Raw genomic sequence first — 57671 nt, 5'->3', positions numbered from 1 at the left:
GCGAAAGCCGACGCCTTGGACTAAACCTGAAATTTCATATTTAAAACATCTCTTCAATCAAAAACTCTTTGCTAAATTTGGCGTTTAAGCCTGTTCTTAGATGCTTTAACGTCAAATTCGCAAGCGTTTTGTTCTCAAAAAGCGAGCCGCAAAGCAGCGCGTTTTGCACGCTAAAATCCTGCTTTAGCGCGTCTGAAAAATCGCTCAAAAAATATGCTAACGACTCGGCGTATCCGTAGCTAAGCAGCCTCGCATCGACGCCTGCGAGCCTAAAACTCATGCCGCTTCTAGCAAATTTAACGACGTCAAAATGCGTTTTGTTTAGCATTTTAAAATCAAGCCTAGGCCCTTTTGCGCCGTTAAAATCGCTCGCGTTTTGCAGTAAAATTTCGCCCGATTTTTGCGCATCGCTATCAAATCCAAGCAGCGCTCCAGCCATGCAAAATAGCCCGAAAAAGCCGTTTTGTACATTTAGCTCGCCGCGCGGTAGGCTAAAGCTTTCGCCGTAATTTTGAAGCAAACTCTCGCCGCCCTCCTCGCGCCTTATCTGCGCGTAAAGCTCGTCAAAGCTTGCGGGCAAGGCGAAATTTAAGACGTTAAAATCATCAAATTTGGGGTAAATTTTAACTTCATCGTCTTTAAACCTGCTTAAAAATATCCTAGCTATCCCGCCTTCTTCGTCGAATTCTTTTTTTGCGAGATTAAAATTCGCTAGATTTTTATCCGCGGCGCCCTCTACTTCGCTCAAATTTGCGCGCGAATAATAAATCCTAGAGCCGCTAAAAATATATCCGTTTTCAAGTACGGTAGCCTTAAACGGCGGCTTTTGCGCCAAAAAAGCGATAAAATTTGCGCCCGCTTTAAAAAGCTTGTCGCAAAGCGCGTAGACGAAAATGTCTCTAGGGGCGCAGACGTCAAAAAATCTAGGCGAGTTTGGGTGATTGCCGCGGTAAATAGCCGTCGTTTTTAGCGTAACGGCGGGCTTTTCGTAGCTTGCTAGGGCTACTTGTTCGGCTTTGTTTGCGATAAAAATTTTGGGTAAATTTTTAAGATTTGTAGGCATTAAAAGATTAAAATTTTCGTTTAGTTCGGTAAAATTTGACGCTTCAAATTCGCCGCTAATATCTTTAAATTTAACGCCCGCGCTTAAATTTTTAAAAGCAAAATCCAAAAGCTCGTTAAAATTCGCCTTCGTTACGGGCGTAAATTTGCCGTCCGTAAAAACGCAAACATCGCTAAAAACGCCGTTCTCGCACTCTTCTAGCTCACCTTTAAAATAAGCGCTAACGACGCGCGGCGTGATGTTTGAGAGGGCGTTTACGGGCTCGCTCGTTTCGCCTTGCGGTAAATTTTGGCTCGCGTAGACCTTTGAGCCGCGCAAAAACACGCTGTGAGGCAGCGAGCTAGCAAGCATATCCGAAAACGCCAAAAGCTCCTCTTGCGCGCCCTGGGCGTAAAGCGTAGTTAAACCCCGCTGTTTTTTGAGGCTAAATTTTAGTCCGCTTTTTTGCGCGTAAAATTTAAGAAGAAAGGCGAAATTTTCGCTCGCGCAGTCAAACTCGTAAGCTAAAATCATATCGCGCCCTTTTTTGAAAACTCTAAAGCGATGCCAGAGACGCTAAAATTTGCGATCTTTTCGTAGCTAAATCCAAGCCGCGAAAGCTCGTTTAAAAGCGTCTTTTCCATCAAATTTACGCCCTCTTGCGCCTGCGACGAGATCTCAAAGCTCATAGGCTCGATGCGTTTTGGCACGATACCTAAAATTTTAGTCCGCGGCAAATCGCCCGCAAGCTCCATCAAGCGCAAAGTCTCAAGCATCTCGACTTCGTGCGCGGAGCCGTTCCACGAGATAGATGGCGGCATCTGCTCGTAACCGAAAAAATACACATCCCCCGTCTCGCCGCCATCTGCGCTGATGCAGTCGGCGACTATCAAAACGTCCGCCTGAGCTATAAGGGGCGTTAGCGCCATAGCTAGCGTACCGCCATCGATAAATCTTAGCTCCAAATTTGCGCCGTCCGCGTTAAATTTAAAGCCGTCTCGACTAGCCAAATCGCTACTTAAATTTGAGTTTGCGACGTCCAAATTTGACGCGTCAAATTTATCGTCCAAATTTAAAGCGGAGTCAAATTTAGCCCTGATTTTAGGGCTAAATTTATAGTTTCGCTCCATCATTTTGACAAAATGCACTCCAACTCCCTCGTCGCCAAACATCACGTTGCCGATACCTAGCACCAAAACCCGCATCAGTGCTCGTCTTTTACGTATTTGTAGCCGCTAATAATCGCGTCCATAGCTCCGTTTTTGCCTTTTACGGCGTTAAATACCGCCATATATACGTGCGCTACGACGAAAATCATGATGATCCACATGCAGATGCGGTGTATCGTACGGACGTTTGCTAACCCGCCCATTAGCTCCTCGCACTGCCTCATCGGCTCGTAAAGTAGCCCGCCAAGCCCCTCGTGATAGACGTGGACGTAGAGAACGAGACCCGTTAGGCAGATCAAAAAAAGCACTAGATAAAAGAAAAAATACGACGCAAACTGAAGCGGATTATAAACGCCCTTTAGATGCGGGTGCGGGCCTAAAAACAGATAGTATTTTATCTGCGCTATCCAGACTTTGGGATTAAAAAAATCGACGATACTAACGACCTCTTTGCGGCTGTATTTGTCAAATATAAATAGGTAGAGCTTGAAAATAAAGCACGCTATCAAGATAAACCCCGCGATCTGATGAGCCGCGCGCCACTTGGCGTTCATAAACAGCACGGGCTCGGTCGTGACCTCGGGGCTAACGAAAACATACGATATATAGTATCCGCTCACGACTAAAAATGTGATGGCAAAAAACCTGATCCAGTGCGTCGCCCTAAGCCCGATGGAAAATTCATACTCGCTTTTGCGGTCAAATTTATGCTCGCTCATAGTCGCTCCTTTCACAAATTCGGGTTGATTTTGTATTCGCCTAGCTGCGTGCCGCACGCATCCATCACGTGCACGGCGCATGCGATACAAGGATCATAAGAGTGAATCTTGCGTATGATCTCAAGCGGCTTGGTTAGATCGGCGATCTTTAGCCCGATGAGGCACTCCTCGTAGCTTCCGCGCACGTTTGCGGCGTCTTTTGGCGAGGCGTTCCACGTACTAGGCACGACTGCTTGCCAGTTAGTTATCACGCCGCCCTTTATGCGGCACCAGTGGCTGAGCGCGCCGCGAGGGGCGTTGCCTTGAAAATTTCCCTTATACTCCTTGCCATTATCTATGACGTACTTAGCGCAGGTTTCTTGATCGGTTTTTAGATTTTCTACTAAGCTAGTAAAGGCGGTTAGTCCGTGATCGGCTACTAGTTTAGCCTCTAGCATCCTGGTTGCGGTTCTGCCTAGCGTAGAAAATACCGCCTCAAGCGGAAGTCCCGTATCTTTTAAAAATTTATCTACGATCTTCACCACGCGCTCGTTACCTTTGGCGTAGTTTACGATGATGCTGGCTATCGGTCCCACCTGCATCGGTTTGCCGTCATAGCGAGGAGCTTTGATCCAGCTATATTTGCCCTTTTCGTCAAACACTTTGGTATCTACCTCTTTGCCGCTGCCGCCCAATGTTTTCATATCTTTTAGGCCGGTGTAGTTTGGCTCGGTTTCACCGTCGTACGGATGCAGCGGAGCCGGGTTTTTATACCATGCGCGAGTGGCTTCCTCGGTGATCTTGTCGCCATTTACTTCGTAAACCTTACTGATGTCGCCGTTTAGGATAGCACCGCCTTGGATCAGATACTCGTTTCTGCCGACCAAAAACTCGTCGTAAGCGAATAAATTTGGCACGCCGACGTCTTTTAGCACGCTTGGCTCGCTGCCGTAGGCTTTAGCGGCCATGACTAGATCTGGATAATACGCTCGGTTGATAAAATCAGCCGTTTCTTGAAATTTGGTTAGATATTCGCCTAGTCTTGCGGGATCTAGCAAGTCCATCACGCAGGTCACGCCGCCCACGGTGAGGCTTTGGGGGTGCGGGTTTTTGGAGCCAAATATCGCCATCATCTGCGCCACCGTCCTTTGTATCCTTAGGCACTCTAGATAGTGCGATAGCACGATCAAATTTTGCTCGGGCGTAAATTTATAAGTCGGATGTCCCCAGTAGGCGTTTGCAAAAGGTCCTAAATTTCCCTTTTTTACGAAGGCTTCAACGCGCTCTTTTACCTCTTTTAGCTTATCTGCGCCGGTCGCGTAAGGCGTGTCGCAGTATTTAAACGCCTCGTCGCTAGCCTTGTGTACGTCCGCGCTTAGAGCCGAAACTACGTCCGCCCAGTCAAGGCCGTGAAGCTGATAAAAATGCACGGGATGATCGTGCATATAAAGGGCGTTATTCATAAGGGTGCGCGTTAGCTGCGCGTTTAGCGGAGGCGTGATGCCTAGCGCGTCCTCGACGGCCATGATGCCCGCGCGGTAGTGCGAAAACGTACAAACGCCGCAAATCCTCTGCATGAAAAATCCAGCATCCCTCGGATCTCGCCCCTTTACGACCTGCTCTATGCCGCGCCAAAGCGTAGAGCCCGAGTAGGCCTCTTTAACTACGTTATTTTCATCCACGACAACCTCTATGCGCAGGTGGCCTTCTATCCTGGTTATGGGGTCTATTATTATTCTTTGCTCGCTCATTTTTACGCCTCCTCTTTGTCTTTAGCAAAAATGCTTACCGCGGCGTGCGCTGCTATACCGATGCCTGCGAGCGCCAGTACTCCGATGCCGATTTTATCGCTGACGTTATCGGCGCCTAAGCCTAAAACGGTGTTAAACAGCCTGTCTGCCATCGGCTCCTCAAAAGGCCCCATCGTATCCCAAAAATCAGGCTCCGAGCAACCTATACAGCCGTGGCCTGCTTGCACCGGCCAACTAGTGTGTTGATTAAATCTCTCGCGGGAGCAGTTATTAAACGTATATGGGCCTTTGCAGCCGACTTTATAGAGGCAGTAGCCGTTTTTCGCGCCCTCGTCGCCAAAGGTCTGTACGAACTCGCCCGCGTCAAAATGCCCCCTTCTCTCGCAAAGATCGTGGATCCTAAGCCCGTAAGCCCACTTTGGACGGTTAAATACGTCAAGCGCGGGTAAAGTGCCAAAAAGTATGTAGTGAAGGACGTTGCCCACGATATTTTTCTCGCTCGGAGGACAGCCGGGGACGTTTATAACAGGTTTTGAGGTTACTTTTGATAGGCCGACGGAATTTGACGGATTTGGCTTTGCGGCTTGTATCCCGCCGAAGCTCGAACAGGTGCCGATAGCAAATATCGCCGCGGCATTCTCGCTCGCGTGCTTTGCGTGATGAAGGCCGCTAAGCCCCAAAGGACCGACGGTTAGATAGTTCTCCGTATCGCCCGTAGGTATGCCGCCCTCGACTAGCAGGATGTATCTGCCTTTGTATTTTTCGATCGCGCTTTCTAGGTTTTCTTCAGCCTGCCATCCTGCCGCCGCCATCACGGTTTCGTGATACTCGAGGCTGATGTAGTCAAAAATCAAGCTATCTATACTCGGCGCATCGGTACGAAGCAAGCTCTCGCTACATCCCGTACACTCGGCCATGTGTAGCCATATCACGGGCAATCTATCGCTAAGCTCGGCGGCTCTAGCCACTGTAGGCGCCATCGACGCAGGTAGCGCCATAAACGCCGTCATCGCGCCGGCCCATTTCATAAAATCGCGCCTGCTAAATCCGCTTTTCTTTAAAGCTTCGCCGATCGATCCGTTTTTTAGAGTCGGAAGCGCGGCAAGCACGTTAAGTCGTTCGTTTATCCTAACTAGGACGTCATCTCTCATGCTCTCTCCTTTGGGGTAAAATATGCATTTTTTGCATATTTGATAACGGAGTAAATTTATCTTTAAGTCGTTATCAAATAATTTCAGAAATTGAAATATTACAACTAAAAATTAAAATTTTATATTTAGCAAAAATATTAGTTTCTATGATTAAGTATATTGTTATTTTAGTGTTATTTTTGCGATAAAAGTCCTAAAAAATAATTAAAGTATAAAAAGATAGATTTGACAAATTATTTTTACATTTTGATATTTTAAAATCAAAATCGCCATATTTCTTAAATTTACGATTTAGTTTCAAGGCATCAAAATTCTACATTTTGAAAATTTGAAATGCAAATTTACGGCGTCAAATTTTACTCTGACCGCCTTGCATTTCTAAAATTCGCGCGCTTATTTGCATTATCTGCGCAAACACCGCTCCCTTTTGCGTTTCAAGCGAGGCCGCCATATCTTTTGCGTATGGATTTTTGCTCGCTTTTACTCGCTTTATCGCGGCCTCAAGCTCTTTTAGCCGTTTTTGTAGTTTTTCTAGCTGTTTTTTTAGGATATCGGCGCTGCTTTCGCCGCTAGGCAAATTTGACGCGCCGCTGAGAGAATCTGACGCGCCGCGCAAGATATCGCCCCTATCGCCGCTTTTTAAATTTAGCGCGCCTGCGTTTAAATTTGCCGCACTAGCCGCCGCAGAGCTTTTGCCGACGCTCATCAAATTTGAGTTTAAATTTATGTTTAGTTTTACATCCATCGCAGCGCCTTTAAATTTAAAAGTATATCGGCAAATTTGAGTAAAATTTAAGGCGCAACCGTAAATTTCGCTCTTAAATTTACGGATTTTACTTAGGCTCGGCAAAATCGTCCAAATCTCACCGAGCCCAAAACTCAAGCAACTAAAATTTATTCCTTCGGCGAGGTCATGTCCTCAGGTACCACCCACGCGTCAAATTCCTCAGCGGTTAGTATGCCAGATTTTATCGCCTCCTCGCGCAGCGTAGTGCCGTTATGGTGCGCGGTTTTGGCGATCTTGGCGGCATTTGCATAGCCGATGTGCGGATTTAGCGCGGTTACTAGCATCAGGCTCTCGTGCAGCAGCTTGTCGATTTTCGCGGCGTTTGCCGTGATACCGCAAGCGCAGTGTTTCTCAAAGCTTACCATCGCGTCGCTTAGCAGGCGGATGCTTTGGATGAGGTTGTACGTAAGCACCGGCTTAAAGACGTTTAGTTCGAAGTTGCCCTGGCTTGCGGCAACGCAGATCGAGACGTGGTTGCCCATTACCTGTGCGGCGACCATCGTGACGGCTTCGCACTGCGTCGGATTTACCTTGCCCGGCATTATCGAGCTTCCGGGCTCATTTTCGGGGATGTTTATCTCGCCTATGCCGCATCTTGGCCCGCTTGCTAGCCAGCGCACGTCGTTTGCGATCTTCATCAAATTTGCCGCCAGGCCGTTTAGCGCGCCGCTTAAAAACACCTCGGCGTCATGGCTGGTTAGGCCGTGAAATTTATTCGGATGGGATTTAAATTTAAACGTCGTGCCCGTTAGCGCATTTAGCTCGTCGCTTACCATCTGGCTAAATTTCGGGTGCGAGTTTAGCCCCGTGCCTACCGCGGTGCCGCCGATAGCAAGCTCCTGCAAAAACGGCATAGTAGCTAGGATCTGCGCCTTGCTCGCCTTTAGCATGTGCGCGTAGCCGCTAAATTCCTGCCCGAGCGTGAGCGGCGTGGCGTCTTGCAGGTGAGTGCGGCCGATCTTTACGATCCCCGCAAACTCGGCGGTCTTTTTATCCAGCGTTGCTTCAAGTTTTTGGATTGCTGGCAGTAGCTTTTTTTGAAGCTCTAGCACAAAGGCTATTCGCATCGCCGTAGGATAGGTGTCGTTTGAGCTCTGGCCTTTATTTACGTGATCGTTTGGATGCACGAATTTCGCATCTTTGACGTCCAGCGCCGCCTTATCGCGGAAATTTAGCCCCAAAATCTCCATCGCGCGGTTTGAAACGACCTCGTTTAAATTCATATTCGACTGCGTGCCAGAGCCCGTCTGCCACACGACTAGAGGGAAATTTCCGTCCAGTTTGCCATTTAAAATTTCATCGCACGCTTGCGCGATCGCCTCGGTGCGAGGCTCATCTAGGCGGCCCAGCTTGCGATTAACCAGCGCGCACGCCTTTTTTAGATAGGCAAAGCCCTCTATGACCTCTTTAGGCATCGTCTCCAGCCCTACTCCGATCTCGAAATTTTCATGGCTACGCTGCGTCTGCGCTCCCCAATATTTCTCATTCGGAACCTTTACCTCGCCCATCGTGTCTTTTTCTATTCTATATTCCATGCCTTTATCTCCTTTACTTAAATTAGTATTTGAAATTATATATCAATTATCATAAATTTAATCTTTCGAGATTTTACGCGCAAATTCGATATAATCGCGAAATGAAAAGAGTTTTAGCTAAATTTATCAAATTTTCCGCCGCCCTTGCCCTGCTTTGCTTCGTAGCTTTTTTGGCGCTTGACTTTGCTTATCCGCTTGACGTTAAAGCGCTAAAGCGGGAAAATTCGTTCATACTTTTCGATAAAGACGGTCGGATCGTCGCCCTTCGGCCTAGCAGCGACGAAATTTGGAGATTTGAAGCCAAAAACATCCCGCAAACGCTAAAAGATAGCGTTCTTTTGTTTGAGGATAAATTTTTCTACTACCACATCGGCGTAAATCCATTCGCCATGATCCGCGCGGCTGCGCACAATCTCACGAATAAAAACCGCATCGGCGCATCCACGATCACTATGCAAGTCGCGCGCATGATGAAGCGAGAGGAGCGCACCTACGCGAATAAATTTAAAGAAATCTTTACCGCGCTTCAGCTTGAGTGGCATTACAGCAAGGACGAGATTTTAGATTTTTACTTTAACCTCGCTCCGTACGGCGGAAATATCGAGGGAGCGGCGGCTGCGGCGAGGTTTTATTTCGGCAAGGAGCTTAGCGAGCTTAGTATCGCCGAGTGCGCGCTTTTAAGCACGATCCCAAAAAATCCTAACACCAACCGCCTAGATAAAAAATCAAACATCAACGCGCTAAAAAACCGCGTCGCAAAGCTGCTTTATAAAGCCGGCGTGATAGATCAAAGCGCATTTGCTAGAGCGCAAAGAGAGCCGTTTAAAAACAAACGCTACGATGCCGTTTATAAGGCCAAACACTACGCTGCGCAAGCTCTAAAAAACGGCGTTACGCACTCGAATTTAGATCTAAATTTGCAAATTTTACTCGAAAACGCGCTAAAAAATACGGCAACCTCGCTAAAATCAAAAGACGCCTACAACGCCGCGGGGATAATCATCGACAACAAAAATATGAGCGTAGCGGCATACGTGGGGTCCCACGACTGGCACGCTCCGCAGGGACAAAACGATGGCGTAACGATGAGTAGAAACGTGGGCTCCACGCTAAAGCCGTTTATATTTTCGCTAGGACTCGACGAGGGCTTCATCACGCCAAAAAGCCAGATGATAGATACAGAAATTTTCCTCGGAGAGTACGCGCCTAAAAACTACGACAGTAGGTTTTTCGGCATCATTTCGGCGACCGAGGCGCTAGCGCTCAGCCTAAATATCCCGGCTGTTAGCCTAAACAACAAGCTTGGCGAAAATTCGCTCTACGAGCTGCTTTCTCGCGTGCATTTGGTGAGCAATTCAAAGGAATTTTACGCCGATAGTATCGCGCTTGGAAGCGCGGAGATGAGCCTACTAAATTTAGCCCACCTCTACACGATCTACGCAAACGGTGGCGAGCTAAAACCACTTGAAGTCGCAGGCAAGACGCTACTAGGCTACGGACGGCTAATAAGCCCGCAAAGCGCCTATCTAACCTCAAAAATGCTCTCCTCCGCCTCCCGCAGTTATCTAGGCGTCGCGTGGCAATACGCAAAAGACACGCCTCAAATCGCCTTTAAAACCGGCACCAGCTATGGCTCGCGCGATATCTACACGATCGGCGTAAATAACGACTACACGGTCGCGGTGTGGTTTGGTAACTTTAACGGCAAAAAGACGCAAAATTTAAGCGGATTTAGCGACGCTTCTCGCACGGTTTTTGACGTCTTTAAGCTGCTTGCTCAAAAGCAAAAATTATCTTTCATGAACGCGCCAAGCGGCATAGAGAGCAAAAAAACCTGCCTTGATGCATTTAAATTTAAAGAGTGCAGAGACGAAGAAGACGACTGGCGGATAGAGGGAGTAGAGCTAAAGGATATCTGCGAGAGCATCAGGGGCGATGAAGTAGGATTTTTGCTCAAAAACGGCGCCATCACTCAAGAAGATATCAAAGATAGTCCTTGTTACTATAAGTTTAAAAGCTATAAACCTCTCGTTGCAACGCCGTCAAATAATCAAATTCTGCTAAGCGATGAAAATTTAACTAAAGTTATGCTAAAATGTTACGCATATATCGGCGATGAGATATATCTCAAGATCGACGAAAACGAATGGGAAAAAGTAAACAACGCGAGCGAAAATACATTAAATTTAACGCAAGGCAAACATAAGCTCGGGTGTCTGGACGAAAATTCGAATTTAAGCGAAATCAATATCGAAATAAGGAGGTTTTAATGCGTTTTAAGCTAATCGGCTTAAGCCTAAGTTGCCTTTTGGCAGCAAATTTAAGCGCCTTTACGCTTGACGGTTCAAGCATGGCATTAGACGATGGCTCGGTGAGTCTTGGCGTCAAATACGCCCAAAACGAACAGTCGCTCATAGGCAAAGTCACGCACAAAAAGATAATCGAGTGCGCGCCTGAGATAACCGGAGCCTTTGAGTACGGCTCAAACCAGATTTTCTTTTACCCTAAAAAGCCTCTGGCAAAAGGCGTAAGCTACTCGTGCAAAAAGGGCGAGAGCAAGGCCAAATTTTACGGCGGGGACTTCGTACTATCAAATATGATCGAGTACTCCGGAGATACCTTTTTAGCGGTATTTAACGACAACGTTAGCGAGGATGAGTTTGCCGCAAATTTTAAAATTTACGATAAGCAAAATTTAGCCAAGCAAAATATCAAATATAAAATCGTAGCCAAAACGCCTAGAAGCTTTCAGATAAAGCTACTTGAAAGCGGCGACAATTTGGTATTTGCCGTCTCCAAAAATCTCAAAAACGCTTCGGGCGTAAATTTAGCCGACGACTTTGAAGTCGTGCAAAAAGTAGCCGGCCCGGATGAAAATTTCGTCGATAAGCCAAAAGCCAAGACTATGTTTTTAAACGAGGTCGAGGGCGTTAGCTTAGATAACGGCAAACTAGCGGTTAGACTCTATCTTAAAGATTGGGTGGATTTGGATAATATTAAAAAATTTATCAAAGTCGAGGGCGTAAATAGCTTTGAAGTGAGCGATATGGAGTACACCAGCCATCAGGATGCCGACGGCGAGTATTACTACTACTATATCGACATTACCAGCAACGACTTCAAACCGCAGACAACATACAAAGTCACTTTCTATAAAGGCTTTGGCGACGACTACTCGATGCTTCGAGAAAACTCTATCTTTAACGTCGAGTTCGGCGATCTAAAACCGTTTTTGGAGTTTACCGATAGCGGCACGTATATGTCTAGCCTTGGCGAGATCGGCGTAAAAAGCGTAAACACAAACACCGCTAAAGTCGTCGTCGAGAAGCTAAAAGAACAAAATTTAAGATACTTTTTAAATTTTACCGAGACTCCTTTAGATAACTATGCCGAAGAGGTCGCTAGCAAAAACTATGAGATCGGCGGCGCTCAAAACGAAATGCAAAAAAGCAAGATCAAGCTTGACTTTGCCGAGGGTGGCGACGGAGTTTATCTAGTCACGATCTACTACGACAAAGACAAAAGCGTCCAAAAACCGGTCTATCTAACCGATATCGGCCTAAGCATGAAGGTTTCAAAAGACGAGGTATTTTTATTTGCCAACCGCTTGAGTAAAAACGAAGTGGTCGCAAACGCGGACGTCAAAATCTACTCCGTCAAAAACAATCTCATCGCAAGCGGCATCACAAACGACGAAGGCGTGTTTAAATTTAACAAAAAAGACATCGGCAAAGACGTCTCAAGCGCGGTTTTAACGCTAGGCAAGGAGCAAAGCTTCATCGCTCTATCGCAAAATAAACGCCTAAACGAGGAGTCGAATTTAGACGCTAAAGATAGAAGCGAAATTTATAATGCATATTTGCATTTTGCTAGCAACATTATCCGCCCGCAAGAAAACATAAAAGGCGAGATCATCATCAAAAACGCGCTGTTTAAGAGCCTCTCAAACATGCCCGTTAAGCTAAAAATCAGAGATCCGCAAAACAAAGTGATCCTAGATAAAAGCATAAATACGACTGAGCTTGGCGTGATAAATTTCGACGAGCCGGTAAACTCAGGACTAACTGGAACGTTTAAATTTGAAGTGATCTTTGCAAATAAAATCATCGATAGCTACGACTTCTCGGTCGAGTCATTTACTCCGCAACGCATCAAAAACGAGGTTAAGCTAGATAAGCAAATTTACGCTCTAGACGATCTAATAGATGTAAAACTGCAAAGCAACTACCTTTTTGGCGCGGCGGCGGCTAATCTAGAAGGCGACGTGGCGTTAAATTTGTATCAGCAAGATTACAAAAACGACAAATTTAAAGAGTATAAATTTAGCAACGGCGAATACGCCGCAAACGGCCTAGATCAATTTACTAAGCCCGTAACTCTAGACGGCGAAGGTAAAGGCGCAACTGCGTTTAAGCTGCAGAACAAAGGCAAAATCGCGAGCATTTTAAAAGGCACCGCGGTATTTACCATTAACGACGACGGCAAAAACGTGAGCGCTAGCAGCGACTTTAGCGTCTATCCTTTTGACGTGATGGTCGGCATCAGAGCAAACGACACCTATATCGACGCAAACTCCAAGCTAACGCTAAATTTCGTCAGCGTCGATCCGCTCAAGGACGAGGAGCTAAAAGATAGACAAAAAGCCGTAGAGATCAAAAAAGCCATCTGGGACTACAACTACAACAAAGAAGGCTATCTAAAATGGAGCAAACGCTACGAGAAGGTATTTAGCGATACTCTTAGCGGTAGCGAGTTCGTTTATGACTTTAAACAAAGCGGCGACTACGTAGTCGTAGTTTCCGATATCCTAAGCGGCCACTCGTCAAATTTAGATATCTATGTTAGCGGCTGGGACTACGGCGGCACCTTGCAACCGACAAAAGAGCTAGCTAAAGCCAAAATCAAGCTAAACCAAAAAGTCTATAAAAAAGGCGACTCGCTAAACGTAGACGTTAGCTCCGTGCTAAAAAGCGGTATCGGTATCATCACGGTAGAGTCTGAAAACGTCAAAAAGTATAAAGTCGTAAATATCCAAAACAACGTCGCAAACGCCAAATTTGACCTTGATTTCGACTTTGAGGGACTTTACGTCACGGCATCTATCGTGCGCGTAGCCGATAACGACACTATGCCGTTTAGAACCTACGACAAAGTCTATGTAAAAGCGGACAAATCATACCGAGCGACGAACGTCAGCATCGAAGCGCCCAAAGTCGTGAAGTCAAACTCCAAATTTAAAGCTAGCGTAAAAACCGAGCCAAATGCCGAGGTTACGCTATTTGCGGTCGATGAAGGCGTGCTACAAGTAACAAATCAAAAGCTAAAGAGCCCGCTTGACTTTTTTGACAAAATTTTAAACGACGGCGTGCTTGACTACGACATCTATGCAAATTTGAGCGGATTTAAAAAAGACGGCAAAGTACTAAGCTTCGGCGGCGACGCGGCGGCTGCTCTCATGGAGATGAGAATGGCTAAATTTGCTAGCCCCGTCGATAAGAAAAACGTCAAAACCTACATCAAAATGCAAACCGCAAAAGCGGGCGCGGACGGCGTAGCAAACTTTGACGTAGAGGTACCTAGCGACTTTAACTCCGAGATAAATTTAGCCGCGCTTAGCGTCATCGGCGATAAACTAGGCTTTAGCGTAAATGCCGTCAAGGTAAAAGACGATATCATCCTAAAACCTACGCAAACGGCGTATTTGATCCAGGGCGACCAAGTAAACTACACACTAAGAGTGATCAACACCACTAAAGAGCCAAAAACCGTCGCTCTAAGCATAGATACAAACCTAAACGCGCAGCTAGCAGTCGATAGCATCGAGCTAAAACCTAACGAAAACGCGAAGTTAAATTTCACGATCGATGCTAACGCTACGGGTAAATCATATATAAATTTCACCGCAAACGACGGTAAAAACGGCTATACATACTCGCAAAAGCTTGACGTCATCCACGCCTATCCGCTTAGCACCTACGCTAAAAATTTCCAGGCTACAGTGGAAAAAACATTTAAACTTGACAGCGAGTTTAAACGCATCAGAATCGACGCTTCAAGCTCTATAAAAGGCGTACTAAGCGCAAATAGCGATAAGCTCGTAAACTACCCTTACGGATGCGCCGAGCAACGCTCAAGTAAGCTTTTTGAGCTAAATTTCCTAGTGCTTGGCGGAGATGATTCTAAAGAAGCTAAAGCAAAAGAAGCCGATAGAAGAAGATTCGTCGAAGCGGGCATACAAGACGTCGTCAATATGCAAAAAACAGACGGCAGTATCGGCTACTGGAATCAGCTAGGCTACACTAACAACTTTGCTTCTATCTACTCTATCGATATGCTGTTTACCCTTGAAAAATCAGGCTTTGCGCTTGATAGCCACGTAAAAAATAAAGCGATCGACTGGTTAAAGGCGTTTGGCAGCAACGACAACTTCCAAGCTCTTTACGCAGCTTACGTCCTAAGCACGCAAAAGAAGCTCGATAGATCAAAGCTAAACGCTCTATACGATCAAAAGAGATACCAAGGCAGCGCGCTTGAGGGCTACTTGATGGCGGCGATCCTCAAAAACGAGGGACTAAATAAAGAGAGCGAAAAAGTGCTAAAAGAGCTAAATAAATCGACCTATAACCGCGAAAAAGAGCTAGCAGATAACTTCGGTTCAGAGATCAGAAACAAGGCCTTTATGCTGCTTTTACACGCTAATCACTTTGAGAAAAACGCATTTAGCGACGAGCTAGCCGACTACCTGATCGCTCGCGTCGATAAGCTACATTCGACGCAGGAGCGCGCATTTACGCTAAGAGCGCTAAGAGCTTATATCAAAGACGTCTCAAGCGAGAACAAATTTAAGCTTATCGCCGACGGACACGATCTAAATTTCGACGGCCGCGGAGCTATCAACATCGCCCCTAAAAAGCCTGAGATCACTATAGTGCCACAAAACGGCGCGGCCGTGTATCTAGGCGTTAGCGCGTCAGGCTACAAAAAGCTAGACGTAAATCACAAATTTGACAAAAAAGGGCTTGATATCTACAGAACCTTCGTCGGTAAAGACGGCAAAGAGATCGATATCAACGCGCTTAAGTTAAACGACGTCATCTACTCGAAGCTTTCTCTTAAAACGAATGAGTTTATCAGAAATGGCGTGATAAACGAAACGATCAGCCCTTGCCTTGAGGTAGTAAACGAAAACATCGTACCAAACGTTAGAACGGAAGCTACGAAAAACTCTTTAACTCTCGAGCATCAAAACATCGAGGACGACAGAGTTTTGAGCTTTTACAGCTTGGACGCTAGCAAGGATGCGCACGTGCTCTACACGCCTCTTCGCGTCGTCATGAGCGGTAAGTGCATGCTGCCTGCGGTCATCACGGAGAACATGTACGACGAGAGCATGAGCGACTACGATCTAGCTCAGCACGAATTTATCGTCAAATAATCCTTTGCGAAGCGGTTTTTTAGCCGCTTCGCTTTCTTTGCCTATTCTTAAAAATAACCCGTCTTAAACATCTTATTAGCAAATTTGTAGTAAAATCCGACATTTTTTAAACGATTATTAAGGATAAAATATGGCGGAATTTTACGACGCAAAAGAAGTAGAAGATAAATTTTATAAAATTTGGGAAGAACGCGGATATTTTGAGATAGACGCGAACAAAAACATCCGCAAAGACGGCCGTAAATTTTGTATCATGATGCCGCCTCCAAACGTAACTGGCTCGCTTCACATCGGGCACGCGCTAACCTTCACACTCCAAGACATCATGACTCGCTACAAAAGAATGGACGGCTACAAAACGCTGTGGCAGCCGGGCCTTGATCACGCAGGTATCGCCACACAAAACGTCGTTGAAAAGCAGCTCCTAGCTCAAGGCATCAAAAAAGAAGAGCTCGGACGCGAAAAATTCGTAGAAAAAGTCTGGGAATGGAAAGAAAAAAGCGGCGGCATGATCGTGCATCAGATGCGAAAACTAGGCATCTCTCCGGCGTGGTCGCGCCAAAGATTTACGATGGATGAGGGGCTCAGGATAGCGGTCAAAAAAGCCTTTGTAAATCTCTACGAAAAAGGCCTCATCGTACGCGAAAACTACATGATAAACTGGTGTACGCACGACGGCGCGCTCAGCGACATCGAGGTCGAGCATAAGGAAAACAAAGGCAAACTTTATCATTTGAGATACTATTTTGCAGATAAGCCAAGCGAATATGTTGTAGTCGCTACCACTAGGCCTGAAACATATTTCGGCGATACGGCGGTAATGGTAAACCCAAACGACGAACGCTATAAAAATTTGATCGGCAAAAAAGTCGTATTGCCGATAATCGGTCGCGAGATCGAGATCATCGCCGACGAGCACGTCGATATGGAGTTTGGAACGGGTCTTGTAAAAGTCACCCCGGCGCACGACACTAACGACTATGAGGTCGGCAAAAGACACGATCTAAAATTTATCACCGTTTTTGACGAAAAAGGCATCCTAAACGAGCAGTGCGCGCAGTTTAAGGGACTAGAAAGACTTGAAGCCAGAGACGTCATCGTCGCTGAGTTAGAAAGGCTCGGAAACGTCGAGGAGATCGATGACTACGAAAATCAAGTCGGCTACTGCTACCGCTGTAAAAACGTCGTCGAGCCATACATCTCAAAGCAGTGGTTCGTCAAAAAACAGATCGCAGACGACGCGATCGCAAAGGTCGGCGAAGGCTTAGCTAAATTTTACCCGGCTCACTGGATAAACAGCTTTAACGCCTGGATGCGCGAGCTTCGCGACTGGTGTATCTCGCGCCAGCTATGGTGGGGACATCAGATCCCGGTATTTTACTGCGGCGAGTGCGGACACGAGTGGGCGGACGAAGGCGAACCGACGCAGTGCCCAAAGTGCAAAAGCGCAAATTTCCATCAAGACCCGGACGTCCTTGATACCTGGTTTAGCTCGGGACTTTGGCCGTTTAGCACGCTTGGTTGGGGCAACGGAGAAGAGCTAAAAAACGAGAAATGGTTTGAGAGCGATTTGGCCGAATTTTACCCGAACAACCTGCTGATCACCGGCTTTGATATTTTGTTTTTCTGGGTGGCTAGGATGATGTTTCAGGGCGAAAACGCGCTAGGCAAGCTGCCGTTTGACGATATCTACCTGCACGCTTTGGTTAAAGACGAGCAAGGCAGAAAGATGAGCAAGAGCCTAGGCAACGTCATCGACCCGCTAGTTAGCATCGATGAGTATAGCGCCGATATCCTGCGATTTACTCTCGCGCTACTTGCCGTGCAAGGACGCGACATCAAGCTAAGCGACGAAAAGATGAAGCTCGTGAGAAATTTTACGAATAAGCTTTACAACGCGAGCAAATACCTACTGCTAAACGAGTCTAAATTTGCAAATTTAAGCGACGCAAAAATCGAAACGAAGCTTGGCAAATATATGCTAAGCCGCTTTAACGAGTGCGTGCGCGAAGTGCGAGAGAACATCGACGCCTACCGCTTTAACGACGCGGCAAACGCTATTTATAAATTTTTATGGGACGAGTTTTGCGATTGGGGCATCGAGCTTAGCAAAGCCGATAAAGGCAGCGTAAGGGAGCTTGGAGCGATATTTAAAGAGGCTATGAGACTACTAAGTCCGTTTATGCCGTTTATCTCAGAATTCCTTTTCCACGAGCTTAGCGGCTCAAATTTAGAAAGCGCGAGCTCGATCATGATAGAGGCGTATCCGCAGGCGAATGAGCGCGACTTGCAGATAGAAAAGACCTTTGAGCTAGTGATCGAAGCCATCGTCGCGATCCGCCGCGCAAAGGCGACCATCGAGCAAGGCAACTCAAAGATTGCAAAAGCCTTCATCAAGCTAAACGGAAACGAAAATTTGACCGAGGCGACAAACTACATCTCGCTACTAGCTAAATGCGAACAGATCGAGTTTTGCGACGCTAAAATAGAAAACGCCGCGCGCGACGTGAGCGAAAATTTAGAGGCATTCGTACCGCTTGAAGGCGTGGATATGAGCGCTGTTATCATGCGACTGCGGTCGCAAAAAACCAAACTAGAAAAAGAGATAGCAAAGCTATCAAGCATGCTAAATAACGAGAAATTCGTGGCCTCCGCTCCGCAAGCCGTAGTAGAAGCCAACCGCGAAGGGCTAGCTAGCGCAACGCAAAAGCTAGAAAAGGTAGATAACGAGCTGGCAAATTTGGGAGCGGTCGATTGATATTTTTTGGTTTTTGCGTTAGGACTTGGCAGATCCAAACAGTGCCTTGAGCGGTTAAATTTAAACTACGGCACGCCGTTTAATGCGCAAAAATTTAAAAAAAATAAAAGGATAAAAAAATGAACGAAAAAATAAAAATAGCGGTTTTAGGATATGGAAATTTAGGTCGCGGCGTGGAGCTTGTCGCGCGAAATAGCAAGGATTTGCAGCTTTCGGCTGTTTTTAGCCGCAGAAATCCAAGCGAAGTAAAAACATACGGCGCTCCGGTATTTAGCGTGGATGAAATTTTATCGCACAAGGGCAAATTTGACGTTTTGGTGCTTTGCGGCGGTAGCGCGACGGATCTACCGACGCAGACGCCTGAGTTTGCGCTAAATTTTAATGTCGTCGATAGCTTTGATACGCACGCGAAAATCCCCGAGCATTTCGCCGCTGTGGACGCTGCAGCCAAAGCGGGCGGAAACGTAGGCATCATCGCAGTAGGCTGGGATCCGGGTCTGTTTTCGTTAAATAGACTGTTCGGCGAGAGCGTGCTAGAAAACGGCAGCAGCTACACGTTTTGGGGCAAAGGCGTGAGCCAAGGCCACTCCGACGCTATCCGCAGGATCGAGGGCGTCGTGGATGCGCGCCAATATACCGTGCCGATAGAAAGCGCCTTAGAGCGAGTCCGCGCGGGCGAAAATCCAAAACTTAGCACCCGCGAAAAACACCTGCGCGAGTGCTACGTTGTGGCCCAGGACGGCGCCGATAAAGCGCGCATCGAGCGTGAGATAAAAACGATGCCGAATTACTTCGCCGACTACGACACGAGCGTCCATTTTATTGATCTTGCGACGCTTAAAAAAGAGCACGGCGGCATCCCTCACGGAGGATTTGTTTTGCAAAGCGGAGCGACTGGCGAGCACGGAGAAAATAAACATCTGATCGAGTTTTCGCTAAAGCTTGACTCAAATCCCGAATTTACCGCAAGCGTGCTCGTAGCCTACGCCCGCGCAGCGTACCGCTTGGCGCAAAAGGGCGAGCGCGGAGCGTTTAGCGTGTTTGACATCGCTCCGGCGCTTCTTTCGCCAAAGAGCGCAGATGAGCTAAGGCGCGAAATTTTATAAATTTTAGTAGCGCTTCGGCGGAATTACGAACGAGGAAATTTGAGTGATAAAAATAGAAAATTTAAAGAAATTTTACGGAGCGACGCAGATCATAGACGGCGTCAGCCTAACCGTAGAAAAAGGCGAAATTTTCGCCATCGTCGGCCACAGCGGCGCGGGCAAATCCACCCTGCTTCGCTGCATAAACGGCCTAGAGGACTATCAAGGCGGCAGCCTAAAGGTATTTGACAAAGAAATCTCGGCGCTAAAAGACAAAGAGCTAAGAGAGCTCAGGAAAGACGTCGGGATGATATTTCAGCACTTTGCGCTGATGGCTAGAAAAACGGCGTTTGAAAACGTCGCGACTCCGCTTAAATTTTGGGGTTACTCAGACGGCGAAAACAAAAAAAGAGTAAGCGAGCTACTAGAGCTAGTCGGCCTTGCAAACAAAGCCGCAAGCTATCCCGGCGAGCTAAGCGGTGGACAAAAACAGCGCGTTGCCATCGCTCGCGCCCTTGCGCTAAGTCCAAAAATTTTACTCTCCGACGAGGCGACCTCGGCGCTTGATCCAAATACGACAAATTCGATACTCGAGCTTTTAAAACAGATCAATCAAACACTAAATATCAGCGTCGTTTTAGTCACGCACGAGATGGAAGTCGTAAAAAGCATCGCGCGCCGCGCAGTGCTGCTAGAAAGCGGCAAGATAATCGGCAGCGGCACGATCGAGGAACTATTTTTAAAACCCGACGAAAAGATGAAGAAATTCCTCGGCGAGGATGAAATTTTGCCGAGCGAGGGCGTAAATATCAGGCTCTTTTTCCCAAAAGAAGTCGCACAAAACAGCGTCATCACGCACATGGCGCGCACGCTAGACATAGACTTTAACATAGTCTGGGGCAAGCTTGAAAAGCTAAACGAAAACGTGCTAGGCTCGCTCGTCATCAACGTCGATCCAAAAGATGAAGCGCGCGTGACCGAGTATATCAAACAAAGCGGCGTGTTATGGGAGGTGGCGTGATGTTTGGCATAGATTTTTCTAAATTCCCCGACGTTTTCGAGCGTATTTTACTCCCGGCTATCGGCGAGACGCTTTATATGAGCGTTGTTTCGACGCTTTTAGCGTTTTTGATAGGCTTAGTGCCGGCTATCTTGCTCGTGCTTTCGGCAAAGGACGGCCTAAAGCCGAACAAACCGCTATTTATCGCGCTTGACATCACGGTAAATACGCTAAGAAGCTTTCCGTTTATCATCCTCATTATCGTGCTTTTCCCGCTCACGCGCCTGATCGTGGGTACTAGTATAGGCACTACCGCGGCTATTGTTCCGCTTACTATCGGCGCGGCGCCGTTTATCGCTAGGCTCATAGAGAGCGCGCTAAAAGAGGTCGATAAAGGTATCATCGAGGCCGCTAGGAGCTTTGGTAGCTCAAATTTTCAGATCATTTTTAAGGTGATGTTCGTAGAGGCGCTGCCCGGCATCGTGGCTTCTATCACGCTAACGCTTATCGTCATCATCGGCTTTTCGGCGATGGCGGGCGCGGTCGGCGGCGGCGGACTGGGATCAGTGGCGATAAACTACGGATATCAGAGATTTCGCCCAGATATCATGCTCTATACCGTCGTGATTTTAATCATAATGGTTCAAATTTTCCAATCATTAGGAAATTTTATTTATAAGATCACAAAGAAATGATTTTTACGTCTGATTTTATTTTCTTTTAAACTTTTTTTGCATAAAATCCCGAAATTAATTTTACAAAGAAAGGATAGAAAATGAAATCAGATATGTGCGAAATGCGTCGCTTCACTGAACTTAAGTCGTCGAAAGACTAACGCTAAGCGCAAAATTTCTTTTTAAGCGCTTAGTTTCGCTAAGCATTTAAAAAGAAATTTAAGCCTCCGCTCATATCCTTTTTTAAATGCTAGCCAAATTTTAAAAAGGATATAAAATGAAAAATCTACTCAAATACTCTCTAGTCGCTCTAAGCCTAACAGTCGCCGCAAATGCAGCCGAGAAAATCGTCGTAGGCGCTACGCCCGTTCCGCATGCTGAAATTTTAGAAGTCGTAAAACCTATCCTTGCAAAAGACGGCTTTACTCTTGAGATCAAAGAATTTAACGACTACTCTACTCCAAATTTAGCCACCGAAGACGGCGATCTAGACGCTAACTACTTCCAGCACCTGCCGTATCTTGAGGAATTTAACAAAAACAAAGGCACCCATCTAGTTAAAACGGTTGGCGTTCACCTCGAGCCTATGGGCGTTTACTCTAAAAAGATAAAAGATATCAAAGAGCTAAAAGACGGTAGCACCGTAGCGATACCAAACGACCCGACAAACGAGAGCCGCGCGCTTGACGTGCTAGCTAGCGCAGGTCTTATCAAGCTAAACGGCAACCCTCTAAAAACTCCGCTTGATATCACGGAAAACCCGAAAAAGCTAAAATTTGAAGAGATCGAGACCGCTCAAGTTCCTCGTACGCTAGATGACGTCGCCATCGCCGTTATCAACACGAACTACGCTCTAAACACCAACCTAAACCCAACCAAAGACGCACTCGTGCTTGAGAGCAAAGATAGCCCGTACACCAACTACGTCGTAGTCAAAGTCGGCAACGAAAACAGCCCAAAAATCAAGGCTCTAGACAAAGCAGTCACGAGCCCGGAGGTAAAGAAATTTATCGAGGAAAAATATAAAGGCGCGATAATCCCGACGTTTTAATCAAATTTAGCCTCGCCCGCTCAAATTTAGCGGCGCGGGCAAATTTAACGAAACGACGAATCCAAATTTAGTTTAGAGACCGCTCTTAAAATAAAACGGCGTAAAAGCTTTTACCTTTTTAGCGCCGTTTTTTATCAAAAAAGGAATAATAATGCAATTTTCAAAAATACTTCTGGGCGCGCTTTTAGCTAGTGGCCTGTATGCTAGCGACAAAACCATTACCGTAGGCGCATCTCCCGTACCGCATGCCGAGATTTTAGAAGAGGTCGTAAAGCCGATCCTAGAAAAAGAAGGCTACAAGCTCGACGTCAAAATCTTTAACGACTACGTGATACCAAACCTCGCCGTCGAAAACGGCGAACTCGACGCCAACTACTTCCAAGGCCTGCCGTACATGAAGTCGTTTAACAAAGACAAAGGCACTCACATCGTGCCGACCGCGGGCGTTCACGTCGAGCCTATGGGAGCGTATTCTAAAAAGATAAAAAGCCTAGACGAGCTAAAAGACGGCGATATCATCGCTATCTCAAACAACGCCGCAGACTCGACGCGCTCGATAAATTTGCTCGAGAAAGCCGGCATCGTAAAGGCTAAAGAGGGCGAATACAAATCCTCGCTAGATATCATAGAAAATCCGAAAAATCTCAAATTTAAAGAGATGGAGTCTGCGCAGACGCCCCGCTCTCTCGACGACGTCGCGCTAGCATTTATCAACGTAAACTACGCCCTGGACGTCGGCCTCAAACCGACCAAAGACGCGCTAATCCTCGAGGATAAAGATAGCCCGTACACCAACTACGTAGCGACCAAGGCCGGCAACGAAAATAACCCGAAAATCAAGGCTCTAGATAAAGCGATACTAACTCCCGAGGTTAAAGACTTTATCGTAAAGCGCTATCAAGGCGCGGTGATACCGAGCTTCTGATCGCGTCAAATTTGACTGATTTGCCATCATAAAATTTAGCTTTAAAAATCGCCATAGGCGCTTTTTGCTTAAATTTTACGGCCCAAATTTGAAAAACCAAAAATAGTCGAGAAAAATCTCCAAAAACAAAACGGCGTAAAAGCTTTTACCTTTTTAGCGCCGTTTTTCAAAATAAAAAAAAGGAAAATATAATGAAAGTTTTTAAAATTTTAGCAAGTTTGGCGCTAGCCTTTAACCTCTATGCAGCAGATAAAGATCACACTATCGTAGTAGCCGTCTCGCCCGTGCCTCACGCGGAGATCATGGAGTTTATCAAACCCGTCCTAGCAAAAGAGGGCTACGATCTAGTCATCAAAGAGATAAACGACTACTCGATCCCAAATTTAGCGACGCAAGACGGCGATTTGGACGCAAATTTCTTTCAACACTGGCCGTATCTAAAAAATCACAATGAAACAAAAGGCACGACTCTGATAACCGCCGCGGCGATACATCTTGAGCCGCTGGGCTTTTACTCAAAAAAGATAAAGAGCCTAAGCGAGCTAAAAGACGGCGCTAAAGTCGCGACCGCCTACGACCCGACTAACGGCAACAGAGCGCTAAATATCTTGCAAAAAGCAGGCCTCATCGAGCTAGATAAGAGTGCTGAGCTAGCCACGCCAAAAGACATCGTGAAAAATCCAAAGCGCCTAAATTTCGTCGAGCTTGAGGGCGCGCAGATACCCCGCACGCTAGATGAAGTCGATCTTGCAGCCATAAGCACGAATTTCGTCCTTGATATCGGTATGAATCCTAAAAAAGACTCGCTAGCTATCGAGGGCACCGAAAGCCCGTACGCCAACATCATCGCGGTCAAAGCAGGCAACGAAAATAGCCCGAAAATCAAAGCTCTAGTTAAAGCCGCAACCAGCCCAGAGACGAAAGAGTTTATCCTAAAAAGATACGACGGAGCGATCCTGCCCGTGTTTTGATTTCTTGGAGCTTGCGCTTTGACGCAGGCTGTTATTTTAGGCCGATTAAGTTCGGCCGAAAAGTTGAGTCAAATTTCAGCTTTAAACATCAAATTTGACTCTCAAGCGGACGAGGTTAAATTTACAAACCAAATTTAACCGCTACGCGCCGTTTTACCCATCCTAAAACTAATCCCAAAAAACGCAAAATTTAATACTATCTCGCGCACGCCCCTCTCACCGTCAAAATTTGTTTTGCAGCCGTATAAAGCTAAAATTTAACGTAGTTTGCTAAAATCATAATTTTAAATTTAAGGAGAAAAATGCTAGGCGATTTTGTAAATTTTATCGTCCAAACCGTCGGCGAGTGGGGATATGCGGGCATATTTTTGATGATGTTTTTAGAGAGTTCGTTTTTCCCGTTTCCAAGCGAAGTGGCGATGATCCCGGCGGGTTATCTAGCGCATCAGGAACAAATGAGCCTAGTGCTAGCGTGGTGCGCCGGCACGGCAGGTAGCCTCGCAGGAGCAGTGTTTAACTACTATCTATGCTACTTTTTCGGGCGCGAGCTCGTGCTAAAATACGGCAAATACGTCGGCATCACGAAGGTAAAAATGCGAAAATTCGAGGCGTTTTTCAAAAGACACGGCGAGATTTCGACCTTTAACTGCCGCCTGATCCCGGGCATCCGCCAGTATATCAGCCTGCCGGCGGGCCTTGCTAAGATGAATCTTTTTAAATTTAGCCTCTACACGACTCTGGGTGCAGGCATCTGGGTCGCCATACTGCTATCAGTGGGCTGGTATCTAGGCAAAAACTACGACAAGAGCGCGTTTAGCCACATCGTAGTCGCTCTACTCGCCGCAGTCGGTCTGCTCACCGCGCTTTATATTGTTTACGTAAAACGACTAAGTAAAAAATCAAAAATCGGCGCTAAAGAGCTAGAATAAGCCGCCGAGCAAACCAGCTCGTAAAGCCGAAATTTAAATTCGGCTTTACGTTGCGAGGTCTACTTTATCAAATTTAACCGCAAACCTTCGTCGCGCCAAAAAGCATCCAGAATTTTACTAAAATTTTAACTTCACCGCAACTAATCAAAATCGGTAAAGCGGTTTTCTGCCTCTCGAATTTACAAAAAATAGCATTTTTTAGAGACTGTATAAATAGTTTATGTGTTCAAATTTTACGCCTTAAAGCAATAAATTTGATTACTTTTAAAGCTTCTTTGGTGAAATTAAAAAATGAAAATTTAGCCATTTTTGTGTCTTTGTTTTTCAAATAATACCCGCGCAAATCAAGCACCAAAAGTGCGATAAGAGACGGAAACATATAGATATTTATGGCGATAAGTACAATGCGAAGCGTAACGGTGTCTTGTAAAATAGCTTGTAAATTTAGGCTATTTTCGATACTGACGTAATAAACGCCGATCACTGCAAAAAGCGCGGCGATGCGTAAAATTTTAGATACGATTTCGTTACCGAGTTTTGAGATATTTTCACTAACGGCTAGAGATAAAAATAGCCAGCAAAGTATCCAAATAAGCGCAAAAACCACGTCTAAAAATAAATTTTCATCGTAACGCTCGCGTACGACTATAGCAAAAGCGGGCGAAAAAATTAGGCTCAAAACAAACCAAAAAAGCGAGCGAAACGCAAGCAGGACAAAGCACGCGTAGACAAAAGCGCTAGAGGCAAGCAAAAGCCATTCGACCCTAAAAACGAGTGCGAGCACATAAATGCCGACGCAAAGCACAAATAGGCCGCAAAAGAGCGAATAGTAGCCCTCAAGCAGCCTCGTAGCCTTTAAATTTATATTTTCAAAAAAGTTTAGCACGCGTGGATCATGAAATTTTCTTTTGTTTCGGGCGAAACACCTTCATCACGCTCTCATCAGTCTCGATAAATGCGCCGCCGATCAGGTCGATGCAGTACGGGATCGCAGGAAATACGGGCTCTAGGCACTCTCTGATCGCCTTTGGCTGGCCGGGTAAATTTACGATGAGCGCGTGCCCTCTGATACCTGCGGTTTGGCGCGATAGGATCGCCGTGGGTACGTATTTTAGGCTAGCTGCGCGCATTAGCTCGCCAAAGCCTGGCATCATCTTTTCGCACACGGCTTCGGTTGCCTCAGGCGTCACGTCGCGAGGAGCCGGTCCCGTGCCGCCCGTAGTTAGCACTAGATCGCAGCCTAGTTCGTCTACCATGTGTTTTAGGCGCTCTTTTATAAGCTCGATCTCGTCGGGGATCACCTCGTAAAAATACTCGCGCTCGCTCGTTATCCAGCCGTCTAAAACCTCTTTTATCGCCGCACCAGATAGATCGTCGTACTTGCCCTCGCTAGCGCGGTCGCTAAGCGTCAATATGCCTATTTTTGCTTTCACTTTTTTCTCCTTAAATTTAGTTGTAATACTCTTTGATAATTTTGCCCAGCGCGTCTTTATCGATACTCTCAAAAATCTCGATATGCTCGCTGATGCGCTCTAGCTGAGTTTTCATGCCCGCTAAAAACGTTCCGACCTCGGCGTACGCCTCTTGCAGTAGCTCCTCGGCCTCCGCCGTGCTTGGCGTAAAGGTATGCCCCATGCCATACTCAAAGACCATGTTTTGCGCGATCTCGCGGGCCTTTTGGATGTCGGCGTTCGAGTTTGAAAACGTATCGTCTTTGACCATCTTTAGCGCGCTCATACCCGCCAAACAGACCTTGATACGAGCAAACATCTGCGAGCGCGACTCTATCTCTCGCTCTGGACGCATAAACTGCTCCTCGACGAGCGAAATTTTTTCAAATTCTATCCCGAACCAATACGCCGCCAAGGCTTTTGCGCCCTGATAGAGCGCTTGGATGCGCTTTTCCTCGTCGTTGTAGCTTAAAATCCTCTTTTTACCGAGTAGGACTTTGTTTAAAACGCTTTCAAAATCGCTAAATTCGATTATCTCGACGCCGCGTCTTAGCGCGTTTATCGCGGCTTCGTTTACCAGCGTAGAAAGCGCCGCCCCGCTAAAGCCGACGCTAATGCGCGCCACGTCCTGAGCCTCTACGCTCGTGTTTTTATCTTTTAGATAGGATTTTAAAATCTCGACCCTATCGGCAAAATCTGGCATCGAAAGAAAAATTCGTCTATCAAATCGCCCAGAGCGCAGCAACGCCTCGTCTATCATCTCGATGCGGTTGGTCGCAGCGATCACGATGACGCCCGAGTTATCCTCAAAGCCGTCCATTTCGGTAAGTAGCTGATTTAGCGTGGCCTCGCGCTCGTCGTTTCGGTTGCCGCCGCGTACCTTGCCCACGGCGTCGATCTCGTCGATAAAGATGATGGACGGCGCATAGGCTTTAGCCTTTAAAAACAGCTCATGCACGCGTTTTGCGCCCATACCGACGTAAATTTGCACGAAACTAGCTCCGCTTTGGTAAAAAAACGGCACTCCCGCCTCGCCCGCAACAGCCTTTGCCACCAGTGTTTTACCCACGCCAGGAGGCCCCACCATCAGCACGCCTTTTGGCATTTTGATGCCGAATTTTTTATATTTAGTCGGATTTTTTAGAAAATCTACTATCTCGCTTAGCTCAAATTTGACGTCTTTTATGCCCGCCACGTCGCTAAATTTGACATTTGAGATAGCAGGCTGCACGGAGCTAGCCGAGATATTTTCATACTCATAGACGTTTGCTTTTTGATTTTCGTTTTGAGCGGCGAGTCTTTGTTTTTTAAACCTCGCATAAACCGCAAGCCCCGCAAAACAGATAGCAAGCAGCGCTAGCACGGCTAAAATTTCATCCAGCACGGGCGTCTCTTTTTTTAGATCAACGGGCACTTTTTGCACCAGAGCGCGCATATCCACGCCGTCTTTTACGATGATATATTTGTTGCCGCCCTTAGTTGTGAGCTCCAGCTCGCCGCCGTTTACGGTCGCGCTTGCGATCATGTCGCCCTCTAGTAGCTTTTCATAGCTTTCGTACATTATATTTTTGGGCTGGCTTCTGCCTACCGCAACGGCTAGCAAAACCGCCAAAATAGCCGTCAAAATCACGATGATCTTTTGTTTATTTAGCTTAAATTTGTGCATAGTCGCCCTCGCTTTTTACTTCAAATTTATCTATGACCGCCCACTCTTTTAAAATTTGCTTATCCGTTTTGATTTTTACTTTATTATAAAACTGATCGAAACCTTCGTAAAATTCGCCGTTTAGCTGCTCGACCAAAACGTTTAGACTCCCGCCTTTTTTGGCGTGCTCTTGTCTAAATTTAAAATTATTTTCCGCTACGATTTGCTTTAAAATTTTAAGCCTAGCCTTCGCCACATCGCCGCTAACGTCCATTTTCATATCCGCCGAGTGCGTGCCGGTTCTCGGCGAATACGCAAAGCAGTGTAGATGCGTGAGCGGAAATTTTTTAAAATTTATCAGCGCCTCGCTCCAGATTTCCTCGCTCTCGCCCGGATGCCCAACGATATAGTCGGTTCCTAGCGCAAAACCCATCTGGCTAAGCTCCAAAAATAGTTCCAAGTCTTTAAAGGCCTGATTTCGCCGCCTCATGATACGCAGCATCGCCTCGCTCGTGTGCTGAAGCGCGATGTGCAGATGCCGCTCTAGCCAGCTCTCTTTTAAAATCTCGCGAAAACTCTCGTCTATCTGGCTGGGCTCTATACTACCTAGCCTTATGCGCTTTATGCCGCCTATTTTACCGAGCCTGCCTAGTAAGCGACCTAGGCTTGAGCCCGTATCCTTGCCGTAGCTGCCGATATTTGTGCCCGTTAGCACTAGCTCGTTATAGCCGTTATAGGCTAAAATTTTAGCCTCGCGCAAGATCGCTTCCTCGTCCATACTGCGCGCCTTGCCGCGAACGGCTGGGATGATGCAGTAACTGCAGGCAAAGTCGCAGCCCTCTTGGATCTTGATAAAGGCTTTGGTGTGATTTTCGTAGTTCGTTACGATATTTTTGTCGATGCTTTTTAAATTTCCCAGCTCGAAAAACGGATCTTGCGACTTTAGCAGCGCGTTTATATCCTCTTTTTTACTCGCGCCTATCACGCCGAAAACCGCGCTTTTGTTAAACAGCTCCTTGCCCTTACTCACCGCGCCGCAGCCCGTTAGTATCACTCTAGCGCCGCGCTTTTTTATGCCGTTTATGTAGCTACGCGCGCCGCTATCTGCAGAGTTTGTGACCGTGCAGGAGTTTACTACTACGATGTCGGCTTCGTTTTCGTCGCTAACTATATCGTAGTCTTTGACGTAGCTTTTCATCAGCTCGGTGTCGTAGATGTTCGTGCGGCAGCCGAATGTTTTAAAAAATACCTTCTCTCGGCGCGACTCTTGCGTGGTCAAATTTGAGTTTGATTTCATATTTCCTCGCCGCCTTCGCCGATCGGCTTTGACTCGCCTGCTTTTACCCGCCTATCCATATACAAAGTCTGCGTCGGATAGGCTATAACAATGTCGTCGTGGCTAGCTATAGCTTCCATTATCTCCGCGCTTATCGTGCTTCGCAAAGATAGCGTGGCAAATGTGTTTGCCATGTACCAGACTGAAATTTTCACGCCGTAAGGCTCGATAAAAGTAAACACGCGCGGCTCGACGTTCGGGTTTTTTATGCTGTATTGATTTCGCAGCTTGCTCATTTGTTTTTTGGCAATCTCGGTGTAGCCTTTAGAGTATTTTCGCGCGATATCTTTGATGATGTGAGCGGCTTTTTTGTGATTTGACTCAAAGCTGCAAACGACGTCGATACCGTCCCAAACGGTCTTCATGCCGTGGTGCGAGTAGTTTGCGATCAGATCGGTGAAGATATAATTGTTCGGCACGAATATAATGCGCCCCGCCCTGCGATTTGAGTTTACGGTGACGATCGTGACGTCCTCGTAAATAGTCATCCTAAGCAGCGAGATATCGATGATGTCGCCCACGACGTCCTCTCCGTCCTTGCGCACCTTTATACGGTCGCCGACGTGAAAACTACCGCCAAAAACCACCACCGTCCAGCCAAGCATACTCATGAACATATCTTTCATGGCAATCGCGATACCTGCGGACGCAAAGCCTAGCACCGTGACTAGATAGGTTACGTTTTCTATATAGGCAAAAAGCAAGATCATGATGATGAGCGTGATGTTTACGAGATTTATAAATTTATTCGCCGTATAGAGGCGCTCGTTGTCGGTGATCGTCTTTTTGATGATAAATTTGAACAAAAACGAAAGCCCGATCACGACTACGATAAATATACCGATATCAAGCGCCTTTTTCATCTGCGCCTTGATATCCTCGCTGGTGCGGTTTATCGCCTCGTTTACGCGCTTTTCGTACACGCCGTAGGTGGTCTTTGCGATGTCGGCCGCGGCGTTAAATTCCGCTAGTTCCTGTCTAGCCTCGGCAAGCTCCGCTTGAAAGCGCGCATCGTCGCTCAAATTTACGATCTGGGTTAAAATTTGCTCTTTTCTAGCCAGCTCGTCGGTCGTCTTAGAAAGCCCGTCTAGTCGGCGCTTGTACTCGTCTTTTTCGCTTCTTAGCTGCTTTATGTGCGAAAAGCCCGAGATCACGGCGACGGGATTGGTTATCTTTTGTAAAATTTCTATCTCGGGAGCCGTTATCATGCTAGAAAACGGCGCTTTTTGAAACTCTCTTAAAAGCTCGATCTGCTCTTTTAGCGTGCTTTGCTTTTTTTGCAGTTCGAGTACTTTTTCGGTATTTTTAGCCTGTTTTTTTATAGCCGCTTCGATTTCGTCGAGCTCCGCGCTTAGCTTTTGAAAGGTGTTATAGTTTGAGTAGCGAGTTGCCCAGATGTTATCTGCTAGCTCGTCCTCGATAAAGGCCAAAGATGCGTTTAGCTCGGATAGCTGGGCTTCTTTTGTACCGTTAAAATCGCTAGGTATATCATCTAGCGAATAAGCAAAGAGCGCAAAAAATAAAATAAATAAAATTTTTCTCATTCAAACTCTCTTAAAACGTCCATCACGAGCTCGCGCGGCACGTCTTTTCGTATCTCGTATGCGCCGATACCTCGCGGCAGGATAAATTTGATCGCTGAGTTTTCCGCCTTTTTATCAAGGAAAAACGCCTCGTAAAAGCCGCTTGCATTTGGCACCTTGTAGCTTATCGGCAGGTTAAATTTAACTAAAAGCTCCGCCACGCGCGCCTTTTGCTCCTCGCTCATGAGGCCTAGCTTCACCGCTAGCGCGTTAGCCATATTCATACCGATCGCAACCGCCTCGCCGTGTAGATATTTTTTATAGTTCGTTTCATTTTCTATCACATGAGCAAAGGTGTGTCCGTAGTTTAGCACCGCACGCACGCCTTTTTCGCGCTCGTCGGCCTCCACGGCGGCGGCTTTTATCTGCACGCAGCGGTAGATCAAATTTTGCAAATTTGCTTCATCCGTCAAATTTGCGCTCCCCATCCACGAAAATAGATTTTCGTCAAAGGTTACCGCCATCTTTACAGCCTCTGCAAGGCCTGCCGCAAATTCGCGCTTTTCAAGCGTCTTTAAAAATTCAGTCTCACAGTAAACGGCGCTAGGTTGATAAAACGAGCCGATTAGATTTTTGCCGAATTTGTTATTTACTCCCGTTTTTCCGCCTACGCTAGCATCCACTTGCGCTAGCAGAGTAGTCGGGATGTTTATAAATTTGATCCCGCGCTCAAAAATGCTCGCTGCAAAGCCCGCCATATCGCTCACCACTCCGCCGCCAAGCGCGATGATCAAGCTACTGCGGTCAAGACGGCTAACGAAAAGCTGCTCTAAAATCGCCTCGATAGTTTGCATATTTTTATACTCTTCGCCGTCTGGGACGCTGATAACGAATTTTTGCGGACAATCTATGCGCGAGAGTAAATTTTGCAGATAAAGCCCGCCTACCTTTGCGTTGGTCACGATTGCGACTTTAGCGTCAAATTTAAGCTCTTTTAGCTCGTTTATATAGACGCCGTAACCGGGCTTGCCGTCAAATTTTATATCTATTTTCATCTTATTCTCCGCTTTTATTTTATCCAAAATAGCCTAATTTATCGGTATAAAAATTTGATAGTTATCGCTAAGGCGCGAGTACAGACGGTTCATATCGTTTGAAAACGCCGCAAAGGCGTCTTTTTTGCTGATCTTTTTCGTAAACGGCACGAACTGAAGCAAATTTCGCTCTTTTTTTAGCCTTAAAATTGGATTTGAGTTTTTGTCCTCGACGACCTCGATCTTGCGTCCGAAAATTTTAGCCAAGCTGTCAAAATGCTCCTCCATCTCCTCGTCTGCGCCGTTTCGGCCGAAGTGATAAAGCGTGATCGGCATATCAAGCTGCGAGCAGCAGTCCATGATGACGGCCGACTGGCTCTCTATCTCGTCGCCAAAACCGCTACTTAGCACCACGCCCTTTTTGATCTCGTCGATGTCGCTTTTACCGATGGCGGCGACGGGTTTTTTTAGCTCGAAAAGCAGCCTTTTGTGCGCGGCGAAAAATTTATTGTCCGTCACCACTAGTCCGACGTCGTTTTTAAAAACGTCGTCTTTTATCTGCCCTACTCCGCCTCCGAAATAATCAAACATCACCGTCGCCATCTCATCGTTTACGGATTTTAGCCTTTCGTAGGCTAAATTTAGCGCAGGATTTACGACCTTGACGAAAAGGCGCCTGTTGTTTAGCTTTTCGTGCAGTTTTAGACTCTGCTCAAGCAGCCTTATGCACAGCTTTTCGCCCATTTTTTTCATGTCTAAAAACAGATAAATGTTATGCCCAAACGGGTTTGGAAACTGCCCCGTTTCTTTTTTTACGCTTCTAAATACGCTTAAAAGCACGCTTGGTTCGCCCACTATCAGCAAAACGTCGCCGGGCAGGATCATTAAATTTGGCTTTGCGATCATAAAATTTGAGCCGCGATAAATCATAGCTATGCGCCATTTTTTCTGCGTTATGGAGCTGATGTGACGGTACATAAACGAGCTTCCTACGGGCACTTTTACTTCCATTATCTCGCCCTTGCCAAGGCCTAGGTTATCGGCTACTACGGGGATATCGGGCAAAAAGTCCATGAGCCTAGCCGTTAGCACCGCTCGCGCGTCCAAGACCGTTAGATGCGAGTCGTCCTCCAGTCCGCCAAGCCCCCAAAGATCAAGCATTAAAATTTCCGTTTTTTTGCTGATTTGACGCAGGTTATTATAGACGCTGACCGTATCAAAGCCGTCTTTTAGCATTATCATAAACTGGCTAAAATAGCCGCTGGCTACTTGCCTCAGTCTATCAAGGCTCGTCGGATCAAAGCGGTAAAAGGTAAAATTTTCCAAATTTACGTCCGAGTAATCCTCGTCTCCGCAAGCGATAACTACGTAATGATGCGTGCTGCTTCTGCTTACGAATAGTCTTTCTAAGAAATGTTTTGCTACAATGCCGTCCGCAACTATCAAGATATTTTTCATTAAAACTCCAAATTTAAAGGGACTATTATATCAAAATGACTTTTAGTATAGATAAAACGGACGGTGCGGCGCGCGCGGGCACGCTAATCACCGCTCACTCGACGATCAAAACGCCCGTGTTTATGCCTGTGGGTACCGTCGGCGCCGTAAAAAGCCTAGACGCGGTGGATATGATGCAAATTTTAGACGCCCAAATCATCCTAGGCAACACCTATCACCTCTACTTGCGCCCTAGCAGCAAGGTCGTAAAAGAGCTCGGCGGCCTGCACGGCTTTACTAAATTTAACCGCTCGTTTTTAACCGATAGCGGCGGCTTTCAGGCCTTTTCGCTAAGCAAAATCTCAAAACCGGACGAAAACGGCATCAAATTTAAAAGCCACATCGACGGCAGCGCGCACTATTTCACGCCGCGCTCGGTGCTAGATACCCAGTACGACCTAAACTCCGACATCATGATGATCTTAGACGATCTAGTTGCGCTTCCGGCTGAAAAAAAGCGCGTGGAGCTAAGCATAAAACGCACGATAAAATGGGCGCGCGAGGCGGTAGATTATCATAAATTTAAGCAAAATAACGGCGAAGGGCTCACGCAAAATATATTTGGCATAATCCAAGGCGGCACGGACGAGGCGGCGCGTAAATTTTGCGCCGAAGCTCTGTGTGAGATGCCCTTTGACGGGCTTGCTATCGGGGGGCTTAGCGTAGGCGAAAGCAACCAGGAGATGTACGACACCGTGCAGGCCGTGATGCCATACATCGACGCGGCGCGTCCGCGATATCTCATGGGCGTAGGCACCCCAGAGGACCTCGTAGAAAACGTAGCTCGCGGCGTGGATATGTTTGACTGCGTGATGCCGACGCGAAACGCTCGCAACGGCACGCTATTTACGAGCTTTGGTAAGATAAATATCAAGTCTGCAAAATTTGCCACAGACCGCGCTCCGATAGATCCAGAGTGCGACTGCTACGCGTGCCAAAACTACTCGCGCGCCTATCTTAGCCACCTATACCGCGCGGGCGAGCTGACGTTTTTCCGCTTGGCAAGCCTACACAACTTGCATTATTATCTAAATTTGATGCGGCAGATGAGAGAAGCGATAATGGCCGGCGAATTTGAAAAATTTAGGCGAAATTTCTACGCCAAACGCGGTAAAGATGCGCCGAGCATATAAGGCAAAACCATGAGCGAGCGCGATATCTCGGGGTACTTTTACGACGAGGAGTGCGAGTACGTCTACCTCGTGACGGACGGCAGCGAACAAAACTATAAATTTATCTTTAAAGATGACAAAATTTACGCCCAGGACGGCAGCGAAAGCGGCACTGAGGAGTTTATCCGCGTAGTAAAAAAGATAACGAGCGAGTTTCGCGCCAAGATCGCCGAGCACTCCGCCCAGCTTGAAAGCTACGAGAAAATCTACGCGGGCAAGAGGGATTTTACTAAATTTATCAAAAAGCACGCGGTATTAAAATACGAAATACGCAAATTTCAAAATAAAATTTCGCACTTTTACGAGGCTCTAGCGATCTGTCAAAACGAAAGACCGGGGCTTAAAAAACAGCTCAAAAACTACGTCTACGAAGCCGGCGTGCTAAAAAACGCAGCCTGTGAAAACGCCGCCAGGATAGACGATATCTACGCGCATATACAGAGCCTAAAAAACGACAAAATCAACCGAAACATCTACATCCTCACGCTGCTTTCGGCGCTATTTTTACCGCTAAATTTTATCACGGGATTTTTCGGGATGAATACGAACGGGATGTTTTTAGGCGGCTTTCAAAACGGCACGACAATCGTCGCTGGATCTATGCTTGCGCTTTTTGCGATACTAGCGGGGCTGTTTTGTTTTCTAGGCAAACGGCGGGAGTAAATTTGCAAGGTCATTTGCGGCTAGCCAAATTTAACTAGCCGTCAAATTCGCTGCAAATTTAACGCGCCTCAAAAAAACCGCAAATCATGCGCGCGACATAGTCAAATTTACTCCGCTTTTCCAGCTGCCGCTTTATAGATACCGATTTCGTCTTGCAAAATTTTATATTTTTGAGCTAGCAGGCTGATCCTACCTTCAAGCAGCGAATTTTGGGCCTCCAGATAGTTTTTTAACTCGGTTTTGCCGTAGTCGTATTTGAGCTTATATATGTCGCTGATAGAGCTTAGATTTCGCAAATTTTCGTTTAAATTTCGCAAAACCGCCTCGTCTTTTTGCAGATTTTTATAGCCGGCGTCGATCTCGTTTAGCGCGGTCGTTAGCGTCTGCGCGTAGTTTAGCTTCATCGTCTCAAACTCTAGCTCGGAGATTTTTAACTTTGATTTAAGCTTAGAGTAGTTTAAAAACGGTAAATTTATCGCGATATTTCCGCTTAAGAAATTTAGCTTCAGACCCTCGCTCGCGCTATCTCCGCTACCGCTAAGTCCTACGCCTACCGTGATGCTTGGGTAGAAGTTCTTTTCGCTAACTTTAACCCCCAAAAGCGCCTCTTTGATGCGCGAGATAGCAGCCTGCAAATCAGGACGCGCGCCGATAACGTAAAGCGGCACGTTTAAATTTACGCCCTGCGGCGAGACATCGCTCAAATTTCCGCTCAAATTTAACTCAAACTCGGGCTTAACGTTTAGCAGATTTCTTAGCGTTTTTTCCGCCGCGTCAAGGCTCTTGCTCGCGTTTAAAATTCTATTTTTAGCCGAGATCACCGAGCTTTTTACCTGTTTTAGGCTTAGCTCCTCTTCTTTGCCGAGCTCAAATTTGGCCTTTATGATGGCTTCAAGCTCCTCGTAGTTTTTTAGCGTCTTTTCGTATAGATTTATGCTCTCTTTTTGATATTTCGCTTCAAAATACGCATCCGCGACGGAGTTAATGAGCGCGAGTCTGGCGGCCTCTAGGTCGTATTTGGTCGCGTTTGCTTCCCACATGGCGGCATCTGCGGAGTTTGCGAGCTTGCGCCACAGATCAATCTCGTAGCTTAGCGATACGCCGCTTTTGTAGCTTTCACTCCAGCTGCCGCCCGTTTTTATATTTTTACCAGTTTCCACGCCCAAATTTGCGTTAAAGCTAGGCACGAGATCAGCCTGTAAAACGCCTGCTTGAGCTAGGGCTTTATTTACGGCTATGGCTGATTTTGCCAGATCTATATTATTTTTTAACGCGAGGCTGATTAGCTCGTTTAGGCGCGCTTGGCCGTAGCCCGTCCACCACTCGCGGTTAATCTTTATATCGGCGCTTGCGTCCTCTTTTAGCAAAATTTGCTCATAGTTTTCGTTTATCTGCGTTACCGCGCAGCCGCCAAGCAAAAAGGCGGCTAGGATTATGGAGGTTTTTTTCATTTTATTCCCTTGTTAGAGCGTCGATCGGATTTAGTTTTGAGGCGCTGCGAGCCGGCATATAGCCAAATATCACGCCTATCGCGCTAGAAACCGCAAGCGCTACCACGATAGAAGTCTGCGAAAATATCATCTTTACGCCGGGCGCGAAATTTTCCGCTAGATAGCCGATACCAAATGCCGTCCCGACGCCGATTAATCCGCCGATAAGACACAGTAGTACCGCCTCGATCAAAAACTGCTCGAGGATATTTCCCTGACGCGCGCCGATCGCCATCCTGATGCCGATTTCCTTAGTGCGCTCGGTTACGGAGACTAGCATGATGTTCATCACGCCGATACCGCCCACTAGCAGCGAGATAAAGGCGATACAAGAGATCAGCAGCGTCATGGTTCTAGTAGTCTCCTCGATCGTTTTTTTGATCGTGTCGGAGTTTCTAGTAAAAAAGTCCTTTTTGCCGTGCTTGGCGGTTAAAATTTCCGTTAAACTCTGCTCGGCGATTTGCGCGTTTACGTTATCTTTAACCTTAACCGTGATAGATGATAGGTGCCTATCGCCCGTTAGTTTGTTTATAGCCGCGGTGTATGTAGAAAACGTGCGCAGAGTGCTAGAGTCGGCAAACATATTGTCGTTTTTGGCCACTACGCCGATGATCCTAAATGGGCGTTTGTTAAAAAGCACGGTCTTGCCCAGCGGATCTTCGTTTGCGAAAAACTGCTCCCTAGTTGGCTGATCTATCACGATCACGGACGCCGACTCTGCGACCTCTTGGGCGGTAAATACCCGCCCGGCCTCTACCTTGTAGCCCATGACGTTTAGGCTCTCCTCGCTGCCGCCCCTAATCGTAGCCGAGGCTGATTTGTTGCCGTAGGTGAGCGTGCCGCTAGCGGAGGCGTTTGGCGTCACGCTATCTAGATAGTCTTGCTTAGATAGCATTGCCGCGTCGCTAACGGTCAAATTTCTCACCCGTTCCGAGCGCATATCGCCAAAACCCTTGCCGTTTAGGATATCGATCGTGTTTGTACCGATACCGCGGATATCGGAGAGTATCTGCTCCTGCGAGCCCTGACCTAGCGCTACGACGCAGATGACCGATGTGATGCCGATGATGATGCCAAGCATCGTTAGCGCCGAGCGAAGTTTGTGGCTAAGTATCGCGTTTATCGACATTTTAAAGCTCTCGATAAACTGATCTTTATAAAAGCTAAAGATATTTTTTTGCTTCGGCGACGGTTTTTCGGAGGCGAAAATTTCCTCGCTTTTTACCGTATCGCTCAAAATTTTACCGTCTTTTATCTCGATGATGCGGTTTGCGTATGCGGCGATATTTGGGTCGTGCGTGACGATGATGATAGTGTGGCCTTGCTTGTGTAAATTCGTTAAAATTTCCATCACCATGAGGCCGCTTTTGCTATCTAGCGCGCCCGTAGGCTCGTCTGCTAGGATGATCTCGCCGCCGTTTATGAGCGCTCTAGCGATCGAGACTCGCTGCTGCTGCCCACCGCTAAGTTTATTTGGCAGATTTTGCAGCTTTTCGCCAAGACCGAGCCCTTCTAAAAGCTCGCTCGCTTTTTTATCGCGATCTTTTTTAGAAATGCCCGCATATACGCTAGGCAAAGCTACGTTTTGCAGCGTGGTTAGCGTAGATAGCAGGTTATAGCGCTGAAAGATAAAGCCAAATTTTTCCCTACGCAAACGCGCCAGCTCGTCGCCTTCAAATTTAGATATGTCGCGCTCTTCTAGCAGGTACTGCCCGCCGCTTGGATTATCCAGGCAGCCAAGGATGTTCATGAGCGTGGATTTACCCGATCCGCTTTGTCCGATGATAGCGATAAACTCGCCCTTTTTTATGCTCAAATTTACGTCTTTTAGCGCGTCAAAGGTATTATCGCCGAGCTTAAATTTCTTGCTTAAATTTTTAAGTTCTATCAAATTTTTCAAGACGCTACCTTAAAAGCCCATTCTTCTTTTTTCTTGTTCGAGCATTTCGCTAATTTCAGCCGCCGAGTTTCGCTTCGTCACGACCTCCTCGCCTTCCTCTACTCCGCTTAAAATTTGAGTTTTTAGGCTGTCGGTTAGTCCCGTTTGCACCTCTCTTCGCTCGGCCGTATCTAGCCCGTCTTTATCCTTTTTTAGCACGTAGACTACGCTTTTGCCGTCTTCGTTTTTGACGGCTATCGAGGGCACTATGACGGCGTCTTTAGCGCTATCTAGGATGACGGTATTTTGCGTGGTCATACCGATCCTTAGCGTGCCATCGGCATTATCCACGATAGCTTTGGCGTAGTAGTAGATCGCCGAACTGCTCGAGCTTGAGGCGGTCGAGCCGGAGCTTGTGGTCGTGGTGTATTTGCCGTTGCTTAGCGTGGTTAGCCCCGGATCTATCGAGCTAATACGCGCGTGAAATTTACGATTCGGCTCGGATAGTATCGAGTACTCGACCCTTGAGCCTACCTTTATCTTCGTGATGTCGCCCTCGGCGATCTCCATTTTTAGCTGCACTTTGCTTAGATCTGCGATATTTACGATAGTGGGCGTAGTTTGATTTGAGTTTACGGTTTGACCCTCCTCGACCTGCACGGAGACCACGACGCCGCCTTTTGGAGCGGTGATTTTAGTGTAGCCAAGATCTATCTGAGCGGTGTTTAGAGAGATTTTAGCCTGCACGATTTGCGCCTCAATCTCTTTTAGCGAGGCTTCGTTTGCGGCTAAGGTATTTTTGGCGTTTTCAAACTCCTCTTTTGAGGTTGCGTTTTTAGCAAAAAGCTCTTGCTCGCGCTTAAATTTGGTCTTTGAAATCTCAAGCGCGACTTTGGCCGAATTTAACTTCGCTTCGTAAATCCCAAGCTGCGCTTTTTTGGTATCTACGTTATTTTGCTGGGTCGCGGAGTCGATTTCTGCTATCATGTCGCCGGCTTTTACGACGTCGCCGAGCTTTACGTAGAGCTTTTTGATCTGACCGCCTACCTGTGCGCCTACGTCGATTAGCTCGGTAGCATAGATCTCGCCGTTACTTTCGATACTTTTTACTAGCTCGCCGCGAACGGCTTTTGAGGCGATAAACTGATCGACTTGCGGGACGTTATTCTTATCGTAAAAATAATAGCCCGCACCCGCCAAAATAGCTACGATAACGATAAATTTGATAAATTTCTTCATTTTTCTCGCTTTATTTAATTTAAAATGCGCGATTATATACAAAAATGCGTTAAGGCGATGTTAAGTAATTCAACTAAATTTTATTTTTCTTTAATGCTAGCCGCCGTATAATCGCGTTTTTAAAATTTATAACTCGGATTACGCAAATGTTCACGCAATTATTATCCATTTTTATCATTATCGCTTCGGGCTACGGGGCGAAAAAATTTAAAGTCTTCGAACAAAAAAACGCCTCCGTTTTCATAAACTACGCGCTTTGCTTCGCGCTTCCGGCGCTGATTTTCGATAAAATTTACCACGTAAACATCGACACCACGCTTATCAACGTCATCGCCACGGGTTTTGCTTGTTCAATGCTGGGTGCTGCGGCGATATTTTTGGCGTGCAGATTTTTAAAATTTAACAAAGCCACGACTGTGAGCGCCGTGCTGCTAGGGATGTTTGGAAATACCGTATTTATGGGTATGCCTATCATCAAGGGCTTTTTCGGCGAGGACGCGATGAACGAAGTTATCTTTTACGATCAGTTAGCCACCTCGATCCCGATTAGCATTTTTGGGCCTTTTATCCTGGCTTTCGGCGCTCCGGCGAAGGTTTCGCTCGTGCAAAACGTTATGAAAGTGATCAAATTTCCCCCTTTCGTCGCGCTTATTTTGGGCTTTTTGCTTCGCGGCTTTCCGCTTCCAAAGGTGCTATTTGACGCGCTTACGCTTTTTGCGCAAAGCGTCGTTCCGGTAGCTCTTTTTGCGATAGGCATCGGACTTGGATTTAGGAGCATCAAGAGCTGTTACAAATCAACGGCCGTGGTAATCGCGGGCAAGATGCTGCTAGCGCCTTTTATTTTTATATTAGTCACGATAGTTTTGGGCGTAAATTTCGGTCAAATTTGGATGATAGGCATATTACAGTGCGCCATGCCGCCGATGGTGCTAGCAAGCGCGATGATCATGAAAGCAGAGCTTGATAGCCAGCTAGCAGTAGCTGCCGTAGCCGTGGGAGTGGCGTTTAGCTTTATTAGCCTGCCGCTTTTATCGTACGTTTTTAGCCTGATGGCATAAATTCACGCTCGTTTCACGTTTCTTGGCTAAACTTCCATCATAAATTTTCTTAAAGGAGATGCTATGAAAAAGTTAGCTTTAGTTGCGCTTAGCGCGTTGTTCGTTACAGGTTCTATCTTTGCCGCCGAGATGAAAGGCGATATGATGGAGAAAAAAGATACCATGATGGAAAAGAAGGACGCCATGATGGAGAAAAAAGACGATATGATGATAAAAAAGGATGAAATGAAGGGCGACATGAAAGAGATGAAAGACGATATGGGTAAAAAGAAAGACAATATGAAAGACATGAAAAAGGATAAGATGTAATGACGCAAATTTTGCTCGTAGAGGACGATGAGACGCTAAGCGAACTCATCAGCGAGTATCTGAGCGAACAAGGCTACGACGTGACCGTTCGCGCCGATGCTAAAGCAGCTCTAGATACCGCCTACGAGCGAAATTTTGATATCCTCATCCTCGACGTCAAGCTACCTAAAGGCGACGGTTTCTCCCTTTTGCGCGAACTTAGGCGGCTTGGCGACGACACGCCTGCGATCTTTACCACTTCGCTAAACGCGCTGCAAGACCTAGAAATCGGCTACAAAAGTGGCTGCGACGACTACCTAAAAAAGCCGTACGAGCTAAAAGAGCTTTTGCTTCGTATTCAAATTTTAATCAAGCGCAAATTTTCTCACGTAAATGACGAATTTATCGAGCTTAACGACGGATATAAATTTTATCCAAGCTCCAAAACGCTCCGGCAAAACGGACAAATCGTAAACCTCTCAAACAAAGAAAGCGAGCTTTTGGCGCTATTTTTGGAAAATAAAAACGCGCTGCTGAGCAAAGAGACGATATTTGAGAAAATTTGGAACTACGGCGAAGAGCCCAGCGAGCTGAGCCTGCGAGTTTACGTCAAAAACTTACGCCGCATTTTAGGCAAGGACGCGATCATAAATAGGCGCGGCGACGGATATATCTATGTCTGAGCGCTCCGCCGTTATAGCTAAAATCCTCTCGCTTTATCTCATCACTAGCGCCCTATTTTTGGGATATTTTTTTACGAACGACTATAAGATGAAAAAGGAAGCCCTCATCTCAAACGAGGTAAAAAATCTAAAAGAGATCAAGATGGGTATCTATATGAAAGCGCGTATGGACGGGCTTGGCGCAGTAAAAAGCTTTACCGCCGAAAAAGACGTCAAAGCCTGCATCGTAGCTAAAAGCGGTCAAATTTTATACGGCGAGGCGGGCTGCGCTAAATTTGACGACGCCCAGAGTAGCACGGTCGTATCAGACGGCAAGGTGACGATATTTGAGGCTTTGCAAAATATGGACGAAGGCGGCGCGGACGAGCTAGCCACGGCAAAGATCGCGCTAAGCGGTAAAAATGTCACGAGCGAGCTAAATTTGCTTCGACTGCGTACGGCGCTAAATTTGCTTATCGTTTTAGGCGTCATCATGATAATCGCCTTTTATCTAGCAAAGACCGCGCTAGCGCCGCTTCACGCCAAGATCGCCGCGCTAAATCGCTTTATCAAAGACTCTACTCACGAGTTAAACGCGCCCCTTAGCGTCATACTTATGAGCATCGAAACGGCAGATAAAAGTAGCCTAAGCCAGAGAAATTTAAAGCGCCTAAACAACATCCAAATCGCCGCCAAAACGCTAAGCCGTACCTATGAGGACCTAACGTATTTATCCTTTGGCGCCTCACGCTCCGCACCAAAAGAGGAGCTAAATTTGAGAGACATTTTAAATGAGCGACTCGAATTTTTTGCTCCGTTTTTTGCTAAACGGGGGCTTGATTTAAGGCTAAATTTAAAAGACGCTCTCATAAATGCAAACGGCTATGAGCTAAAACGCGCGGTAGATAACCTACTAAGCAACGCCGTAAAATACGCAAACCAAGGCGGCTACGTCGCGGTTAGTTTGCAAGACGGCGAGCTAAAAATCTCAAATAGCGGCGAGGGGTTAAGCAAAGAGCAGCAAGATAAAATTTTCGAGCGATACACGCGGTTTAACGAAGACCAAGGCGGCTTTGGCATAGGGCTAAATTTAGTTAAAAGAGCCTGCGAAAACAACGCTATATCCGTAGCCTGCGAGAGCGAATCCGGCAAAGAAACTACCTTTACGCTTAGGTGGACTCATTAAATTTGACGATTTTAAGGATGCACGTTTGGCTAGATAAAATTTGCGAAAAAGCCAGCCGTAAAAACAGCCTAGCTTTATCCGCAAATTTTACCCGAGCAACCAAATTTGCTAAATTTTAAAATTTTCTATCTCATTAAAATTTAGATACCGATAGATCTGTGCCTCTTTGCCCGCAAGCTTTTGGGGCACTATGCTCATGTATTCAGAGATGCTAGGTAGCCTGCCTAGCACGGCGCAAACGGCCGCTAGCTCGGCGCTGCCTAGATACACGCGCGCGCCCATGCCCATTCGGTTATCAAAATTTCTCGTTGAGGTTGAAAACACGGTCGCGCCGTCGTTCACGCGGGCTTGATTGCCCATGCAAAGCGAGCATCCAGGCACCTCCGTGCGAGCACCCACCGCGCGGAAGATATCGTAGTAGCCCTCCTTTTCTAGCAGTACCTGATCCATCTTTGTTGGCGGCGCGATCCAAAGGCGAGTGGGCAGCGTCCCAAGCCCCCGCAGAGCCTCGCCTAGCGCGCGGTAGTGGCCGATATTGGTCATACAACTACCCACAAACACCTCGTCGATCTTATGCGGGCGCGAGCTATCGGCTAGCACTTCGCTCAGAGTCGCGACGTCGTCGGGGTCGTTCGGGCAGGCTAGGATGGGTTCTGTTATCTCATCCAAATTTATCTCAATCACCTCGGCGTAGCGCGCGTTTTTATCGGCTCGCAGCAAGCTAGGCGCCGCTAGCCACTCGCGCATTTTCGCCGCACGGCGCTCTAGGCTAGCCCTACTTTCGTAGCCCGCCTCTATCATGGCCTCGATGAGAGCGACGTTTGAGCGGACGTATTCGGCGACGCTCTCGATACTCAAATTTACCGCGCAGGCCGCTGCAGAGCGCTCGGCAGAAGCGTCGCTTAGCTCAAAGGCCTGCTCGACTTTTAGCTCCTCCAGCCCTTCAATCTCTAAAATTTTACCCGCAAATACGTTTTTCTTGCCCTTCTTTTCGACGGTGAGCAGCCCGCGCTTGATCGCGTAGTAGGGGATCGCATTTACTAGATCGCGCAGCGTCACGCCCTTTTGTAGCCGCCCGCTAAATCGCACGAGCACGGACTCTGGCATATTTAGCGGCATAGCCCCAGACACCGCCGCAAACGCTACCAGTCCGCTACCCGCAGGAAAGCTCACGCCAATAGGAAACCGCGTATGGCTGTCGCCGCCCGTGCCCACGGTATCTGGCAGTACCATGCGATTTAGCCACGAGTGTATGACGCCGTCGCCCGGCCTTAGGCTCACTCCGCCGCGCGAACTCATAAATTTAGGCAGCGTCCTTTGCGTCTCGAGGTCGCTAGGCTTTGGATACGCCGCCGTGTGACAAAAGCTCTGTAACACGAAATCAGCTGAAAATCCAAGACTAGCCAGCTCTTTGATCTCGTCGCGCGTCATCGGTCCGGTGGTGTCCTGCGAGCCTACAGTGAGAGTCGCCGGTTCGCAGTATTGCCCGGCTCTGATACCCTGCACGCCGCAGGCCTTGCCCACGATCTTTTGAGCTAGCGTGTATCCCTCGCTCTCGTCCGTTTGCGGCTGCGCGGGCCTTGCGAATATATCCTCCGCGCCTAAATTTAGCGCCGCTCTGGCCTTAGCGCAAAGCGAGCGGCCGATGATGAGCGGTATACGCCCGCCCACTCTGATCTCGTCAAATATGGTGTTTGGCGCAAGCGTAAAACGAGCGACCGGCTCGCCTTCGGGCTTGGCAGCTGTGTCCAAATTTGCCTCGTCCGCCTCGTACTCGAATTTGCCGCCGTTTTTGTCACCGTAAATTTGAACCGCGTCAAATTTACCCTCGGCGCTCAAATTTACCCGCCCGACGCGCAACATCTCGCCCGCATACGGGTAGATATCCACGACGTCGCCCGTTTCTAGCGCGCTTACGTCGGCTACTATCGGCAGTGCGCCGCTATCCTCGGCGGTGTTGAAAAATATCGGCGCGATCGCCGTGCCTATCACGATGCCGCCCGTTTTTTTGTTCGGCACGCCCTCTATCTCGCGCCCGAGGTGCCACTGGATGGAGTTTATGCCGCTTTTTCGGCTACTGCCCGTACCCACGACGTCGCCTGCGTAGACGACTTCTAGCCCGCTTTTTTTAAGCTCGCGGATCGCTTCTAGGCTGCCCGGCTGACGCTTAACTAGCATCGCGTTTGCATGCAGCGGGATGTCTGAGCGCGTGTATGCCTCGCTAGCGGGACTTAGATCGTCGGTGTTGGTTTCGCCGGCGACCTTAAATATGACCGCTCTAATGCGTCGCGGCAGGCTCTCGCGCGCCCTAAACCACTCCGCTTCCGCCCACGAGCGCAAGACCTCTAGCCCAAATTTATTGCTTTTAGCAAGCTGCGCTACGTCGTTAAAATAATCATGCACGAAAATCGTCTCTTTTAGCACGTTACAGGCGGCCTGAGCTACGGCCTCGTCGGCGTTTTTTAGGCTTTCAAGCAGCACTATGACGCTGTATCCGCCAAGCATCGGCCGCAGCAAATTTACGGCGGCGATTTTATCAAGGCCGCTTATCTCAAGCCCGTGATTTATAATCTCGTTTAAAAACTCCGCCTTTACCTTCGCCGCGTCGTCTACGCCCGGATTTACGCGATTTGCGAGTAAATTTACGAGCCGCTTTATCCTCTTTTGATTTTCATCTAACCTTGCGGCGATAATCGCTTCGCCCTCGCTGCCCGGCTCCATCGGTGGCACGCGTCCTGAAAGTAAGCCTAGATACTCCCTCTCGTGCACACTTTCAAGCTTTAAAAGCTCGCAAACTTTTCTGGTCTGCTCCTCGTTTAGCGGTAGCGGCGGCACGCCTAGGGCCTCGCGCTCTTTTACGTGCTTTTCGTACTGCGTGAAAAAGTCCATCGTTTATCCTTATTAAAATTTACGTAATTTTAGCAAAACAAAGCGAAATTTGGCTAAATTTAAGCACTTGATTTTAAGGAATTACGATGCAAAAAGCGTATTTTGACTCGCCTATCGGCGTTTTGGAGATTTGCGGCGACGAGAGCGGAGTTTGCGAGCTAAATTTCGTGCGAGATTTTGTCCGTACGGACGTAACGGATGCAAATTTAAAGCTCTGTTTAAGCGAGCTTGAAAGGTATTTTAAAGGCGAACTTAAAACCTTTAAAACGCGGCTAAATATCGGCGGCACGGCATTTCAAAGGTGCGTTTACGAAAATCTGCAAAAGATCGCTTACGGGCAGCGCGTGACGTACGCCCAGCTGGCAGCGATGACGGGGCGGCCGAAGGCGTTTCGCGCGGCAGGCTCGGCAAACGCAAAAAACAAAATCCCCGTCATCGTGCCCTGCCACAGAGTCGTCGCCTCAAACGGCCTTGGCGGATACAGCGGCGGCGAAGGGCTAGCGACTAAAATTTGGCTTTTGGAGCATGAAGCGAAATTTAAAGACAAAGCTTAGCGTCTTTAAAATTTAACAGTGCAATTCGTCCAAACAAGCACAAATTTGACGGCTTAATTTTAGTTAAGCTCAAACCTGACTACACGAAGTACGGCACCGTTTTTAGTCGGCAAAACGCGAGGTAAATTTGCCGACTAAACCGAGCAAATTTACTAAAGTCTAAATCTAGCAAGCAAATAAACTCAGCCCGTTTCAAAACTCAAATTTAAATACAAAGTCGCCGGTAAATTTGAGGCGAAAATCTATCCGCAAAAAAGTTAAAAATAAATTTAAACCGCAAACAAAAATGCAAATTTGGCTCAAAACCGCGCCGCTTTGGCTTTTTGCGCCGTCTTGCTGGATAGTAAAATTTATCATCCAAAACCCCGCTCAAAAAACATCAGCCAAAAACATCTCTTAAGCCGGCGCAAACCGCTAAAATTTATTATTTTTGCCCTTGGCTTGCGTGAGATCCCTACGATTTAAAAACCATACTATAAATAGAAAAAAGGCGGCTATTTTTAAGCATGCGTAGATTGAATCCATGCGTCTCTGTGGCGTTTGCAGTTCATCTTCGTAGCTATATTTGACGTAAACCTTACCCGCATCGTCTTCTAGCTGCAAAATTCTATTTCCTAGCGGCACTACCTTGCTATATATAACCGCCCTCTTTTTTATGAGCGGTCTATACGACTCGTCATCTCTGCTATCTATGTAGTATGACACCGCTGAGCCGTCATCCAGCCTCAGTTTTAGCTTTCCGTCGCCTTTTAGACCGTAGTTTGCAGACTCCACCGTCCCTACGTTTTTCGTTAGTTCGTTTAGCGGTTTAAAATCGCTATAAAAAATCATATCCTTGATAGTAAATACGATCAAAGTAAGACACAAACCGACCATAGCCATCAAAAATGCCGAAAAGATACTTCTTAAGGCAGAGCCGTTACCGTAGTAAAATCCCCTTTTTATAAAAACTACGTATAAATATGAGTTTTTGATTTTTTCTTTAAATTTCTCCAAATTTAACTCCCATTACTTGATACTATTTATCCGCAAAAACTAGCGTAAATGCGCCGCTAGCAATCAGCGCGATACCGATCCACTCTCTAAAGCTCGGGCGCTCGCCTAAAAATATAACAGCAAAAATGACGACCAAAACGACGCTAAGCTTATCTATGGGCGCTACCTGCGACGCAGAACCCATCTGAAGCGCTTTAAAATACGCCAACCACGACGCGCCGGTAGCCAGTCCGCTAAGCGTCAAAAATAGCCAGTTTCGCGCGCTTAGCTCGCCAAGCGGCTGCCACTTTTTAGCATATGTGAGAAACAAAACCAAAGCTGCTGCGATAACGAGCGTCCTGATAAAAGTCGCGAAATTTGAGTCTATACCCTCAAGCCCGACTTTGGCGAAAATCGCCGTAAGCGCGGCAAAAACCGCCGAAGCTAACGCCCATAAAGCCCACTCTTGCATGATTTATCCTTTGCAAAATTATAGTCAAATTTTACGGCAAATTTAACTCAAAAGGAAACAAAATTTAAAATAAAAAATAAGAGAAAGCTGCAAAGCGGTTAAATTTACTAGCGCCTTGCAGTCAAAATAAAAGGAGTCAAATCAAAACGGCAAGCCAAATTTATCCAAACTTGCCGTTTTGATGGATTAAAATTTCTTTTTCCTAACGTCTTCTACGATAGCTTTTGCCATGTTGTCCACTTCGCTAGTTACCCTGCTCGTGGCGTTGGCTATATTAACGTTTTGTTTAGTGAGCTCATCGACCTGGGCAATGCTTTGATTTATCATATTTATAGCTTCGCTTTGCTCTTTGATGTTTTCGCTCATCTCGTTGATCCCTTGAGCCAGGACGTTTGTGTTGGCTTCGATTTCGCCGAGACTCTTTTGCGTGCGTTCGGCTAGCTTTCTAACCTCGTCGGCCACGACGGCAAAGCCGCGTCCGTGCTCGCCTGCGCGCGCCGCCTCGATGGCTGCATTAAGTGCTAGTAAATTCGTCTGATCGGCGATGTCGCGGATGATCACGATGATATGCTTGATCTCATCGCTTTGCCTAATGACGTCGACGGTTTTTTGACTAATAGCGTTCATCGAGCTACTCATCTGCTCTACGGCTGCGGCGCTTTCTTGGAGAGAATTTGACTGCGTGCTAGCGCCCTGAGCTACTTGCTTCATGGATTCGTCTAGCATATGGACTTTTTCTTCTAAAATTTGAGCTTTTTCTAGGTTAAACGCGAGCATACCGGCTATCTCTTCGCCAAGTTCGTTCGTAACGAGCTCGACGTCGCCTTTGGCGTCTGCGATCCTTGACGTGAAATCAGATTTTCTAAAATCGTTAAAAGCTTTTTGGATCACGTTTAGATCGCTACCGACTTTGTGCTCCAAAACATCTAGCATTTTATTTAAAACGTCTTTTAGCTCGACTAGTTTCGGGTTGGCCGGGTTGTCGGTTATCCTAGCTCTTAAATTTCCGTTTTCTATCTGCTTTGCGGCCTCTACGGACTGAGATACCGCTCTGGCGTCTTGGCTAGCGTTGTCGCAAATTTTAGCTATATTGTCGTTTATCAGCTTGCTCATTACGCCGAATTCGTCTTTTGTGTTTACTTTTGAAACGACGGGCTCTTTTGTCTCGAAATTTAAAAATTTAAAGAAGCTGATCAAAGCGCTAGTGATCGTATTGATCGGGCTAAGCGATCTTTTGAGCAAGAAATGCACGATCGCAGATAAGACGAATATAAATATAGCGGCCAAGATAAGCTGAATCTTTAAGATAGGCAAGGTGTGCGTGCTAAAAAAGCGGGTTTTGGCTCTAAATTTTAACTCGGGAAATTTTAGCACGATCAGCGGCAAAGATATCGGCGCGGAGTACATAAAAATCGCCGGTGGCGTAAATTTAAGCTCCCAAGATAACGAGACGGATTTTAAGATTTCAAAGACGATAAACGAGGAGCAAGTTATTATCTTTAATCCCGACGTCATCATCACAAATTCTCGCGAAGGCAAGGAAAAAATCCTAAATAATCCTGCGTTTAAACAACTAAAAGCGGTCAAAGACGGCGCCGTCTTCATCGTGCCTAGCGGAGTTTATCTGTGGTCGGTTAGAAGCGCCGAGGGCGCCTTGCAGCCGCTTTGGCTAGCCAAGACCTTTTATCCGCAAATTTTCGCAGATGTAAATTTGGAAGAAGAAGTGAAGAAATTTTACCTTAAATTTTACCGCTACGAACTAAGCGACGAGGAAGTAAAACAAATACTAAATCCAAAATAAGACCGCTAAATTTTTGCCTCGCTTCGCAAACGCGGGGCGAATAAATTTAGCCCTCGCCGCTTTTGCGTTTTTATAAATTTAAGCCCGTTTGGGTATAATCTGCCCTTTTAAACGCGAGGAAAATATGCCCCTTTCAAAACTAAATCAAGAACAATACGCCGCCGCGACCGCTCCTGCCGGGCACAATCTAGTTATCGCAAGTGCGGGCACCGGTAAAACCAGCACCATCGTCGCGCGCATCGCTCATCTGCTAAATTTAGGCGTAAAGCCCGAAAAAATCCTACTACTAACCTTCACCAACAAGGCCGCGGCCGAGATGATCGAGCGTCTAAACCGACATTTTGATAAAAAAATCACCTCGCGCATCACGGCGGGCACATTTCACTCGGTTTCTTATTCGCTGCTTAAATTTCTAGAAAAACCGGTCACGCTAAAGCAGCCTAGCGAGCTGAAGACGCTGCTAAAATCGCTCGTCGAGAGACGCAAATTTAACCACCTAAGCGACGTTAAGCCTTATGGGGGCGCCTATCTTTACGACGCGTATTCGCTGTATCAAAATTTAGCCTTAAAGCAAACGTTTGGCGAATGGCTAAAAGAGCGAAGCGATGAGCAAGGCGTATATGCCGAGATTTATGAGGACGTTTTGCGCGAATTTGAGGAGGAAAAGAGCAAATTTGGCTATGCGGATTTTAACGACCTGCTTATCAAAATGCGTAACGAACTGAGAAAAGGCGCGCCGCTAAAATTTGAGGAAATTTTAGTCGACGAGTATCAGGACACAAACTCCCTGCAAGGCTCGCTAATCAGCGCTTTTGAGACGAAAAGCCTTTTTTGCGTCGGGGATTTTGACCAGAGCATTTACGCTTTTAACGGCGCAAACATCGAGATCATCGGCTCGTTTAAGGACCGCTTCGCAGACGCTAAAATTTACGCGCTAAACATCAACTATCGCAGCAGCTCGGCTATCCTAGCACTTGCCAACAAGGTGATCGCAAACAACCCGCGCCTTTACGAAAAAAAGCTAGTCGTCGGCCGCGAGGGTAAATTTACCTCGCCAAAGCTGCTTGTTTATAGCGAGCTTTTCGATCAGTACGCAAACATCGCGCAGATCATCGCCGTTTCAAAATATAAACAAGAAAATATCGCCATCATCTTTCGCAACAACTCAAGCGCCGACGGCCTAGAAGTCGCGCTGCGAGAGCTGGGTATCGGCTCCAAGCGCAAGGGCGGCGTGAGTTTTTTTGAGAGCCGCGAGGTACGCGCTGCGATGGATCTGCTAGGCATCCTTATAAATCCAAAAGACATCATGGCCTTTATCCACGTGTGCGAATACGCAAAAGGCGTGGGCGCTGCGCTTAGCAAGGAGATTTTTGAAGTGCTAAGCAAGGTCGGACACGGCGACGTCGTGCGAGGATTTTTGCAGCCCGACGATAGCGTGGAAGCCTTTGCCAAAAAAACCAAAAACTACCAGCTGGGGCTTTTTGACGAGCTTGACGAGGTCGGGGAGAAGTCGCGCTTTGCTAAATTCAACTTTAGCGAGAAATTTTTCGCCCACCCCGTGCTAAAAATGCAAAAACTAAGCGAGAGCGGCGGGCAATTTTTGTATGAAATTTACAACTTTTTAAGCGCCGCCAAACGCCACTCGCGCCCAACCTCGCTGATAGAGGATCTCAAAAATAGCAAAATTTACGCCCTCATCGCGGATAGCCTCGCGACCAAGCGCGCCACACAAAAAAACGGCAACATCGACGAAACGCTAAAAAAAGAGGCCCTGGAGCGCATCGCGGGCAAGCTAGAGGTGCTGGGCGAACTAGCCAAAAACTACTCGGAGGCGGAGAAATTTTATAACTTTATCACTCTGGGCAGCAGCGAGATGAGCAGCGGCGAAGGTGTAAATTTGCTAAGCGTGCACGCATCAAAGGGGCTTGAGTTTGACCTCGTTTTCGTAGTCGATCTCGCGCAAAATCGCTTCCCGAACCTCAAACTCATGAGCATGGGCGGCTCGCTCGAGGAGGAACGGCGACTCTTTTACGTCGCGGTCACGAGGGCGCGCGACGAACTGATTTTAAGCTATGCCAAATACGACAAAATCAAAAAGATAAACTACCAACCCAGCCAGTTTTTGATCGAGGCGGGGATGGCTAGCGCCGGGATTTAAATTTGACGGCAAATTTGACCGATGTGAAATTTGAAGTCGTTTAAATTTAGCCGCCTTATTTTATCTTTCATATGCCGCAGTCGGCGCTTGGCATAACCTGCACCTTGAAAAGGCATTTTTTTAAATCAATCTCCGCCGATGCAAGCGGACTAAATTTCAAATCAAATTCGAGTAGCTAGAAGTAGCGCCGCTAAATTTAACTGCGCCGCCCAAGCCCCAAATTTACGCCTACATAAAGCTCGGCGCGTCGTTTGAAAAAAGGATCAGATCGCCCGCTTTGGTGTTTTGTGCTAGGGCTTCTTGTATTTTTGATTTGTCCTTGATGACGATGACTTTTGGCCTGCTTAGGTGCTTTAGTAGCGCGACGGCGTTTAGCGAGCTTGTTAGCATAACGATGTCAAAGGTCTTGTTGATGATCTTGCTTAGCTTTTCGTTCTCTTCGTCGCTGCTCTCCATGATGCCGGGCGTCACGAGCACCTTTCGCCCCTCGTAGCTACCGACTAGCTCGTAGCTCGCGCTCATACCGTTAAAGTTACCGTTAAAACCGTCGTCGATGATGATTTTACCGCCGGCATCGATACGCTCGAGTCTATGCTCGACGTTTTTTAGGCGCGAGAGAGCGGAGGCGATCCTGGCCTCGTCTAGCCCCAGATATAGCGCGGTTTTGACGCAGACGGCTAGATTTGCGGCGTTAAATTTACCAAGCAGCGGCGAGCTAAATTCCCTCTCTCCAAGCTTAAATTTGACCCCATCCAAGCTTGCCTCCACGCCGCTTAGGTTTTTATCGTAAATTTCTATCTTCTCGCCCTCGCTTGCCTGCGTGCTACTGTGCACGAAAGCCTTTTCTAGGCGCTTTGAGTTAAGGGCTTCAAGCTTTGTAGCGCGGATATTTTCAAGCGTCTTAAAGTACTCGATATGCTGCGCGCCGATCTCGCCGACGATCGCGATCTGCGGGTTCAAAAACTCCGTGATCTGCGCGATGTCGCCTTTTAGACGCGCGCCCGCCTCGGCGATATATATCTGCGTACCGGCGGCAAGTTCGTTATTTACGTCTTGGATGAGGCCTGCTAGCGTGTTTACGCTGCGAGGGGTTTTGCGGCAGGCGAAGTCATTTTTAAGTAGCTCAAATAGGAAATTTTTGATGCTGGTTTTGCCAAAACTCGCCGTTATCATGATGATTTTAAGCTCAGGCATCGAGGCTAGCTTTTTGCGCGCGCTGTTTTCGTAGGCCTTAAATTTAGCCTTTTCCAGCAAAAAGCTAAGCGCAAAAGAGAGCACGAGCGGCAGGACGACGCCTAAATTTACGCGGTGCTGCGTCGCGAGATAGACGGCGTAGCTAGCGATAACCGCGAGCGCTAGGATAACAAAAAATCGCTTGACTCGCGGCGTAAAAACCAGCTTTTTATCAAGCTTTTTATGCCAAAGAGTGAGGCTTGGCACCAGCGCAAAGTAAAAATAAATCCAGAAAAATCGCTCCGCCCCGTAAAAAAGCACGATCGGCACGATGAGGAAAAACACGTGCCACAGCGGCCTAGTGAAGTGAAACAGCACGCGCTCAAACTTGTATGAAAACCACTGAAGGCAGGTGATGAGATAAAATCCGAGTGCAAACGTAAATAAAATTTGCGTCGCGGCAAGGCCGATATTTATGAGGGTTTCGTTCATTTTTTCTCCTAGGTTCACTTAAGCGGGCTTTTGTTTGCGCCATTTTTTGCCAAATTTAGCGTTTTGCAGTTTGTTTTTGCGTGCTTGACGTAAATTTGATAGTTTTTCCGTTAAATTTGAGAGCAAATTTATCCGCCTTGTTTTTTACGCCGTAAAACGCAAATTTGTCAGCCTAGATTTTACAGATTTTGGGCTTAAATTTAGCTCGTAAATTTGATGCAGGCCCGCCAAACCCGCATAAATTTAATGCTAATAACTAAGTCAAAAGCGCAAATACAAAATTTGCGCGCTAGTTTAAATCAAACGTTTGTTGCACAGGCTTTTTGGGGCTTTTTTGAGCGTCTTGCTCATCTTTTGGTAAAATTTGATTTTGCTCGTCTCTGCTTAAAACGCCATTTTTGGGTTCCGATTGATTTTGTGCGATTTCTTGCCCGTCAAACAAATTTTCTTTAAAAATTTGACCGTTTTTGGCGCTTACATCGTCAAGCTGCGGGTTTTGACCCGCAAGGTTACCGTTTTGCGACTGCTCGTCAAAAAGGCTGCTTTGCGAGACGGTTTTTGCGCTTATGGCGACCTCTTGTTCCAAAGCCTCTTGGATAGATTCCGTCAAATTTTGCTCGGTAGGGTTTTTAAGATCGCCGTTTTCATCGGCACTCCAGGCTTTTTCGCTTAAATTTTCATGGTTTTTCGGGCTTAAAATTTTCACGCTCTCTATCCCACTTTCATCATCCAAATTCGTCAAATTTAGCCCCGCATTTACGACGCCGTCGATGTAGCGCGCGTGGAGCAAAAAGAAAAAATGATCGCCCTTTAGTGCGTGAAATTCGCTGTTTTTGATGAGACGACTTACGCGTTCGCCGCTTTTTAGAGGCGTGGCTTTGTCCTCCTCGCCCCAAAATATAAACGCCTTGCCGCCAAAGTCCGCAAATTTAGAGCTAAAATCCTCATCGACGACGTTTTTTAGAGTCTCGTACATCGTTTTGCTCATGCCTTTTACGTCTTTCGTGGCGAAAAATTTGTATAAAAACCCAAGACCGAACATCTTTAAAAATTTAAACAAAGCGATCTTAAATCGCACCCAAAGCGGCTTTTTAGCTACGATGCCGGCCGAGCTTAAAAGCGCGAGATATTCGGGATTGAGCAGGGTTGCGACCTTGCCGCCGAAGCTATGTCCAAAGATGATTTTGGGGTTCGCGCCAAGCTCGTCTAAAAAGGATTTCATGATTTTTGCGTAGTCTTTCGTCGCTAGCGCGCCGTGCATACTGCTCGCGCCAAAGCCGGGCATATCGACGTAAACGTGCCGAAAGTCCTTAAAATACGTGCCGAAAGCCTTTTTCATGATCTCTTTGTTTGCGCCCCAGCCGTGCAAAAATAGCGCGACGTCCTTGTGCGCGGGATTTACGGTTTCGTAGCTGATGCGGTAAATTTTGCCGCCGTATTTTACCTCTTTGACCGCCATTATTCGCCGCTTCCGGCTCGTTTTTTAGCCTCATAAATGCTTTGCAGTACCTCCACAGCCTCGCATAGGCGCTCATACTCGCCCATATTTAGCAGCACGGCTTCAAATTTATTATTTTTGACGATCACCGCGCGCTTCATCTGCGCCTTGCCGACTTTACCCAAGACGGCGCTGAAATTTCGCACCACTTCGGTCGCCGTGTAAATTTCATCTTTGCTAAAAGTAGTCATTTGTGTTCTTTGTGTAAAATTTTATGTAAAATATAGCATATTATCTTTAAATTCAAATTAAAATATAATAGCGCATTATGTTCTTTGAAATTTATTTTAGAGTATTTTATATTTTTGGCGCGAAATTTGCAAGCATGTAAAGGGCGGGCGGAATTTGGCTTTAGCATGGAAAATGAGCAAAATTTACCCAAAAAACAGGACTTTAAAATAGAGATTTTAAATTTACAACCGAGCCAAACACAGTAAATTCGAAGAAATATCGGTTTGCCAAATTTCGTAAAAACCAAGCCGATCGGTTTGAAAATTAAGCTAAATTTGGCCCGCAAATCGACATTTTAACACTACAAGCCAAAAACTATATGCCAATAAATACTGCCGATCCTAGAAATGGTATTTGGATAACTAAAAGACCGCAATCAGCTTTCAATCGTCATCTGCCAAGCTTTAAAATTTAAAAACCGGCGACCAAATTTAGTAACGATATCTCAAAGTGCAACAATCGCAACCAAGTTTTTTGAAAAGCCGCCAAAAACAAGCCGTTTAAAGCGGTCAAATTTGCTAAAAAGGCACCGGGAAATGCCGACGTTTCTTTACAGCTTGCCTTTCGCTGACGTTATAGAGTTGATAAATTTGTAGTCGATATTTATCTCGCGCTCTTTGGGTAAGCTTACGGCGAGTCGCTCCAGCGTCCCCTCAAAATCGTCAAATAGATAATTCGCCAAGCTGCCCGGATTTGGATTGATCTCGTTTAGATATACTTCGCCGTTTATCTCGAAAAAGTCGCAGCGTATCAGCGCCCCGTCAAAGCCGCAGTTGTAGATGCGCTCAAAGCTTTGTTTTAGCTTGGCGGCTAACTCTGCGCCGATGTCGGCCTCGCGCACCCTGCTCTCGTTTGAAAAGCTCATATATTTTTGCTCGTAGTCTAGAAATTCCTTCTTTTTAGGCTCTTCGATGATGGAAAATTTGATCTCGCCGCCCGTCTTGCAGCCTGCTAGATTGTACTCCTTCACGCCCTCGATAAAGGGCTCTACCAGGATCTCTTTGTCAAACTCGTATGCCACGTCTAGGCCGTATTCTAGCTCGTTAGCGTCTTTTATCACGCTAACTCCGATCGAGCTTCCTAGGCGAAGAGGCTTTAGGATCACGGGCAGCGGCAGGCTAGGCGCCTTTCCTCTGCTTACAACCTCGTAGTTTAGGGTATTTACGCCCGCTTTTTGCGCGAGCAGCTTGGTTAGCTCCTTGTTGTAGCTTAGCGCGCTAGCCTCCACGCGAGGGCCGATATAGCTAAGGCCGTAAAACTCGAGCAGCGCCGCGATCTTACCGTCCTCGCCGTCCATACCGTGGACTAAATTTATAAATACGTCCGCCTCGATCTTTTTCTCGCCGAGTAACCCGCCAGCGAAAAATCCGCCCTGCTTAAGAGCGAGTTTTTTGTTGTTTTTATACTTGCCAGAGCTAAAGAAATTAGCCTTCATATCGGCGCCGTTTATCAAGTAAAATTCTCTAAATTTATCGCAAAATATAAATAAAGGTTCGTTTTTTAGCACCTTTTTTAGGGCTATTGCGCTCACGATACTGATCTCGTGTTCGTAGCTTTTAGCGCCGAATATCACAGCAAATTTCATATCTTTTCCTTTTTTATGCTAGTTTTTTTAGGGCTTGTTTGACGAGTTCGCCCGTATTTTGAGCGTCGCACTCGCTAAGCGCCTTGGTTATCTTTTCTCTTTTAAAGCCGAGGCTCTCAAGCGCCAAGATCGCTTCGTGCTGATAGCTAGGCAGATTTTCGTCCATCGTCATCTTTGCGTCGCTAAGTTCGGCGATGATGCGTCTAGCCGTCTTTGCGCCGATGCCCGGCACCGTTTGTAGCGCCGCCGCATCTCCGCTTTTAACCGCGTTTAAAAATGCGTTCGGATTTAGGCTCGAGCACACCGCCATCGCCGTCGCCGCGCCGATACCGCTTAGTTTTATCAGCATCTCAAACATCTTTTGCTCGTTGCTATCTAAAAATCCGTAAAGCAAATCCACATCCTCGCGGATGATCTGCGTGATGTTTAGCTCCACGCTCTGGCCTCGCTCGAGCTTTGCCGAGCAAAAAAGCGAGATAGCTACGCCGTAGCTCACGCCGCCGGCTGTTTTTAAGATGAGATTTGCGGGCTCTTTTTTGGTTATGACGCCCTCGATCGCTTTTATCATCGTTTTCCTTTAAAATTTGCGATTATCTCTAAAATTTGATTAATTCTTGCAAAAATTTATCCGTAACCTCGCTAAAGGCGGCGTTTAGAGCCTTCATCGCGATTTCGCCCTCGTCCGCGCCTGCATCTTTTTGCGAGTTTAGCACGACGCTTTTTAGCTCTTTGCCGTCTTTAAAAAAGCTAAACATCATC

Annotated in this window: 46 protein-coding genes and 1 pseudogene (1 of these 47 running past the window's edge); 20 read left to right on the top strand and 27 right to left on the bottom strand. The window is 46.9% G+C overall.

The window, feature by feature from the left end:
- The 8 genes from hypF to fumC all read right to left on the bottom strand — a co-directional run.
- Positions 1-57, bottom strand: the 5' portion of a protein-coding gene (gene hypF, locus E4V70_RS00230) for a carbamoyltransferase HypF (protein ID WP_122862910.1). The gene continues 2169 nt to the left of window position 1, outside the view; only the first 57 of its 2226 coding nucleotides appear in the window; the start codon lies at positions 55-57; the stop codon falls past the left edge of the window.
- Complete coding sequence (locus E4V70_RS00225) at positions 41-1576, bottom strand: protein hydE (RefSeq protein WP_122862909.1); 1536 nt, start codon at positions 1574-1576, stop codon at positions 41-43. Before E4V70_RS00225 ends, hypF begins: the two co-directional genes overlap by 17 nt.
- The gene (locus E4V70_RS00220) at positions 1573-2247 is read right to left on the bottom strand and encodes a HyaD/HybD family hydrogenase maturation endopeptidase (protein WP_122862908.1); all 675 of its coding nucleotides are present in this window, start codon (positions 2245-2247) and stop codon (positions 1573-1575) included. The genes E4V70_RS00225 and E4V70_RS00220 overlap by 4 nt, the downstream gene beginning before the upstream one ends.
- Positions 2247-2930, bottom strand: a complete 684-nt coding sequence (cybH, locus tag E4V70_RS00215; RefSeq protein ID WP_122862907.1) for a Ni/Fe-hydrogenase, b-type cytochrome subunit — start codon at positions 2928-2930, stop codon at positions 2247-2249. Before cybH ends, E4V70_RS00220 begins: the two co-directional genes overlap by 1 nt.
- An 11-nt stretch (positions 2931-2941) precedes the next feature.
- A complete protein-coding gene (locus E4V70_RS00210; RefSeq protein WP_122862906.1) occupies positions 2942-4660 on the bottom strand; it encodes a nickel-dependent hydrogenase large subunit in 1719 nt (572 codons plus the stop codon).
- Between the two features lie 2 nt (positions 4661-4662).
- Positions 4663-5811, bottom strand: coding sequence for a hydrogenase small subunit (locus E4V70_RS00205; protein WP_122862905.1), 1149 nt, complete (start codon positions 5809-5811; stop codon positions 4663-4665).
- Positions 5812-6160: 349 nt separating this feature from the next.
- Positions 6161-6694: a hypothetical protein gene (locus E4V70_RS00200; RefSeq protein WP_232037787.1), complete on the bottom strand. Its 534-nt coding sequence runs from the start codon at positions 6692-6694 to the stop codon at positions 6161-6163.
- 11 nt (positions 6695-6705) lie between these two features.
- Positions 6706-8133, bottom strand: coding sequence for a class II fumarate hydratase (gene fumC, locus E4V70_RS00195; RefSeq protein ID WP_122862904.1), 1428 nt, complete (start codon positions 8131-8133; stop codon positions 6706-6708).
- A gap of 101 nt (positions 8134-8234) precedes the next feature.
- Here fumC and pbpC point away from each other — a divergent pair, with 101 nt between their 5' ends.
- The 10 genes from pbpC (at position 8235) to E4V70_RS00145 (ending at position 24961) form a co-directional block, all read left to right on the top strand.
- Entirely contained in the window at positions 8235-10403 is a 2169-nt protein-coding gene (pbpC, locus tag E4V70_RS00190) for a penicillin-binding protein 1C (protein ID WP_122862903.1), read from the top strand.
- Positions 10403-15568 carry an alpha-2-macroglobulin family protein gene (locus E4V70_RS00185; RefSeq protein ID WP_122862902.1) on the top strand — a complete coding sequence of 1722 codons (5166 nt, stop codon included), beginning with the start codon at positions 10403-10405 and terminating at the stop codon, positions 15566-15568. Before pbpC ends, E4V70_RS00185 begins: the two co-directional genes overlap by 1 nt.
- Positions 15569-15698: 130 nt before the next feature.
- Positions 15699-18326 carry a valine--tRNA ligase gene (locus E4V70_RS00180; protein ID WP_122862901.1) on the top strand — a complete coding sequence of 876 codons (2628 nt, stop codon included), beginning with the start codon at positions 15699-15701 and terminating at the stop codon, positions 18324-18326.
- A gap of 119 nt (positions 18327-18445) precedes the next feature.
- On the top strand, positions 18446-19432 hold the full coding sequence (locus tag E4V70_RS00175; protein ID WP_122862900.1) for a diaminopimelate dehydrogenase: 987 nt from the start codon (positions 18446-18448) through the stop codon (positions 19430-19432).
- 43 nt (positions 19433-19475) lie between these two features.
- Positions 19476-20432 carry a methionine ABC transporter ATP-binding protein gene (locus E4V70_RS00170; protein WP_122862899.1) on the top strand — a complete coding sequence of 319 codons (957 nt, stop codon included), beginning with the start codon at positions 19476-19478 and terminating at the stop codon, positions 20430-20432.
- Positions 20432-21106, top strand: a complete 675-nt coding sequence (locus E4V70_RS00165) for a methionine ABC transporter permease (protein WP_122862898.1) — start codon at positions 20432-20434, stop codon at positions 21104-21106. Before E4V70_RS00170 ends, E4V70_RS00165 begins: the two co-directional genes overlap by 1 nt.
- A 256-nt stretch (positions 21107-21362) precedes the next feature.
- Positions 21363-22136, top strand: coding sequence for a MetQ/NlpA family ABC transporter substrate-binding protein (locus E4V70_RS00160; protein ID WP_122862897.1), 774 nt, complete (start codon positions 21363-21365; stop codon positions 22134-22136).
- Positions 22137-22287: 151 nt separating this feature from the next.
- Entirely contained in the window at positions 22288-23061 is a 774-nt protein-coding gene (locus E4V70_RS00155) for a MetQ/NlpA family ABC transporter substrate-binding protein (protein WP_122862896.1), read from the top strand.
- Between the two features lie 191 nt (positions 23062-23252).
- On the top strand, positions 23253-24032 hold the full coding sequence (locus tag E4V70_RS00150; protein ID WP_122862895.1) for a MetQ/NlpA family ABC transporter substrate-binding protein: 780 nt from the start codon (positions 23253-23255) through the stop codon (positions 24030-24032).
- 302 nt (positions 24033-24334) lie between these two features.
- Positions 24335-24961: a DedA family protein gene (locus E4V70_RS00145; protein ID WP_122862894.1), complete on the top strand. Its 627-nt coding sequence runs from the start codon at positions 24335-24337 to the stop codon at positions 24959-24961.
- Between the two features lie 226 nt (positions 24962-25187).
- On the opposite strand, the gene E4V70_RS00140 is transcribed toward E4V70_RS00145, so the two are convergent.
- Genes E4V70_RS00140 through E4V70_RS00110 form a run of 7 tightly spaced genes read right to left on the bottom strand, consistent with a single transcriptional unit; the run spans position 25188 to position 33408 of the window.
- Positions 25188-25847: a nitrogen fixation protein NifR gene (locus E4V70_RS00140; RefSeq protein ID WP_122862893.1), complete on the bottom strand. Its 660-nt coding sequence runs from the start codon at positions 25845-25847 to the stop codon at positions 25188-25190.
- 7 nt (positions 25848-25854) lie between these two features.
- Positions 25855-26394, bottom strand: coding sequence for a molybdopterin adenylyltransferase (gene mog / locus E4V70_RS00135; RefSeq protein WP_122862892.1), 540 nt, complete (start codon positions 26392-26394; stop codon positions 25855-25857).
- A 16-nt stretch (positions 26395-26410) separates the two neighbouring features.
- Positions 26411-28078, bottom strand: coding sequence for an AAA family ATPase (locus E4V70_RS00130; RefSeq protein WP_122862891.1), 1668 nt, complete (start codon positions 28076-28078; stop codon positions 26411-26413).
- Complete coding sequence (gene mtaB / locus E4V70_RS00125) at positions 28065-29354, bottom strand: tRNA (N(6)-L-threonylcarbamoyladenosine(37)-C(2))-methylthiotransferase MtaB (protein ID WP_122862890.1); 1290 nt, start codon at positions 29352-29354, stop codon at positions 28065-28067. Before mtaB ends, E4V70_RS00130 begins: the two co-directional genes overlap by 14 nt.
- A complete protein-coding gene (locus E4V70_RS00120; protein WP_122862889.1) occupies positions 29351-30937 on the bottom strand; it encodes a mechanosensitive ion channel domain-containing protein in 1587 nt (528 codons plus the stop codon). Before E4V70_RS00120 ends, mtaB begins: the two co-directional genes overlap by 4 nt.
- Positions 30934-31971: a 3-dehydroquinate synthase gene (gene aroB / locus E4V70_RS00115; protein WP_163026457.1), complete on the bottom strand. Its 1038-nt coding sequence runs from the start codon at positions 31969-31971 to the stop codon at positions 30934-30936. The genes E4V70_RS00120 and aroB overlap by 4 nt, the downstream gene beginning before the upstream one ends.
- Before the next feature lie 33 nt (positions 31972-32004).
- The gene (locus E4V70_RS00110) at positions 32005-33408 is read right to left on the bottom strand and encodes a COG3400 family protein (RefSeq protein ID WP_122862887.1); all 1404 of its coding nucleotides are present in this window, start codon (positions 33406-33408) and stop codon (positions 32005-32007) included.
- A 35-nt stretch (positions 33409-33443) separates the two neighbouring features.
- Between E4V70_RS00110 and tgt the strand changes: the two genes are divergently transcribed.
- Both tgt and E4V70_RS00100 read left to right on the top strand, forming a co-directional pair.
- On the top strand, positions 33444-34580 hold the full coding sequence (gene tgt, locus E4V70_RS00105; protein WP_122862886.1) for a tRNA guanosine(34) transglycosylase Tgt: 1137 nt from the start codon (positions 33444-33446) through the stop codon (positions 34578-34580).
- A gap of 9 nt (positions 34581-34589) precedes the next feature.
- A complete protein-coding gene (locus tag E4V70_RS00100) occupies positions 34590-35282 on the top strand; it encodes a CorA family divalent cation transporter (protein ID WP_122862885.1) in 693 nt (230 codons plus the stop codon).
- 107 nt (positions 35283-35389) lie between these two features.
- Here the strand turns inward: E4V70_RS00100 and E4V70_RS00095 are convergent, their stop codons facing one another.
- The 3 genes from E4V70_RS00095 to E4V70_RS00085 are packed head-to-tail and all read right to left on the bottom strand — an operon-like array spanning position 35390 to position 39890.
- Positions 35390-36733, bottom strand: a complete 1344-nt coding sequence (locus E4V70_RS00095) for a TolC family protein (protein WP_122862884.1) — start codon at positions 36731-36733, stop codon at positions 35390-35392.
- Position 36734: 1 nt separating this feature from the next.
- Positions 36735-38663, bottom strand: a complete 1929-nt coding sequence (locus E4V70_RS00090) for a MacB family efflux pump subunit (protein WP_122863156.1) — start codon at positions 38661-38663, stop codon at positions 36735-36737.
- 18 nt (positions 38664-38681) lie between these two features.
- The gene (locus E4V70_RS00085; protein WP_122863155.1) at positions 38682-39890 is read right to left on the bottom strand and encodes an efflux RND transporter periplasmic adaptor subunit; all 1209 of its coding nucleotides are present in this window, start codon (positions 39888-39890) and stop codon (positions 38682-38684) included.
- Positions 39891-40036: 146 nt separating this feature from the next.
- Between E4V70_RS00085 and E4V70_RS00080 the strand changes: the two genes are divergently transcribed.
- The 4 genes from E4V70_RS00080 (at position 40037) to E4V70_RS00065 (ending at position 43084) form a co-directional block, all read left to right on the top strand.
- A complete protein-coding gene (locus E4V70_RS00080) occupies positions 40037-40948 on the top strand; it encodes an AEC family transporter (RefSeq protein ID WP_122862883.1) in 912 nt (303 codons plus the stop codon).
- Positions 40949-41011: 63 nt separating this feature from the next.
- Positions 41012-41257, top strand: a complete 246-nt coding sequence (locus tag E4V70_RS00075) for a hypothetical protein (RefSeq protein ID WP_122862882.1) — start codon at positions 41012-41014, stop codon at positions 41255-41257.
- Positions 41257-41919 (top strand): response regulator transcription factor, encoded by a 663-nt coding sequence (locus tag E4V70_RS00070; RefSeq protein ID WP_122862881.1) that lies wholly within the window; start codon positions 41257-41259, stop codon positions 41917-41919. The genes E4V70_RS00075 and E4V70_RS00070 overlap by 1 nt, the downstream gene beginning before the upstream one ends.
- Positions 41912-43084, top strand: coding sequence for a sensor histidine kinase (locus tag E4V70_RS00065; RefSeq protein ID WP_122862880.1), 1173 nt, complete (start codon positions 41912-41914; stop codon positions 43082-43084). The genes E4V70_RS00070 and E4V70_RS00065 overlap by 8 nt, the downstream gene beginning before the upstream one ends.
- Before the next feature lie 108 nt (positions 43085-43192).
- Here the strand turns inward: E4V70_RS00065 and E4V70_RS00060 are convergent, their stop codons facing one another.
- On the bottom strand, positions 43193-45973 hold the full coding sequence (locus tag E4V70_RS00060; protein ID WP_122862879.1) for a bifunctional aconitate hydratase 2/2-methylisocitrate dehydratase: 2781 nt from the start codon (positions 45971-45973) through the stop codon (positions 43193-43195).
- Positions 45974-46059: 86 nt separating this feature from the next.
- On the opposite strand from E4V70_RS00060, the gene E4V70_RS00055 reads away from it, so the two are divergent.
- Positions 46060-46527, top strand: a complete 468-nt coding sequence (locus E4V70_RS00055) for a methylated-DNA--[protein]-cysteine S-methyltransferase (RefSeq protein ID WP_122862878.1) — start codon at positions 46060-46062, stop codon at positions 46525-46527.
- Positions 46528-46941: 414 nt separating this feature from the next.
- Here the strand turns inward: E4V70_RS00055 and E4V70_RS00050 are convergent, their stop codons facing one another.
- The 3 genes and pseudogenes from E4V70_RS00050 to E4V70_RS11175 form a co-directional block, all read right to left on the bottom strand.
- Positions 46942-47523: a hypothetical protein gene (locus E4V70_RS00050; RefSeq protein WP_122862877.1), complete on the bottom strand. Its 582-nt coding sequence runs from the start codon at positions 47521-47523 to the stop codon at positions 46942-46944.
- Between the two features lie 22 nt (positions 47524-47545).
- On the bottom strand, positions 47546-47974 hold the full coding sequence (locus E4V70_RS00045) for an EamA family transporter (RefSeq protein ID WP_122862876.1): 429 nt from the start codon (positions 47972-47974) through the stop codon (positions 47546-47548).
- 186 nt (positions 47975-48160) lie between these two features.
- Positions 48161-48631 (bottom strand): annotated as a pseudogene (locus E4V70_RS11175) (methyl-accepting chemotaxis protein); the annotation flags it as partial.
- A 664-nt stretch (positions 48632-49295) separates the two neighbouring features.
- Here E4V70_RS11175 and E4V70_RS00035 point away from each other — a divergent pair.
- On the top strand, positions 49296-49775 hold the full coding sequence (locus tag E4V70_RS00035; protein WP_232037786.1) for an ABC transporter substrate-binding protein: 480 nt from the start codon (positions 49296-49298) through the stop codon (positions 49773-49775).
- 124 nt (positions 49776-49899) lie between these two features.
- Entirely contained in the window at positions 49900-51933 is a 2034-nt protein-coding gene (locus tag E4V70_RS00030; protein ID WP_122862970.1) for an ATP-dependent helicase, read from the top strand.
- Positions 51934-52161: 228 nt separating this feature from the next.
- On the opposite strand, the gene E4V70_RS00025 is transcribed toward E4V70_RS00030, so the two are convergent.
- The 3 genes from E4V70_RS00025 to E4V70_RS00015 all read right to left on the bottom strand — a co-directional run bounded on the left by E4V70_RS00025 (position 52162) and on the right by E4V70_RS00015 (position 55287).
- Entirely contained in the window at positions 52162-53598 is a 1437-nt protein-coding gene (locus E4V70_RS00025; RefSeq protein WP_122862969.1) for a Mur ligase family protein, read from the bottom strand.
- A 289-nt stretch (positions 53599-53887) separates the two neighbouring features.
- The gene (locus tag E4V70_RS00020) at positions 53888-55057 is read right to left on the bottom strand and encodes an alpha/beta fold hydrolase (protein ID WP_122862968.1); all 1170 of its coding nucleotides are present in this window, start codon (positions 55055-55057) and stop codon (positions 53888-53890) included.
- Complete coding sequence (locus E4V70_RS00015; RefSeq protein WP_002947827.1) at positions 55057-55287, bottom strand: type II toxin-antitoxin system Phd/YefM family antitoxin; 231 nt, start codon at positions 55285-55287, stop codon at positions 55057-55059. Before E4V70_RS00015 ends, E4V70_RS00020 begins: the two co-directional genes overlap by 1 nt.
- Before the next feature lie 84 nt (positions 55288-55371).
- On the opposite strand from E4V70_RS00015, the gene E4V70_RS10615 reads away from it, so the two are divergent.
- A complete protein-coding gene (locus E4V70_RS10615) occupies positions 55372-55533 on the top strand; it encodes a hypothetical protein (RefSeq protein WP_172603239.1) in 162 nt (53 codons plus the stop codon).
- Positions 55534-55877: 344 nt separating this feature from the next.
- Here the strand turns inward: E4V70_RS10615 and E4V70_RS00010 are convergent, their stop codons facing one another.
- A complete protein-coding gene (locus E4V70_RS00010; RefSeq protein ID WP_122862967.1) occupies positions 55878-56912 on the bottom strand; it encodes a D-alanine--D-alanine ligase in 1035 nt (344 codons plus the stop codon).
- 13 nt (positions 56913-56925) lie between these two features.
- On the bottom strand, positions 56926-57480 hold the full coding sequence (gene ruvA, locus E4V70_RS00005) for a Holliday junction branch migration protein RuvA (protein ID WP_122862966.1): 555 nt from the start codon (positions 57478-57480) through the stop codon (positions 56926-56928).
- Between the last annotated feature and the right edge of the window lie 191 nt (positions 57481-57671).

Origin of the sequence: Campylobacter showae, from assembly GCF_900699785.1 — a bacterium.
GTDB lineage: Bacteria > Campylobacterota > Campylobacteria > Campylobacterales > Campylobacteraceae > Campylobacter_A > Campylobacter_A showae_D.
This window is presented reverse-complemented; position numbering and strand designations above follow the sequence as displayed.

Coding starts and splice junctions, on each gene's coding strand:
- E4V70_RS00225 (WP_122862909.1), bottom strand. CDS start 1,576: ATGATTTTAGCTTACGAGTTTGACTGCGCGAGCGAAAATTTCGCCTTT.
- E4V70_RS00220 (WP_122862908.1), bottom strand. CDS start 2,247: ATGCGGGTTTTGGTGCTAGGTATCGGCAACGTGATGTTTGGCGACGAG.
- cybH (WP_122862907.1), bottom strand. CDS start 2,930: ATGAGCGAGCATAAATTTGACCGCAAAAGCGAGTATGAATTTTCCATC.
- E4V70_RS00210 (WP_122862906.1), bottom strand. CDS start 4,660: ATGAGCGAGCAAAGAATAATAATAGACCCCATAACCAGGATAGAAGGC.
- E4V70_RS00205 (WP_122862905.1), bottom strand. CDS start 5,811: ATGAGAGATGACGTCCTAGTTAGGATAAACGAACGACTTAACGTGCTT.
- fumC (WP_122862904.1), bottom strand. CDS start 8,133: ATGGAATATAGAATAGAAAAAGACACGATGGGCGAGGTAAAGGTTCCG.
- pbpC (WP_122862903.1), top strand. CDS start 8,235: ATGAAAAGAGTTTTAGCTAAATTTATCAAATTTTCCGCCGCCCTTGCC.
- E4V70_RS00185 (WP_122862902.1), top strand. CDS start 10,403: ATGCGTTTTAAGCTAATCGGCTTAAGCCTAAGTTGCCTTTTGGCAGCA.
- E4V70_RS00180 (WP_122862901.1), top strand. CDS start 15,699: ATGGCGGAATTTTACGACGCAAAAGAAGTAGAAGATAAATTTTATAAA.
- E4V70_RS00175 (WP_122862900.1), top strand. CDS start 18,446: ATGAACGAAAAAATAAAAATAGCGGTTTTAGGATATGGAAATTTAGGT.
- E4V70_RS00165 (WP_122862898.1), top strand. CDS start 20,432: ATGTTTGGCATAGATTTTTCTAAATTCCCCGACGTTTTCGAGCGTATT.
- E4V70_RS00160 (WP_122862897.1), top strand. CDS start 21,363: ATGAAAAATCTACTCAAATACTCTCTAGTCGCTCTAAGCCTAACAGTC.
- E4V70_RS00155 (WP_122862896.1), top strand. CDS start 22,288: ATGCAATTTTCAAAAATACTTCTGGGCGCGCTTTTAGCTAGTGGCCTG.
- E4V70_RS00150 (WP_122862895.1), top strand. CDS start 23,253: ATGAAAGTTTTTAAAATTTTAGCAAGTTTGGCGCTAGCCTTTAACCTC.
- E4V70_RS00145 (WP_122862894.1), top strand. CDS start 24,335: ATGCTAGGCGATTTTGTAAATTTTATCGTCCAAACCGTCGGCGAGTGG.
- E4V70_RS00130 (WP_122862891.1), bottom strand. CDS start 28,078: ATGCACAAATTTAAGCTAAATAAACAAAAGATCATCGTGATTTTGACG.
- mtaB (WP_122862890.1), bottom strand. CDS start 29,354: ATGAAATCAAACTCAAATTTGACCACGCAAGAGTCGCGCCGAGAGAAG.
- E4V70_RS00120 (WP_122862889.1), bottom strand. CDS start 30,937: ATGAGAAAAATTTTATTTATTTTATTTTTTGCGCTCTTTGCTTATTCG.
- aroB (WP_163026457.1), bottom strand. CDS start 31,971: ATGAAAATAGATATAAAATTTGACGGCAAGCCCGGTTACGGCGTCTAT.
- E4V70_RS00110 (WP_122862887.1), bottom strand. CDS start 33,408: ATGAAAAATATCTTGATAGTTGCGGACGGCATTGTAGCAAAACATTTC.
- tgt (WP_122862886.1), top strand. CDS start 33,444: ATGACTTTTAGTATAGATAAAACGGACGGTGCGGCGCGCGCGGGCACG.
- E4V70_RS00100 (WP_122862885.1), top strand. CDS start 34,590: ATGAGCGAGCGCGATATCTCGGGGTACTTTTACGACGAGGAGTGCGAG.
- E4V70_RS00095 (WP_122862884.1), bottom strand. CDS start 36,733: ATGAAAAAAACCTCCATAATCCTAGCCGCCTTTTTGCTTGGCGGCTGC.
- E4V70_RS00085 (WP_122863155.1), bottom strand. CDS start 39,890: ATGAAGAAATTTATCAAATTTATCGTTATCGTAGCTATTTTGGCGGGT.
- E4V70_RS00080 (WP_122862883.1), top strand. CDS start 40,037: ATGTTCACGCAATTATTATCCATTTTTATCATTATCGCTTCGGGCTAC.
- E4V70_RS00075 (WP_122862882.1), top strand. CDS start 41,012: ATGAAAAAGTTAGCTTTAGTTGCGCTTAGCGCGTTGTTCGTTACAGGT.
- E4V70_RS00070 (WP_122862881.1), top strand. CDS start 41,257: ATGACGCAAATTTTGCTCGTAGAGGACGATGAGACGCTAAGCGAACTC.
- E4V70_RS00065 (WP_122862880.1), top strand. CDS start 41,912: ATGTCTGAGCGCTCCGCCGTTATAGCTAAAATCCTCTCGCTTTATCTC.
- E4V70_RS00060 (WP_122862879.1), bottom strand. CDS start 45,973: ATGGACTTTTTCACGCAGTACGAAAAGCACGTAAAAGAGCGCGAGGCC.
- E4V70_RS00055 (WP_122862878.1), top strand. CDS start 46,060: ATGCAAAAAGCGTATTTTGACTCGCCTATCGGCGTTTTGGAGATTTGC.
- E4V70_RS00045 (WP_122862876.1), bottom strand. CDS start 47,974: ATGCAAGAGTGGGCTTTATGGGCGTTAGCTTCGGCGGTTTTTGCCGCG.
- E4V70_RS00030 (WP_122862970.1), top strand. CDS start 49,900: ATGCCCCTTTCAAAACTAAATCAAGAACAATACGCCGCCGCGACCGCT.
- E4V70_RS00025 (WP_122862969.1), bottom strand. CDS start 53,598: ATGAACGAAACCCTCATAAATATCGGCCTTGCCGCGACGCAAATTTTA.
- E4V70_RS00020 (WP_122862968.1), bottom strand. CDS start 55,057: ATGGCGGTCAAAGAGGTAAAATACGGCGGCAAAATTTACCGCATCAGC.
- E4V70_RS00015 (WP_002947827.1), bottom strand. CDS start 55,287: ATGACTACTTTTAGCAAAGATGAAATTTACACGGCGACCGAAGTGGTG.
- E4V70_RS00010 (WP_122862967.1), bottom strand. CDS start 56,912: ATGAAATTTGCTGTGATATTCGGCGCTAAAAGCTACGAACACGAGATC.
- ruvA (WP_122862966.1), bottom strand. CDS start 57,480: ATGATAAAAGCGATCGAGGGCGTCATAACCAAAAAAGAGCCCGCAAAT.